The 57174-nt window shown below is 65.8% G+C and carries 51 protein-coding genes (2 of these 51 running past the window's edge); 37 read left to right on the forward strand and 14 right to left on the reverse strand.

Going from position 1 to position 57174, the window contains the following annotated elements; genetic code table 11:
- The 9 genes from rpsA to DXV50_RS01715 form a co-directional block, all read left to right on the forward strand.
- Positions 1 to 321, forward strand: partial view of a 30S ribosomal protein S1 gene (rpsA, locus tag DXV50_RS01675; RefSeq protein WP_117204492.1) — the 3' end only. 858 nt of this gene lie to the left of the window's left edge; 321 of the gene's 1179 nt are visible here — the last part of the coding sequence; its start codon lies off the left edge, out of view; its stop codon occupies positions 319 to 321.
- A 266-nt stretch (positions 322 to 587) separates the two neighbouring features.
- Positions 588 to 2216, forward strand: coding sequence for an ABC transporter substrate-binding protein (locus DXV50_RS01680; protein WP_117204493.1), 1629 nt, complete (start codon positions 588 to 590; stop codon positions 2214 to 2216).
- 129 nt (positions 2217 to 2345) lie between these two features.
- Entirely contained in the window at positions 2346 to 3281 is a 936-nt protein-coding gene (locus tag DXV50_RS01685) for an ABC transporter permease (RefSeq protein ID WP_117204494.1), read from the forward strand.
- Positions 3281 to 4237, forward strand: a complete 957-nt coding sequence (locus tag DXV50_RS01690; RefSeq protein WP_117204495.1) for an ABC transporter permease — start codon at positions 3281 to 3283, stop codon at positions 4235 to 4237. Before DXV50_RS01685 ends, DXV50_RS01690 begins: the two co-directional genes overlap by 1 nt.
- 18 nt (positions 4238 to 4255) lie before the next feature.
- Positions 4256 to 5335: an ABC transporter ATP-binding protein gene (locus tag DXV50_RS01695; protein ID WP_117204496.1), complete on the forward strand. Its 1080-nt coding sequence runs from the start codon at positions 4256 to 4258 to the stop codon at positions 5333 to 5335.
- A 2-nt stretch (positions 5336 to 5337) separates the two neighbouring features.
- On the forward strand, positions 5338 to 6366 hold the full coding sequence (locus tag DXV50_RS01700; protein WP_117204497.1) for an ABC transporter ATP-binding protein: 1029 nt from the start codon (positions 5338 to 5340) through the stop codon (positions 6364 to 6366).
- A gap of 255 nt (positions 6367 to 6621) precedes the next feature.
- Entirely contained in the window at positions 6622 to 7872 is a 1251-nt protein-coding gene (pepT, locus tag DXV50_RS01705) for a peptidase T (RefSeq protein WP_117204498.1), read from the forward strand.
- A 102-nt stretch (positions 7873 to 7974) separates the two neighbouring features.
- Positions 7975 to 9039, forward strand: a complete 1065-nt coding sequence (locus tag DXV50_RS01710; RefSeq protein WP_117204499.1) for a M20/M25/M40 family metallo-hydrolase — start codon at positions 7975 to 7977, stop codon at positions 9037 to 9039.
- A 135-nt stretch (positions 9040 to 9174) separates the two neighbouring features.
- Positions 9175 to 9585: a zinc ribbon domain-containing protein gene (locus tag DXV50_RS01715; protein WP_117204500.1), complete on the forward strand. Its 411-nt coding sequence runs from the start codon at positions 9175 to 9177 to the stop codon at positions 9583 to 9585.
- A gap of 15 nt (positions 9586 to 9600) precedes the next feature.
- Here DXV50_RS01715 and DXV50_RS01720 read toward each other — a convergent pair whose 3' ends face one another.
- On the reverse strand, positions 9601 to 10149 hold the full coding sequence (locus tag DXV50_RS01720; protein ID WP_117204501.1) for a nitroreductase family protein: 549 nt from the start codon (positions 10147 to 10149) through the stop codon (positions 9601 to 9603).
- A gap of 392 nt (positions 10150 to 10541) precedes the next feature.
- Here DXV50_RS01720 and DXV50_RS01725 point away from each other — a divergent pair, with 392 nt between their 5' ends.
- Positions 10542 to 12347, forward strand: a complete 1806-nt coding sequence (locus tag DXV50_RS01725; RefSeq protein ID WP_117204502.1) for a carbon starvation CstA family protein — start codon at positions 10542 to 10544, stop codon at positions 12345 to 12347.
- 103 nt (positions 12348 to 12450) lie between these two features.
- Here DXV50_RS01725 and DXV50_RS01730 read toward each other — a convergent pair whose 3' ends face one another.
- On the reverse strand, positions 12451 to 13161 hold the full coding sequence (locus DXV50_RS01730; RefSeq protein ID WP_117204503.1) for a M48 family metallopeptidase: 711 nt from the start codon (positions 13159 to 13161) through the stop codon (positions 12451 to 12453).
- A gap of 346 nt (positions 13162 to 13507) precedes the next feature.
- Between DXV50_RS01730 and DXV50_RS01735 the strand changes: the two genes are divergently transcribed.
- Complete coding sequence (locus tag DXV50_RS01735) at positions 13508 to 14035, forward strand: hypothetical protein (RefSeq protein WP_117204504.1); 528 nt, start codon at positions 13508 to 13510, stop codon at positions 14033 to 14035.
- A gap of 125 nt (positions 14036 to 14160) precedes the next feature.
- A complete protein-coding gene (locus tag DXV50_RS01740; protein ID WP_117204505.1) occupies positions 14161 to 17412 on the forward strand; it encodes an ABC transporter ATP-binding protein/permease in 3252 nt (1083 codons plus the stop codon).
- Between the two features lie 471 nt (positions 17413 to 17883).
- On the opposite strand, the gene DXV50_RS01745 is transcribed toward DXV50_RS01740, so the two are convergent.
- The 3 genes from DXV50_RS01745 to DXV50_RS01755 are packed head-to-tail and all read right to left on the reverse strand — an operon-like array spanning position 17884 to position 20438.
- On the reverse strand, positions 17884 to 18885 hold the full coding sequence (locus DXV50_RS01745) for a sugar kinase (RefSeq protein WP_117204506.1): 1002 nt from the start codon (positions 18883 to 18885) through the stop codon (positions 17884 to 17886).
- 2 nt (positions 18886 to 18887) lie between these two features.
- Positions 18888 to 19814, reverse strand: coding sequence for an AEC family transporter (locus tag DXV50_RS01750; RefSeq protein WP_117204507.1), 927 nt, complete (start codon positions 19812 to 19814; stop codon positions 18888 to 18890).
- A gap of 57 nt (positions 19815 to 19871) precedes the next feature.
- Entirely contained in the window at positions 19872 to 20438 is a 567-nt protein-coding gene (locus DXV50_RS01755) for an STM3941 family protein (protein ID WP_117204508.1), read from the reverse strand.
- Positions 20439 to 20800: 362 nt separating this feature from the next.
- Between DXV50_RS01755 and DXV50_RS01760 the strand changes: the two genes are divergently transcribed.
- The 16 genes from DXV50_RS01760 (at position 20801) to DXV50_RS01835 (ending at position 39205) form a co-directional block, all read left to right on the forward strand.
- The gene (locus tag DXV50_RS01760; RefSeq protein WP_117204509.1) at positions 20801 to 21124 is read left to right on the forward strand and encodes a PTS fructose transporter subunit IIB; all 324 of its coding nucleotides are present in this window, start codon (positions 20801 to 20803) and stop codon (positions 21122 to 21124) included.
- On the forward strand, positions 21124 to 22260 hold the full coding sequence (locus tag DXV50_RS01765) for a PTS fructose transporter subunit IIC (RefSeq protein WP_117204510.1): 1137 nt from the start codon (positions 21124 to 21126) through the stop codon (positions 22258 to 22260). The genes DXV50_RS01760 and DXV50_RS01765 overlap by 1 nt, the downstream gene beginning before the upstream one ends.
- A 246-nt stretch (positions 22261 to 22506) precedes the next feature.
- Entirely contained in the window at positions 22507 to 23397 is an 891-nt protein-coding gene (locus DXV50_RS01770; RefSeq protein ID WP_117204511.1) for a class II fructose-bisphosphate aldolase, read from the forward strand.
- A 5-nt stretch (positions 23398 to 23402) separates the two neighbouring features.
- The gene (locus DXV50_RS01775) at positions 23403 to 24554 is read left to right on the forward strand and encodes a glycerate kinase family protein (RefSeq protein ID WP_117204512.1); all 1152 of its coding nucleotides are present in this window, start codon (positions 23403 to 23405) and stop codon (positions 24552 to 24554) included.
- Positions 24551 to 26167: a class I adenylate-forming enzyme family protein gene (locus DXV50_RS01780; protein ID WP_117204513.1), complete on the forward strand. Its 1617-nt coding sequence runs from the start codon at positions 24551 to 24553 to the stop codon at positions 26165 to 26167. The genes DXV50_RS01775 and DXV50_RS01780 overlap by 4 nt, the downstream gene beginning before the upstream one ends.
- 22 nt (positions 26168 to 26189) lie before the next feature.
- On the forward strand, positions 26190 to 27785 hold the full coding sequence (locus tag DXV50_RS01785; RefSeq protein ID WP_117204514.1) for an acyl CoA:acetate/3-ketoacid CoA transferase: 1596 nt from the start codon (positions 26190 to 26192) through the stop codon (positions 27783 to 27785).
- Positions 27786 to 27927: 142 nt separating this feature from the next.
- Positions 27928 to 28782 carry a 3-hydroxyacyl-CoA dehydrogenase family protein gene (locus tag DXV50_RS01790; RefSeq protein WP_117204515.1) on the forward strand — a complete coding sequence of 285 codons (855 nt, stop codon included), beginning with the start codon at positions 27928 to 27930 and terminating at the stop codon, positions 28780 to 28782.
- Between the two features lie 105 nt (positions 28783 to 28887).
- Positions 28888 to 30105 (forward strand): thiolase family protein, encoded by a 1218-nt coding sequence (locus DXV50_RS01795; RefSeq protein ID WP_117205949.1) that lies wholly within the window; start codon positions 28888 to 28890, stop codon positions 30103 to 30105.
- A gap of 208 nt (positions 30106 to 30313) precedes the next feature.
- The gene (locus DXV50_RS01800) at positions 30314 to 31504 is read left to right on the forward strand and encodes an iron-containing alcohol dehydrogenase (protein ID WP_117204516.1); all 1191 of its coding nucleotides are present in this window, start codon (positions 30314 to 30316) and stop codon (positions 31502 to 31504) included.
- Between the two features lie 175 nt (positions 31505 to 31679).
- The gene (locus DXV50_RS01805; RefSeq protein WP_117204517.1) at positions 31680 to 32138 is read left to right on the forward strand and encodes a PTS sugar transporter subunit IIA; all 459 of its coding nucleotides are present in this window, start codon (positions 31680 to 31682) and stop codon (positions 32136 to 32138) included.
- A 111-nt stretch (positions 32139 to 32249) separates the two neighbouring features.
- Complete coding sequence (locus tag DXV50_RS01810; protein ID WP_117204518.1) at positions 32250 to 32831, forward strand: DJ-1 family glyoxalase III; 582 nt, start codon at positions 32250 to 32252, stop codon at positions 32829 to 32831.
- A gap of 356 nt (positions 32832 to 33187) precedes the next feature.
- Entirely contained in the window at positions 33188 to 34264 is a 1077-nt protein-coding gene (argC, locus tag DXV50_RS01815) for an N-acetyl-gamma-glutamyl-phosphate reductase (RefSeq protein ID WP_117204519.1), read from the forward strand.
- 80 nt (positions 34265 to 34344) lie between these two features.
- Positions 34345 to 35637 (forward strand): bifunctional glutamate N-acetyltransferase/amino-acid acetyltransferase ArgJ, encoded by a 1293-nt coding sequence (gene argJ / locus DXV50_RS01820; RefSeq protein ID WP_117204520.1) that lies wholly within the window; start codon positions 34345 to 34347, stop codon positions 35635 to 35637.
- Between the two features lie 73 nt (positions 35638 to 35710).
- Positions 35711 to 36586, forward strand: a complete 876-nt coding sequence (argB, locus tag DXV50_RS01825; protein ID WP_117204521.1) for an acetylglutamate kinase — start codon at positions 35711 to 35713, stop codon at positions 36584 to 36586.
- Positions 36587 to 36662: 76 nt separating this feature from the next.
- Complete coding sequence (locus tag DXV50_RS01830) at positions 36663 to 37919, forward strand: aspartate aminotransferase family protein (protein ID WP_232817419.1); 1257 nt, start codon at positions 36663 to 36665, stop codon at positions 37917 to 37919.
- A gap of 125 nt (positions 37920 to 38044) precedes the next feature.
- On the forward strand, positions 38045 to 39205 hold the full coding sequence (locus DXV50_RS01835; RefSeq protein WP_117204522.1) for an FprA family A-type flavoprotein: 1161 nt from the start codon (positions 38045 to 38047) through the stop codon (positions 39203 to 39205).
- A 234-nt stretch (positions 39206 to 39439) separates the two neighbouring features.
- On the opposite strand, the gene DXV50_RS01840 is transcribed toward DXV50_RS01835, so the two are convergent.
- On the reverse strand, positions 39440 to 40675 hold the full coding sequence (locus DXV50_RS01840; RefSeq protein WP_117204523.1) for an MFS transporter: 1236 nt from the start codon (positions 40673 to 40675) through the stop codon (positions 39440 to 39442).
- 264 nt (positions 40676 to 40939) lie between these two features.
- Here DXV50_RS01840 and DXV50_RS01850 point away from each other — a divergent pair, with 264 nt between their 5' ends.
- The 3 genes from DXV50_RS01850 (at position 40940) to DXV50_RS01860 (ending at position 43416) form a co-directional block, all read left to right on the forward strand.
- Positions 40940 to 41902, forward strand: coding sequence for a hypothetical protein (locus tag DXV50_RS01850; protein WP_117204524.1), 963 nt, complete (start codon positions 40940 to 40942; stop codon positions 41900 to 41902).
- Positions 41899 to 42441 carry a very short patch repair endonuclease gene (locus DXV50_RS01855; protein WP_232817420.1) on the forward strand — a complete coding sequence of 181 codons (543 nt, stop codon included), beginning with the start codon at positions 41899 to 41901 and terminating at the stop codon, positions 42439 to 42441. Before DXV50_RS01850 ends, DXV50_RS01855 begins: the two co-directional genes overlap by 4 nt.
- A 159-nt stretch (positions 42442 to 42600) precedes the next feature.
- Positions 42601 to 43416, forward strand: coding sequence for a metallophosphoesterase family protein (locus DXV50_RS01860; protein WP_117205952.1), 816 nt, complete (start codon positions 42601 to 42603; stop codon positions 43414 to 43416).
- A 102-nt stretch (positions 43417 to 43518) separates the two neighbouring features.
- On the opposite strand, the gene DXV50_RS01865 is transcribed toward DXV50_RS01860, so the two are convergent.
- Positions 43519 to 44148 (reverse strand): histidine phosphatase family protein, encoded by a 630-nt coding sequence (locus DXV50_RS01865; protein ID WP_117204525.1) that lies wholly within the window; start codon positions 44146 to 44148, stop codon positions 43519 to 43521.
- Positions 44149 to 44238: 90 nt separating this feature from the next.
- On the opposite strand from DXV50_RS01865, the gene DXV50_RS01870 reads away from it, so the two are divergent.
- From DXV50_RS01870 to DXV50_RS01880, 3 genes are all read left to right on the forward strand, one after another.
- Entirely contained in the window at positions 44239 to 45081 is an 843-nt protein-coding gene (locus tag DXV50_RS01870; protein WP_117204526.1) for a Cof-type HAD-IIB family hydrolase, read from the forward strand.
- A 141-nt stretch (positions 45082 to 45222) separates the two neighbouring features.
- A complete protein-coding gene (locus DXV50_RS01875; protein ID WP_117204527.1) occupies positions 45223 to 47037 on the forward strand; it encodes a GNAT family N-acetyltransferase in 1815 nt (604 codons plus the stop codon).
- A gap of 123 nt (positions 47038 to 47160) precedes the next feature.
- The gene (locus DXV50_RS01880; protein ID WP_117204528.1) at positions 47161 to 48408 is read left to right on the forward strand and encodes a deoxyguanosinetriphosphate triphosphohydrolase family protein; all 1248 of its coding nucleotides are present in this window, start codon (positions 47161 to 47163) and stop codon (positions 48406 to 48408) included.
- Positions 48409 to 48434: 26 nt separating this feature from the next.
- Here DXV50_RS01880 and brnA read toward each other — a convergent pair whose 3' ends face one another.
- The 7 genes from brnA to DXV50_RS01915 form a co-directional block, all read right to left on the reverse strand.
- Positions 48435 to 48773 carry a type II toxin-antitoxin system BrnA family antitoxin gene (gene brnA, locus DXV50_RS09645; RefSeq protein WP_198666377.1) on the reverse strand — a complete coding sequence of 113 codons (339 nt, stop codon included), beginning with the start codon at positions 48771 to 48773 and terminating at the stop codon, positions 48435 to 48437.
- Positions 48766 to 49044 (reverse strand): BrnT family toxin, encoded by a 279-nt coding sequence (locus DXV50_RS01890; protein ID WP_117204529.1) that lies wholly within the window; start codon positions 49042 to 49044, stop codon positions 48766 to 48768. Before DXV50_RS01890 ends, brnA begins: the two co-directional genes overlap by 8 nt.
- A 144-nt stretch (positions 49045 to 49188) precedes the next feature.
- Entirely contained in the window at positions 49189 to 49656 is a 468-nt protein-coding gene (locus DXV50_RS01895; protein ID WP_117204530.1) for a hypothetical protein, read from the reverse strand.
- Between the two features lie 260 nt (positions 49657 to 49916).
- On the reverse strand, positions 49917 to 50303 hold the full coding sequence (locus DXV50_RS01900) for a MerR family transcriptional regulator (RefSeq protein WP_117204531.1): 387 nt from the start codon (positions 50301 to 50303) through the stop codon (positions 49917 to 49919).
- A gap of 89 nt (positions 50304 to 50392) precedes the next feature.
- A complete protein-coding gene (locus tag DXV50_RS01905; protein ID WP_198666378.1) occupies positions 50393 to 51529 on the reverse strand; it encodes an aldo/keto reductase in 1137 nt (378 codons plus the stop codon).
- A gap of 119 nt (positions 51530 to 51648) precedes the next feature.
- Complete coding sequence (gene map, locus DXV50_RS01910) at positions 51649 to 52533, reverse strand: type I methionyl aminopeptidase (protein ID WP_117204533.1); 885 nt, start codon at positions 52531 to 52533, stop codon at positions 51649 to 51651.
- Positions 52534 to 52602: 69 nt separating this feature from the next.
- Entirely contained in the window at positions 52603 to 53379 is a 777-nt protein-coding gene (locus tag DXV50_RS01915; RefSeq protein WP_117204534.1) for a sulfite exporter TauE/SafE family protein, read from the reverse strand.
- 130 nt (positions 53380 to 53509) lie between these two features.
- Between DXV50_RS01915 and priA the strand changes: the two genes are divergently transcribed.
- The 3 genes from priA to fmt form a co-directional block, all read left to right on the forward strand.
- Positions 53510 to 55813, forward strand: coding sequence for a replication restart helicase PriA (priA, locus tag DXV50_RS01920; protein WP_198666379.1), 2304 nt, complete (start codon positions 53510 to 53512; stop codon positions 55811 to 55813).
- Positions 55814 to 55914: 101 nt separating this feature from the next.
- Positions 55915 to 56463, forward strand: a complete 549-nt coding sequence (gene def, locus DXV50_RS01925) for a peptide deformylase (RefSeq protein ID WP_117204536.1) — start codon at positions 55915 to 55917, stop codon at positions 56461 to 56463.
- 75 nt (positions 56464 to 56538) lie between these two features.
- Positions 56539 to 57174: the 5' portion of a methionyl-tRNA formyltransferase gene (gene fmt, locus DXV50_RS01930; protein WP_117204537.1), read on the forward strand. Its footprint extends 279 nt past the window's final position; the window shows 636 of its 915 coding nt (coding positions 1–636); its start codon is at positions 56539 to 56541; the stop codon falls past the right edge of the window.

A 57174-nucleotide genomic window follows, 5' to 3' on the forward strand; every position in this document is an offset into this window, starting at 1 on the left:
AAGAAGTATCCCGTTGACGCCATCGTCGAGGGCAAGGTCACCAAGCTCGTCACCTTCGGCGCCTTCGTCGACCTTGGTGACGGCGTCGAGGGCCTGGTCCACATCTCCGAGATGGCCAAGCAGCACGTCGACCAGCCTTCCCAGGTCTGCACCGTGGGCGACACCGTCCAGGTGAAGGTCATGGAGATCGACCTCGACCGTCGTCGCATCTCCCTGTCCATGAAGGCCGCCGCCGAGACCCTCGGCACCGAGGTTGAGGTCAAGCCTCTCCCCGAGTCCGAGAAGCCGGCTGAGGCTGCCGAGGAGACCGTCGAGGAGTAACCTCCTTCAGGCTCCCAGCACCAAGCAGGTTCAAGGGCCGTCCCAATCAGGGGCGGCCCTTTTTGTGTCCAGACTTGCATGAACGGTGTGTTTTTCTCCCCAAAAGGTTTCCAACGCTTTGCTTTTGTTAAGCGAGGTTAAAAGACGCAGGCAGAACGGGAGCATCGCGGATACTACCTTGAGCCGGGGGATTCTCATACATGTGCTGTCCAACGGCCGCGCGAAAGGGACGCGCGTCAAATAGGGAGAAGAGAAAGGCAAGTCAAATGACTAACCTCACCCGCCGTAACTTCGTCAAGGGCGCCGCCGTTGCCGGCTCCGCCGCGACGATGCTTTCCATGGCCGCCTGCGGTGGCTCCGACTCCTCCACCACCGACGGTGGCGAGAAGAAGAAGGTCCTGCGCTTCGGCCAGTCCAACGCCAAGCTCGGCCTGGACATGCAGAAGTCCACCAACTCCGGCTCCTCCTCCGTCTCTGACTGCGTCTTCGAGGCTCCCCTTCGCTGGACCGAGGACAACGAGCTCGTCCCGTGCCTGCTGACCGAGATCCCGACCTTCGAGGACGACGGCGTCACCCTGCACTGCACCCTCAAGGAGGGCATCAAGTGCCACGACGGCTCCACGCTGACCGCCAACGACGTCAAGTACACGTTTGAGCGCATGTTCAAGCCTGAGACCGCTGCCAAGTCCACCTACATGTACGACCTCATCAAGGGCGCCAAGGACATGCTCGCCGGCACCGCCACCGAGCTCGAGGGCCTCACCGTCGAGGACGACACCCACTTCACCTTCGTCCTCGAGTCCCCGATGGTCACCTTCATCAACAACCTGGGCATCAGCTACGCCCAGATCTACCCGCAGAAGGCTTGCGAGGAGGCTGGCGACCAGTGGGGCTGGGGCACCAACTGCGTTGGCACCGGCAAGTACAAGGTCGTCGAGAACGATGACGCCACCGAGGTCAAGTTCGAGAAGTTCGCTGAGTACCACGACGGCGAGCCTGCCCTCGATGAGATCGACATCATCTACTACGACGACAACAACACCAAGCTGTTGGCCTTCAAGAACGGCGACATTGACTGGTGCGACGTCTCCGCCGACATGCTGACCCAGTACTCCAACGACCCCGACGTCAAGGACTGCATAACCCTGTACAACACCCTGGGCGTCCACTTTGTGAACCTCAACCTCCAGAGCGACAAGCTCAAGGACGTCAAGGTCCGCGAGGCCCTCTCCCTGGCCATCGACCGTCAGGCCCTCATCGACAACACCCTGTCCGGCGCCGGCGTGCCCGCTGGCTGCTGGCTGGCTCCTGCCACCCCGGGCCACGACGACTCCGCCACCCTCGACTACGACCCCGAGAAGGCCAAGCAGCTCCTGGCCGAGGCCGGCGTCTCCAACCTCACCCTTGACTGCAAGATCCGCAAGGGCCAGTACGAGAAGTACATGACCGTCATCCAGTCCTACTGGGCCGAGATTGGCGTCACCCTCAACCTCACCGTCGAGGACACCGGCGTCTGGCAGTCCGACTGGGCCGACGGCAATCTCGAGGTCACTGCCCTCGGCTGGTTCCCGCTCTACGCCGACGGCGACAACCACTTGTACACGTACTTCTACAGCGCCAACGCCAAGGGCAAGTCCTCCTTCTACAACAACCCCGAGGTTGACAAGCTCCTGGCTGACGCCCGCGTCTCCCAGGACAAGGACGAGCGCGCTTCCCTCTACAAGGAGGCCGACCACATCATCTGCCACGAGGACTTTGCCACCATCCCGCTGTTCTGGCCCAAGAACTCCTTCGCGGCCAAGAGCTACGTCAAGAACGCCAAGGTCGGCAACCTCATTTACCATATGTTCGACCTTGACATCGACACCTCTGATCCGGACTACAAGACCGCTTAAGGGGTAGCCTAGAAAGCGTTATCCGGGACGTCCCGACGCCGGTTATGGCCGTCGGGACGTTCCCGAGTTTGAGGGGCGTGGCGCAACGGGGAGTGCGCGTACCGCGCCACGTAAGAAAGGAGTAGGTGGATGAGAGACTATCTCATCAAGAGGATCTTGTTGGCCATCGGCGTCATCTTCGCCATCTCGGCCATCACGTTCTTCGTGCTCAACATCGTGCCGGGTGACCCCGTGCGCGTCATGGTGGGCGACATGGCCGACGAGGCCACCATTCAGCGCATCCGCGAGCAGATGGGCCTGAACAAGCCCGTGCTCGAGCAGTTTGCCAACTGGCTTGGCAACATGCTCCACGGCGACTTCGGAACGTCCTACACGCAGCGCAAGGCCGTCGTCGACCTCATGGGCAACGCCTTTGGCACCACGGTCAAGCTCGCCGGCTTCGCCTACATCTTCGCCCTCATCCTGGGCCTCACCGTGGGCGTCGTCGCCGCCGTCAACCACGGCCGCGTCGCCGACCGCGTGCTGATGTCCCTCTCCATCTTCGGCATCTCCGCGCCCGCCTTCTGGATGGCCGTCATCCTGCAGATCGTCTTTGCGCTGACCCTCAAGTGGTTCCCGCTCTCCGGCATCAAGACCTGGCAGGCCTTCGTGCTTCCCACGTGCGCCTTGGGCATCCGCTACGCGGCGTCCATCGCCCGCGTCACCCGCACCTCCATGCTCGAGGTCCTCTCGCAGGACTTCATGCGCACCGCCGAGGCCAAGGGCGTCAAGAAGTGGGTCATCATCCTGAAGCACGGCCTGCGCAACGCCCTCATCCCCATCATCACCATCGCGGGCACGCAGCTGGGTGACATCTTCACGGGCTCCATTCTCATCGAGTCCATCTTTGCCATGCCGGGCATGGGCAAGCTCCTGCTTGACGCCATCAACGCCCGCGACCTGCCCCTCATTCAGGGCGGCGTCATGTACATCGCACTCATCTGCGTCGTGGTCTACCTCGTCGTCGACATCCTCTACGCCGTCGTTGACCCGCGCATCCGACTCGGAGAGGAGGCCGCGGAGTAATGGGACTGCTTTCTAGCGACAAGAACGACTCCAAGGTCCAAAAGACGGAGCGCGTCGCGGCCGACGCTGCCGCCGCCATCGCCGACGAGAAGGCCAAGACCGGCAAGAAGCGCGCCCAGAGCTACTGGGCCGTCTCCTGGAACATCTTCAAGAAGAACAAGCTCGGCATGTTCTGCCTCATCGTGGTCGCCCTGCTGTGCCTGGTGGCCATCTTCGCGCCCGTCCTGGCGCCCTATGACCCGGACGCCCAAGAGATCACCAACATGTTCCAGAACCCCGGCGGCGCCCACATCTTCGGCACCGACGAGTTTGGCCGAGACATCCTCTCCCGCGTCATCTACGGCTGCCGCATCAGCCTGTCCGTCGGCGTGATCTCCCAGGCCATCGCCCTTCTCATCGGATTTGCCGCGGGCGTTTTGGCCGGCTACTTTGGCGGCAAGATCGACGCCGTCATCTCCTTTGTGATCCAGGTGTTCTCCAGCTTCCCGTTCCTGCTCTTCGCCATCGTCGTGATGTTTGCCATGGGGCCGGGCCTCATCAACCTCTACGTGGCGCTGGGCCTTCTGGGCTGGACCTCCACGGCGCGTCTGGTGCGTGGCGACGTCATGCGCCTCAAGGGCTCCGAGTACATCCAGAGCTGCATCCTGTCTGGCGGCAAGCCCATGCGCATCATCCTGAAGCACCTGCTGCCCAACTGCGTCTCCACGCTCATCGTCGTGTCCACGCTGGGCATCCCCAACGCCATCCTGTCCGAGGCGTCCCTGTCCTTCCTGGGCCTGGGCGTCCAGCCGCCGATGTCCTCCTGGGGCCAGATGATCTCTGCCGCCCAGCCCTACATCCAGACCTGCACGTACTACAGCATCATCCCCGGCGTTGCCATCATCATCACGGTCATGGCCTTCAACCTCCTGGGTGACGCGCTTCGTGACGCGCTCGATCCCAAGATGCGTTCCTAGGGGAGGGGAGAAGAACCAATGTCTGAGACCAACGTTTCCCTGAACGCCGAGCTCCGAGACGAGCTGGCAGACGAGATCGAGGCCAAGATCGCCGAGTCCAAGAAGGCCGACGTGCTTCTGGACGTGGATGACCTCTGCGTGACGCTGTTCACCGAGGACGGCGAGCTTCCCGCCATCCGTCACCTCAACCTCGTCATGCGCAAGGGCGAGACCCTGGCCGTCGTCGGCGAGTCTGGCTGCGGCAAGTCCATGACGGCCCTTTCCATCATGGGCCTTCTGCCCCAGCCCCCCGCAAGGATCGTGGGCGGCTCCATCAACCTGGAGGGCACGGACCTCGCCAAGCTCTCCCGCGACGAGATGCGCTCCTTCCGTGGCTCCAAGATCGGCATGATCTTCCAGGAGCCCATGACCTCCCTCAACCCGGTCATGAAGGCGGGCCTGCAGATCCGCGAGGGCATCCTCGTCCACAACCCCAAGATGGACAAGAAGGAGGCCGACGCCCGCGCTCTTGAGATGATCAAGCTCGTAGGCATTCCCGCCCCCGAGAAGGTCTTCAAGAGCTATCCGCACGAGCTCTCCGGCGGCATGCGCCAGCGCGTCATGATTGCCATGGCCCTTGCCTGCCAGCCGAGCCTGCTCATCTGCGACGAGCCCACCACGGCTCTGGACGTCACCATCCAGGCGCAGATCCTGCAGCTCATCGACCGCATGCGCGAGGAGCTTGGCACCGCCGTCATGCTCATCACCCACGACATGGGCGTCGTGTCCGAGATGGCCGACTGGGTCGCCGTCATGTACGCCGGCCACCTGGTGGAGTACACCACCGCCGGCGAGCTCTTCACCAACCCCAAGCACCCCTACTCCATCGGCCTCATCAACTCCATTCCCTCGATGGACGACGCCGTGGAGAAGCTCTACGCCATCCCCGGCAACGTGCCCATGCTGAACGAGCTGCCCACCGGCTGCCCGTTCCACCCCAGGTGCCCGTACGCCAAGGACGTGTGCCGTACCAAGTGCCCGCACGTCTCGCCGCTCAATGGTGACGAGAACCACACCGTGGCCTGCTGGATGTTTGACTCTGAGGAATGGGGGGAGTAGCGATGGGCAAGAACGCCGACATGAACGACGTCGTCCTCAAGGTCGAGCACCTCACCAAGCACTACCCGATCAAGAAGGGCGTCTTCTCCAAGTCCGACGCCTGCGTGCATGCGCTCGAGGACGCCTCCTTTGAGGTCCACCGCGGAGAGACCTTCGCCATCGTGGGCGAGTCTGGCTGCGGCAAGTCCACCACCGGCAAGTGCATCCTGCGCCTGACCGAGCCCACCTCCGGCGAGGTCATCCTCGACGGCGAAGACTTCACCAAGCTCAAGGGCGAGGACCTCACGCGCGCCCGCCAGAAGATGAAGCTCATCTTCCAGGACCCGTACAGCTCCCTCAACCCGCGCATGACTGTGGCCGACATCATTGCCGAGCCCATCGACATTGCTGGCACCTACAAGACCCGCGCAGAGCGCGATGCCCGCGTCGAGGAGATCATGCAGGCCGTGGGTCTGGACCTGGCCTTCAAGTACCGCTACCCGCACGAGTTCTCCGGCGGCCAGCGCCAGCGCATCGGCATCGCCCGAGCCATCGTGCTTGAGCCTGAGATCGTCGTCTGCGACGAGCCCGTCTCGGCCCTGGACGTCTCCGTGCAGGCAAAGGTCATCAACCTGCTTGAGGAGCTGCAGGACAAGCTTGGGCTGTCCTACATCTTCATCAGCCACGATCTCTCCGTGGTCAAGCACATCTCCGACACGGTCATGGTCATGTACCTTGGCCACACCATGGAGCTGGCGAACAAGCAGGAGATCTTCGACGAGCCTCTGCATCCCTACACCAAGGCGCTTCTCGACGTCATTCCGCGCATTCGCCACGAGCGCATCCAGGACAAGAAGATCCTGCAGGGCGACGTGCCCAGCCCCACCAACCCGCCCGCGGGCTGCGTCTTCCACACGCGCTGCCAGCACTGCATGAAGGTCTGCTGCGAGTGCGCGCCCGAGATGCGCGAGGTCAAGCCTGGTCACAAGTGCGCCTGCCACCTGTTTGACGAGGGGCTGACGGAGGAGGAGAAGACTCCGGTCTCCATCTAGTCCTACCTGTTCGGGAGCCCCTGGTTATCTCCGTGCTCGGACAGTCCTGCTCGCACGGACGCCACATTTAGTGGCGTCCGGCTCGTGCGGAACTGCGCCGGAGATAATCAGGGGCTCCCTGCGTAAGGGATGCTTGATTGGGCTCCTGGTTTCTTCGGCATTAAGCACGGTCAATTGGCGGCTTGCTGACCGAGAAAATCGCGTATCACGGGTGCTGGTGCTAAATGCCTCTTTTGAAAAGAGAAGGAGAAGTTCATGTCTGACGTGCTTGATAGGTTTATTAGGTATTGTGCGGTTCCGTCGCAGTCTAATCCGCTGACGGCGGAGAAGGTGCCCTCCACGCCGGAGCAGTTCGACATTGCCAACGTCATTGCGCTGGACCTGCGCGAGCTGGGCGCAGAGGACGTCGCCGTCGACGAGCACGCCTACGTGACGGCGCACTGGCCGGCCTCCGAGGGCTGCGAGGACCTGCCGTGCCTGGGCTTCTGCTGCCACATCGACACCGCCTGGCAGAGCGTGGGCAGCCCTGTGCACCCCGAGGTCAAGCACTACGAGGGCGGAGAGCTCCGCATTGGCACTGACCGTGATGGCCGCCCCGTCGTGGTCTCTCCCGAGACCAACCCGCAGCTGGCCAACATGGTCGGTTGGGACATCGTGACCACGGACGGCACCTCCCTGCTGGGCGGGGACGACAAGGCCGGCGACGCCATGGTCGTGAGCCTGCTTGCCCGCCTGAAGGCCGACCCCAGCCTGCCCCACCCGCGCCTGGCGGTCTCCTTCGTGCCTGACGAGGAGATCGGCCACGGCGCCGCCCTGCTTGACCTCAAGGAGTTTGGCGCGGACTTTGGCTACACCATCGACGGCGGCCCCCTGGGCGAGTTCTGCTACGAGACCTTCAACGCCGCCGAGGTCAACGTGCGCGCCCGCGGCCTCTCCTGCCACACCGGCACCGCCAAGGGCATGATGGTCAACGCCTCCGAGCTCATCATGCGCTTCCACCAGATGCTTCCCGCCGAGCAGCGCCCCGAGTTCACCGAGGGCTATGACGGCTTCTTCTACCTGGAGCGCATGAGCGGCGACTGCGAGTCCGCCAGCGCCGACTACATCATCCGCGACCACGACCAGGCCAAGGTCGAGCAGCGCAAGCGCGTGATGTGCCACGCCGCCAAGCTCCTGAACGTCCAGATGGGCGAGGAGTACGTGACCATCGACATCCACGACCAGTACCACAACCTTGCCGACGTGGTGACCCGTCCCGAGTACGCCCACCTCATCGAGAACGCCCGCGCGGCCTACACCTCCATTGGCCAGGAGATGACCTGCGTCCCCATGCGCGGCGGCACCGACGGCAGCCAGCTCAGCTTCCGCGGCTTCCCCTGCGCCAACCTCTCCGCCTGCTACTACAACGCCCACGGCGTCCGCGAGTTCGTGCCCGTGCCCGAGCTCGAGGCCATGGTCGACATGCTTGTCGACCTGGTCGGCCGCTACGCGGTGCCGCAGAAGTAGGGGAGCGTCCGGGCCCCGCGCGCTTCTCGCCTGATGGGGCGCGCCGGCTGGTGCCATAATGACCGTAGCTTCAAAACCGTTGACCCTCTAAGGAGACTTCCAATGGACCTTCAGCTTGAGAAGATCGACCCCAAGTACCTCACCAGCGTGCTTCGTGAGTGCGTCGAGGTCGATAGCCCCGTTGGCTACTACCCTGAGATCCACGCCTGGCTCTCTGACACCCTGGCCGAGCTTGGCTACGAGATGTACACCGACAACAAGGCCACGGCCTACGTGCGCGTTGCTGGCCAGAGCTCCGAGAAGTGCGTCTGCGTGGGTGCCCACCTGGATACCATCGGCCTCATCGTCCGTGGCTTCAACGAGGACGGCACCCTGCGCGTCCGTCAGCTCGGTGGCATCAACTACGCAAGCATCGAGGGCGAGACCTGCTCCATCCTGTGCCGTGACGGCTCCGCTATTGCCGGCCAGGTCATCTGCAACCACCACTCCGTGCACGTCTGGGCCGAGACCAAGACCGACCCGCGCGACGAGGACCACATGTCCGTCTCCGTCATCGGCGACGTCAAGAGCCCGGCTGACGCGCGCGCCCTGGGCATCACCGAGGGCGCCATCATTGGCATCGACCCCCACTACGAGGAGTTTGACAACGGCTACGTGGTGAGCCGCCACATCGACGACAAGGCCGCCGTTGCCGTCCTCATCGACGTCCTGCGCTGGCTCAAGGAGGAGGGCCTGAAGCCCGCCTACGACACGCTGTTTGCCTTCCCCATCTACGAGGAGATCGGCAACGGCGGCTCCTGGGTGCCGCGCGAGTGCAGCGAGTACGTGGCCATCGACATCACCCTCGTCGGCCCGGACTACGACTCCGACGAGCACCAGGTGGGCGTCATTGCCTCCGACGCCAAGGGTCCCTATGACTGGAACCTCACCAACACGCTCATCGACTGCGCCGAGGAGGCCTGCGACCCCGAGAAGTGGAACACCCAGGTCTGCTTCCACTACAGCACCGACGCCAACGCCGCCTACCTGCATGCCAACAACATCGCCGCTGGCGCCTTTGGCATGGCCTGCACCAACACCCACGGCCGCGAGCGCTTCCACGTGGACGCCATGGTGGAGACCGAGAAGCTCACCCGCGCCTACGTCATGGGCGTCGGCCGCGAGTAGGGAAGACCTGTCCCTTTAACCTGCATAATGTCACCGTCCCCGACGGCGGGGCGAGGGGAAGACGACGGGCCGCCTTTAGGGGCGGCCCGTTTTGGGTAGAAGAAGAGCTGTTGAACTTCGACCGAGAGGCAAGAGATGGCAAACCAGGACTGGCAGCGCAAGGTGGCGGAGTGGCTGAGGGGCAGGCAGGGGCCCGACGACATCGTGATCTTCTGCACCAACCTGGCATTTGTCCTGGTGGTGATCAACCTCTTTGCCCGCACGGGCTGGCTGGGCTGGGTCGCGCTGGCGCTCATCGCGTACGCGGTTTTTCGCATCCAGTCAAAGAACCTGGGCGCCCGCGCGCGGGAGAACGCGGCCTTCCTGAAGGCGCTTGGCCCCGCGCGCCCCTGGGTCCAGAACCCCAAGGCCGCGTTTGCAGAGGCCAAGGCCTACAAGCACGTCAAGTGCGCAAGCTGCGGTCAGCGCGTCCGCGTCCCGCGCGGCAAGGGCAAGCTCCGCGTGACCTGCCCCAAGTGCCGCACCAAGTTCGAGGTCAGGTCCTAGGGCCCTGCAAGGGCGCTACGCGTCCAGGGCGTCGGAGTCCTCGCCTGTGGCGTAGGAGTCAAAGAAGACGGTCTTCTGGACGCCCTGGCGCATGCGGTGCAGGCGAGAAGGACGGCTGCGCTCGCTGGGATAGCCCAGCGGCATGACGGCCACGATCTTGTACGTCTGCGGGACGCCAAACTGGCGGCGCAGCTCCGAGGGGTCGATGAGGCCCACCCAGCAGCTGTGGACGCCCAGCTCCTCGGCGGCAAGCGACATGTGGTCTCCCACGATTGCGATGTCTACCATGCCAAAGTCCGCCACGTCGGGGTGGCGGGCGGCCACGGTCATGTCATAGGCCAGGACCAGCACGACGGGGGCTCCAAAGCGGCAGCGCGTGCACTCGTCCATCTTGGCCAGGGCCTCGTCCCCGCGCACCACCAGGATGCGCTGCGGCTGCTTGTTCTCGGCCGTGGGGGCCAGCGCTCCCGCGGCAAGGATGGCCTGGAGCTTCTTGTCCTCAACGGGTGCGGGCGAGAAGCGCCTCTCGGAGTAGCGGTTTGCCATGAGGTCGGTGACGGACATGGGGCTCCCTTCATAGTTTTGCCTGCAAGCAAATCTTACCTGTCTTGCCTATCTATCCTCGGCAGGCGGCTGGTTCTTCTCGCCAGACGGAGCTATTCAATGTTACTAGCGTGTTAGGTGTTGGTTATTGTGGGCGGCTCGTGAAGGTTGCGAGTTCACTATGTGACTTGTCCACAGGAGGTGCTTCGGCACCACGGCTTATGGAGTCTTCAACAACATGACCGCCCAGCTATCCATTATCAGCGTTGTAATTATCTGATACGGGTTGGCACATACAGCCAGCCCGGAAGATACGGGCGGCTGATAAGCGCGAATGCAGCGGGGCCGCTTGGGAGCAAAACCCAAACGGCCCCGCTTTTTTGTTGAAGGCACCTGAGGAGGAAAGAAAGTCAATGAACGGAATCGTACTGATGCTCGTCGCGGCGGTTGTTCTCGCCTGCGGCTACCTGCTCTACGGCAGGTGGCTGTCAAACAAGTGGGGCGTTGACGCCAAGACTCTCACCCCCGCCCGCCGCATGGAGGATGGCAAGAGCTTCTCGCCCGCCTCCGCCTTCACCGTGTTCTCCCACCAGTTCAGCTCCATCTGCGGCGCCGGCCCCGTCACGGGCACCATCGTCGCCATGGCCTTTGGCTGGCTGCCCGTCGTCCTCTGGGTCCTCATCGGCGGCATCTTCTTCGGCGCCGTCCACGACTTCGGCGCCCTCTACGCTTCCATGAAGAACAACGGCAAGTCCCTTGCCCAGCTAATCGAGAAGTACATCGGCAAGACCGGCCGTCGCCTCTTCCTGATCTTCTCCTGGCTGTTCTGCATCATCGTCATCGCCGCCTTCACCTCCATGGTCTGCGGCACCTTCAAGTACACCCCGGCCGAGGCGGGCGGCATTGACTTTGCCAAGTCCTACGCCGCTGGCTGCGCCGGCACCATCTCCATCCTCTTCACCTTTGTGGCCATTGCCTTCGGCTGGGCCCAGCGCAAGTTCAACCTTGATGGCGCCAAGGAGTTCGTCGTTGCCGTCGTGGCCATCGTGCTGATGTTTGCCGTCGGCATGCAGTTCCCGCTCTACCTTGACCTCAACCAGTGGATTGCCGTCGTCATGGTTTACCTGGTCTTTGCCGGCGCCATGCCGATCCAGACCCTCAAGCAGCCGCGTGACTACCTCACCACCATCATGATGGTCGTCATGATCGTCTGCGCCGTGCTGGGCATCGTCGTCCTGGGCGTTAACGGCCAGGCCACCATCACGGCCCCCATGTTCACCGGCTTCTCCACCAAGTCCGGCATGATGTTCCCGGTGCTCTTTGTCTCCGTCGCCTGCGGCGCCCTCTCCGGCTTCCACAGCCTGGTCTCCTCCAGCACCTCCTCCAAGCAGGTCTCCAACGAGACCGACGCCGTCAAGGTCGGCTATGGTGCCATGGTCCTGGAGTCCTTCGTGGGCGTCCTCGCCATCATCATCGCTGGCATCATGTTCTCTGACATGAACACCGCCGGCACCGGCGCCCTCAACAACGGTGTCGCTTCCACCCCGTTCCAGATCTTCGCCGCCGGCATCGCCCGCGGCATGCAGGCCTTCGGCGTCAACGGCACCGTCGCCACCGTGTTCATGACCATGAACGTGTCTGCCCTTGCTCTGACCTCCCTTGACGCCGTGGCCCGCATCGCCCGCACGTCCTTCTCCGAGTTCTTCGCCAAGTCCAACGACGCCCTGGCTATCGAGGACAAGTCCGGCGCCATGAAGGTCCTGGGCAACCCCTGGTTTGCCACCCTCGTGACCCTTCTCCCGGGCCTGGCCCTCACCTTCGGCGGCTACCTGGCCATCTGGCCGCTCTTCGGCGCCTCCAATCAGCTCCTCGGCGGCATGACCATGATCACCCTTGCCGTCTTCTGCAAGTGCACCGGCCGCAAGGGCGCCATGCTCTACGTGCCCGTCGCCTTCCTGCTCTGCTGCACCTTCACCTCCCTGGTCCAGAGCATCATGGGCTGTGTCACCGCCCTGTCTGCCGGCACCGCCGCCTCCGTCTTCAACTCCGTGCTGCAGCTCGTCTTTGCCATCCTGCTCGTGGTCCTCGGCCTCATCGTTGCCGTGAACTGCCTGCGCGAGCTGTTCACCAAGGAGTCCGGCTCCCTGCCCGACGAGGAGCCCGAGTGGTCCGAGCTCGGCCGCAAGAACTGCGGCGTCGAGGCCCCCGAGACCAAGTAGCTCCCGGCCAGGCGCTTCTCGCCTGATCGCTTAGCCCGACAGCATGAAACGCCCCGCACCAAGCGACTCGGTGCGGGGCGTTTTTTCGTATGCGGGCTGGGCTCTACACGATGACGGGAATCCTGTCGGCGGGCGAGGCGCCTGCGTCGGCGACCTCGCGCGGATTCCTCTTGAGGAGGGCACGGGCCTTCTTCTCTTCTGGGAAGACCAGTGCCAGATGCAGGTGGAAGCGGCTGTTGTGCGAGGGCTCGATGAAGTGCGTGAGCTCGTGCGCCACGACGTACTCGAGGCAGGTGGGCGGGTAGGCGGCCAGGCGGATGTTGATGCTTATGTGGCCGGTTGACGGCGTGCAGGATCCCCACCTCGAGGTGAGGTCACGCAGGCGCCAGGCGGTCGCATGCTGGCCCGTCGCTTCCTCGTAGGTCTTGATGAGGGCTGGGAGGGCCTGCGCGACTTCCCTGTGATACAGCTCGTCGACTGCAAGGTCGCAGGGAAGCTCGACGAGCCTTCCCCAGAGGGGAACGAGCCCGTCGTCGGGAGCCTCGGGCTGCTTCTCGAGCGCCTGGGCAATGCTCCTCTTCAGCCAGTAGCGGTGCTTGTCGAGGAATGCCTGCGCCTTCTGCCGGTTGGTCTGCCAGGGGATGCTCATGACGGCGGTTCCGTCTGACCTGACGCGTAGGTTGAAGTTCTTGACCGCCTTGCGCGTGACGTGGACGGTTATCGTGCCGGTCGTCAGGTCGTAGGATGGGTCCCACTTAACGGGACGCTCGCGCAGAAGGTACTTTGGTGTGAGTCGACCGTTGCCTCGTTGCATCAAACTCGCCTTCGTGTGAGTGGGGTTTGAGGCCCCAAGGGTAACGGCACGCCATTTTATGCAATATCCCATTTTGGTATCTGGGAAAACGTCCCGTTTTATTCATTAGAATTATGATAACTGATGGTTGCCACCAAAATGGACTCGCACGAAGGCCACTTTGGTGCACTCGACTTAAAAATCCTCGCACGAAGGGGACTTCTGCGCAAAGGTCGGCCCGGAACGCTCGCAAATGGCGGAACAAATGCTATCTGCGATGTAGCATTTCTGTCTTCCATGCGGCGTGCGACAGGTTGCGGCAGTCCGCGGATACACTCGTGACGTCAACCGAGCGAAGGGAATCAAAATGACCGAACACTCAATCCAGCACGGGCCCATCGCTGCCAGCGCCACCGAGGCAGACGGCGCCCAGGGCCTTCGTGACCAGCTCATGGCAGAGCTCTGCGGGCTTGGGGCCACCATGACCGCGGCCATGGTGGCCCAACCGGGCTTCGTGCCCTGCGAGCACGCCTTTGGCATGGTCATCGAGGGCCTTGAGGCTGCCGTCTCCTCCTCCGACGAGTCCTGCCTCTCCGAGGTTGCCGAGGACGTCCGTGCCCGCAGCGAGCACGTGAGCGCCCATCGCGGGGTTCCCATGGGCACGGCCCAGATGCCCGCCCCCGCCACGCCCGAGGCCGCGCTGCTCCTGGCTGCCCTGCGTGGCATCGCTGCCGATGCCGCCTGCGCCATGAGGCTCGGTCGCATGGACCAGGACGTTGACGTCTTCCTGGTCAATGCCCTCACGGCCCTGGGGGCTGGCGATGCAAGCCATGCCCTTCTTGAGCGTGCGGGCCAGGCCGCCCTTGCCGCCTCCCGTCTTGCACGCCAGGCATAGACGATAGCTGGACAGCCCAAACCTGAACGGCACGTGTTGAATTGTCTCGCTTGGGTTGCCCATTGGGTTGCCGGGGCCTCTTCTGGGTAGTCTTATCTAGTCAACCCCAGCTAGAGAGGCTCCGGATGCTTGAGCTCAAGGACATCTGCAAGAAGTACGTCACCTCGTCGTTTACCCAAATCGCCCTCGACCACGTGAGCCTGGCCTTCAGGGACAACGAGTTCGTTGCCATCCTGGGCCCGTCCGGCTCGGGCAAGACCACGACGCTGAACATCATCGGCGGCCTTGACCACTTTGACTCTGGCGACCTGGTCATCGACGGCATCTCGACCAAGCGCTACAAGGACCGCGACTGGGACACCTACCGCAACAACCGCATTGGCTTCGTGTTCCAGAGCTACAACCTCATCCCGCACCAGACCATCCTGGAGAACGTCGAGCTGGCCCTCACGCTCTCGGGCGTCGGCCGCGCCGAGCGCAAGCGTCGCGCCAAGGAGGCCCTGGAGCGCGTCGGCCTGGGCCAGCACGTGGACAAGCGCCCGAGCCAGCTTTCCGGCGGCCAGATGCAGCGCGTGGCCATTGCCCGCGCCCTCATCAACGACCCTGAGATTCTCCTTGCCGACGAGCCCACCGGCGCCCTCGACTCGACCACTTCCGTGCAGGTCATGGACCTGCTCAAGGAGGTTGCCAAGGACCGTCTGGTCATCATGGTCACTCACAACCCCGAGCTTGCCGAGCGCTACGCCACGCGCATCGTGCGCCTCGCGGACGGCCGCATAACCAATGACTCCAACCCCTTCGACCCCGCGACCGCGCCGCACAGGGAGGCCAAGCCGCCTCGCCGCACGTCCATGTCCTTCCTCACTGCGCTGGGCCTCTCCTTCAGGAACCTCATGACCAAGAAGGGCCGCACGGCCATGACGGCCTTCGCGGGCTCCATCGGCATCATCGGCATCGCCGCCATCCTGGCCCTCTCCAACGGCGTGAACGAGTACATCGCCAAGGTGGAGGAGGACACGCTCTCCAGCTATCCGCTCTCCATCACCAAGCAGAGCTACGACATGAGCGGCATGCTGGGCGGGACCTCCTCCTCGGAGGACGGCGCTGCGGACGGCTCCGGCGACTCCTCTGACTCCAAGTCCGCCGCGGGCGACGTCTCCCAGACCGACGCCATCCCGCAGTTCACCTTGCTCAAGGACATGTTCGCCTCCGTGAAGTCCAACGACCTCAAGAGCCTCAAGTCCTACCTCGACTCTGGCGACGCGGGCATCGGCGACAAGATCAACGCCATCCAGTATGACTACGGCGTGACGCCCCTCGTCTACTCGGCCGACGCCACGGGCGACCCGGTCAAGCTCAGCCCCAGCGCCCTCACCACGGCCATGAGCGGCGGAGCCAGCCAGACGGCAATGGCCGGCACCATGGCCGGCACCTCGTCCATCTTCAACGAGATGATCGACAACCAGGACCTTCTCGCCCAGCAGTACGACGTGGTGGCGGGCCGTTGGGCCTCCGCTCCCGACGAGGCCGTCCTGGTGCTCAACCGCAACGGCGGCGTGAGCGACTACACGCTCTACAGCATCGGCGTGCTCGACCCCAGCGAGCTCGACAGCATGGTCAATGCAACCATGACCGCCTCCGGCGACGTGGATGTGCCCCAGAACGACGTGACCTTCACCTACGAGGACGCCCTCAACAAGTCATTCAAGGTCCTGAGCCCCTGCGAGACCTATCGGGCCAACGCCGAGACGGGCGGCTGGACCGACATGTCCGACGACGCCGAGTTCATGGCGCAGAAGGTGGCCGACGGCCTTGACCTCAAGATCGTAGGCGTGGTGCGCCCCAACGAGACCGCAGACTCCAACGCGCTCAGCGCGGGCGTGGCCTACACCCACGGCCTCACCGAGGAGCTCATGGCCCGCGCGGCTTCCTCTCCCATCGTCCAGCAGCAGCTCGCGGACCCCAACACTGACGTATTCACCGGCAAGTCCTTCGACGAGCTCCAGGACGAGGCCAAGAAGGGCGTGGACCTGGGCAGTCTCTTCTCCGTTGACCAGGCCAAGCTCCAGAGCGCCTTCACGTTTGACACCTCCAAGCTCGGAAACGTCGACTTCTCCAACATCGACCTGTCCGGCGTGAGCATTGACCCCACGCTCATCTCATCCTCGCTTGACGTGGACGCACTGGTCTCCGGAGCGCCCGCCCCGGACTTCTCGCCCCTCTTTGACGACGACGGCAACCTGGACGGCGCGCTCAGCGCCGATGAGATCGGCCAGATCGTGCGACTGGGCGGCCAGCTCACCCAGGGCTTTGTGACCTGGTGGGGCCAGAACGGAACCACCACCGACCCGAGCGACCCCAACTTCAACGCCATTGTCGGCGAGAAGTTCAAGGAGTACCTGGCCACAGACGAGGCGCAGCAGATCTTAGGCCAGATCTCGGCCATCGCCGGCCCGGAGCTTGCCCAGCGCGTGCAGCAGATTGTCACCGACTACGTGCAGAACCAGCTGGCCCCCTACCTGCAGGACTTCTTCTCCAAGTTTGCCGAGCAGGTGAGCGCCTCCGTCTCCGCGCAGCTCCAGGCGTCCATGACGCAGGTCATGGCCCAGGTTGCCGACCAGGTGGGCACGAGCCTGGCCAACCTGCAGAGTGCCTTTTCGGTTGACGCGAGCGCCTTCAAGAGCGCCATCAGCTTCAACATGGGCGCCGAGGACCTGACCTCGCTCATGTCCAACTACGCCAACGCGAGCAGGCTCACCTACGACAACAACCTCACGACCCTGGGCTACGCGGACGCGGACGACCCCATCTCCATCTCCATCTACCCCAAGGACTTCACGGCCAAGGAGGACGTGCTTGCCTCCATTGACGCCTACAACGAGCAGGCCCGTGCCGCCGGCGAGGACGACCGCGTGATTGGCTACACGGACTACATGGGCATCATCATGGGCTCCGTCACGGACATCGTGAACATGATCAGCCTGGTGCTCATTGCCTTCGTGAGCATCTCGCTGGTGGTGAGCTCCATCATGATCGGCATCATCACCTACATCAGTGTCCTGGAGCGCAAGAAGGAGATCGGCATCCTGCGCGCCATCGGCGCGTCCAAGGGCAACGTCAAGAGCGTCTTCAACGCCGAGACCTTCATCGAGGGCCTGATCTCGGGTGTCTTTGCCATCCTGGTCGTGGTGGTCGTGAGCTTCCCGGTGAATGCCTACGTGCTTAAGACCCACCAGGTGCCCAACATCATGAGCCTGCCGTGGACAAGCGCCCTCGTGCTCGTCGGCATCTCCGTGCTGCTCACGCTCATCGCCGGCCTCATTCCCGCCAGCTCTGCCAGCAGAAGGGACCCGGTCGAGGCCCTGAGGTCGGAGTAACACGGACCTGCGGGGTTGGCGGCCCGGCATTTGTCTCTGGCTCAGTCCTCGCCGCGCGTAGGGCGCGCGGCTGCGGAAGTCGCCAGCGACAAATGCCGGGCCGCCGCCGGTTCGCGATGACTCCTTCATCCCCTGACGTTGTTGTGAGGGTGACGGTGGGCGCATCGAGTGCGGGGATTGGGAGGTCCATGGGCCCGCATTCGTGGTGCATGCTCAAAAGGACGCTGTCATTTATCTGCAAATATATAAATCTAAACGTATCGAGTGCGGGCCAGACTCGCACACTCGATGACTTTCACCAGCGTCAATTAGGCACTTAGTCCAGTTCAGACCGTGGTCGACCCGGCAGCGTTACCGTAGGGGCCCCTCGCGCCCTTCTCGCCAGCGACTTCCGCAGGCGCGTCCTTTGCGCCGAGGACTGAGCAGGCGAGAAGGGCGCGAGGGCCCCTACGGTAACGCAACCTCCGTAGACTACTGCCTGATGGACGGCTTCATTCCGGCGGCGAGGAGGCTGGCGATCTCGGTCTCGCTCGCAAAGGAGAAGTCGCCGGAGACGGTGGCCTTGAACGCGGACGTCATGGTTGCGAAGTCGATGACAAACTGCGGCTCCCACCTGCTCGAGAAGCCGTGGATGAGCGCCGCCGCAAACACGCTGCCGCAGCTGGAGATGTCGGCAAGCGAGACATGCTGGGGGAGTGACAGGTACGTGTCCTCGCGCGTGATCATGCCGCCGCGAATGCGGGCCACGTCGTAGCGGTCGATCTGCCGCACGACGAAGCAGACCTTGGAGAGCGGGTAGTCCATCATGAGGCCGCGGGCCCAGCCCAGGCAGAAGTCAAAGACCTCGCGCTCGCCGACCTTGGCCTTCTCGATGGTGATGATGTCGTCCTCGGAGGCAACCAGCACGTCCACGTAGCGCAGCAGCTTGTGGACCTTCTTCAGGGCATCGTCGCAGGTCCACATGGTCTCGCGGTAGTTGAGGTCCATGACCACCTTGATGCCGCGGCCCTTGCAGGCCTTGAGGCCGCCAAGCGAGGCGCGGTACACCTCGTCCGAGATGGCGGGCACCACGCCCGAGAAGAAGAAGACCTCGACGCCGTTGAGCATGCGGTCCCAGTCAAAGTCCTCGCGGATGGCGTTTGCCATGGCCGTGTCGGAGCGGTCGTAGGTGACCACGGTGGGCCTGATGGAGCGGCCTCGCTCGGTGTAGTAGAGGCCCATGCGGTGGTTGGAGCGCGTGATGCGCGAGGTGTCCACGCCGTAGCGGGCCAGGTTCATGATGGCGTTGGTGCCCAGGCGGTTGCTGGAGAGCTTCGAGGCAAACGAGACCTGCTCGCCAAACTGCGCCAGCGTGACGGCAACCACGCTCTCGGCTCCGCTGTAGGAGATCTCCATGGTGCGGGCCTCGTCAAGGCGCTCGTGGGCGACGGTGGCAAAGCGGATGAGGGGCTCCCCAAAGCAGAGGATGTTCATGTCTAGACTCCGAGAACTACGACGAGGACGGTCATTATCGCGATGCCCGCCACGACAGAGATGGCGTTTGCCATGCCCGCGAGGCCGACGTCACCTCCAGCCCACAGCGTGTAGAGCGGACCGGTGGATCCGATAGGCGCCCAGGCAAGAACGCAGATGACCTTGCAGACCTCGGGGTCAAACGGAAGCACCTTGAGCGCAATAATAGACAGAATAATTGCAAAAATAACGCGCCAGGACAGAAGTCGAACCAATTCCTTAACTTTCTTGCCCGTGAGGCTGAAGCGGATCATGAGTCCGACCATAAACATGGCAAGAAACGCGTTGGCGTTGGCGATGTGGTCGATGAGGGTGATGACCTCGGCGGGAATCTTGAGCCCAAGAAGGCCCATGGCAATGAGGACTATGTAGGAGTCAAACGCCATGGACGAGAAGAGCGTCTTGCAGAACGTCTTGAGCTTCTGCCCGCGTGACTGGTCGTCGTTGCCCAGGACGAGCGTCTGGGTGAGGGCGTAGGTGCCGCCGGTGCCCATGAGAGAGTTGCCCGCGTCAAAGAGGCAGGTGGCCACAACGCAGCCGGCGGGGAAGAACGCCTGGACGAAGGCGAGGGCAAAGCAGCCGATGTTGAAGCCGCAGACGGAGAGCTGCTGGACTATGCGCTCCTGCTGGGGCTTGTTGCGATAGACGAAGAGCGAGAGGAAGTAGGGGATGACCGTGGCCGCAAAGCCCAGGCCCACAAGGCCCAGCAGGCTGACGTTAAAGTCGTAGGACTCGAATGCCCTGATGATGGCGCAGGGAAGCGTCAGGTTGAAGACGATCTTGGATATGAGGCGGTCAGCGCCCTTTCCGAGCTTGCCCGAGCGGGCTGTGACGACGCCAAGAAGAATTACCAGGACAAACGAGAAGACCTTGCAGAGAACCTGAGCCATGAACTGAGTGCCTCGATCGGGGTTGTGGATTGATACGGGCCGGCGCGCATCGCTGGCCTAGTACTTGGGCTTGCGGATGCGGGTGATCTTCTCGGGAGCAAAGCGGCGCACGGCGGCAAGGCCGTCCTGGGCCGTGTACTTGTCGTTTGCCTTCTTGAACTGGATGCGGATGGGGGCAAAGCCCATGTCCTTGTTTGCCTGGGCCAGGCGGGCCTGGCGGCGGTTGCGGGTGGAGGCCCAGGAGTCATATTCGGTGGGGACGGCGCAGAGGTAGGTGTCGTCCTTCAGGCGGAGCAGGAACACTTCGGAGATCTGCTCCCAGGGGGTGAAGCCAGAGCCCATGGAGTCGGTGTTGTCGGTGATGCCGCTCTCGTCGATGACGATGGCGTTGCGACGGCGGACGATCTTGATGATGTTGGAGCAGATGATGAACAGCGACACGGGGATCATCACCCAGCCCATGCCCACCTTCATGATCATGGGGTTCTCCGCAAAGGGGAGGGGCTGGGTGAGCACCAGAATGGCGCCGGCCAGAAGGCAGACGCCCATGAAGAGATAAGAGCCCAGCAGAACGACGTTTGCGGTGATGGAGAGCCTCTCAGTGGCGGTGTTTTCCTTGGACATTCCCCGTCCCCTTTCCCTGCCTGTAATAAGTACGCGCGTGCGTGCGCCAATTCCTAAGGTCAAATCATATCCAAACCATGACGTAGGCCCTGTCCTACACCGCCAAATTATGAAGAAAATATGTGCAACTGGGGTAAAGGTGGCTAAATAGTAAGCCAGATAGAACATAAACCCGAACAAACAGAAGAACAAGACGTGTTGAAAACGTGAAGTAGCGGCAAAACAGCGGTTTTACCCAACAAATGCCTGTGAAGGAAATATGAGTCACGCCATGCAAGACCCCCACATGAGGAGAAGCCCAACGGGCCGGGGGAGAAGAAGGCAACACAAGGAAACGAAGCGTTTGGAGAGGAGGACACGTAATGGCTAAGAAGTTCATTGTCGGTGTTACCGCATGCCAGATTGGCATTGCCCACACGTTCATGGCTGCCGAGTCCCTGACCAAGGCCATCGAGGCCCGTGGTTGCGAGGCCAAGATCGAGACCCAGGGTGCTACCGGTGCCGAGAACGTCATCACCGATGAGGACCTCGCTCGTGCCGACGCCGCCATCATTGCGGCTGACGTCAAGATCAAGCAGGGGGAGCGCTTTGAGCCCATCCCCACCCTGAGCTGCAAGACGAACGAGGTTATGACGCTTGAGACCGCTCTGTCGGTCGTTGATGAGGTACTGGAGGCGATTGGTTAATGGCTGAGATTCAGCGCAAGAACGCCAAGAAGAAGAGCGCCGGCCGTCAGGCATGGGACGCCGTTCTTACTGGCATTTCCTACATGATTCCGTTTATCGTCGGCGGTGGCGTGCTCTGGGGCATCGCCAAGGCCATGGGCGGCTACAACATCGCCGCTGACATGAAGGCCCTGGTTGCCGACGGCGGCAGCTACAAGGACTACACGCTCGCCATGGTGATCTACTCCATCGGCTCCGCCATCTTCGACGTCTGCGTGCCGGTCATCGGCGCCTACACCGCCTATGCCCTCTCCGACAAGCCCGGCCTGGCTCCTGGCTTCGCCGTCGGTGTTATCTCCAACACCATCAAGGCTGGCTTCCTCGGCGCCGTCGTCGGCGGCATCATCGCCGGCTACATCGTGAACTTCCTCAAGGACTGCTCCAAGAAGGTTCCCTCCTCCGTCCAGTCCGTGTTCCCGATCCTGATCATCCCGGTCGTCGGCACCGCTGTGACCTCCCTGCTCATGTGGTACGTCATCGGCGTGCCCATCGGCTGGTTCATGACTGCCATCACCTCCCTGCTGACCAACCTGCAGGGTGTCGGTGGCGCTGTCTTCGGCGCTGCCATCGGCATCGGCATGTCCACCGACCAGGGTGGCCCGATCTCCAAGGCCGTCGCCCTCGTTGCCAACGGCCTCAACGCCGACGGCATCCTCGGGCCCGCTGCCTGCAAGATGTGCGGCGGAATGCAGAACCCGCTCGGCGTCTGCTTCGCCCAGATCATCGACCGCTTCACCGGCAAGAAGAAGTTCACCGAGAAGGAGCGCTCCACCACTGTCTCCGGCCTCGTGCTTGCCTGCTGCTACATCCAGGAGTACGTCATCCCGTTCCTGGTGCAGGACACCTGGCGCTGCATCATCCCCTGCATGATTGGTGGTGCCATCTCCGGTGGCCTCTGCGGCTACTTCGCTCTTGAGTCCGCGGCTGTCCACGGTGGCGTCTTCGTCATCCCGATGATGAGCAACCCGCTCCAGTTCGTTCTGTTCTGGTTCGCCGGCGCTGCCGTCAACGGCATCCTGTACTTCCTGCTCCGCAAGCCCGTCGCGGCTGAGGGCGACATGGCTGGCAACGGCGTTCTCGACCAGCTCCTCGGCTAAGTCCGAACCTGTACTGCCTGGGCGGGGAGACCTCACGGTGCGTCTCCCCGCCCTTCTGATTGACCCGCACCGCAAAACGCTCGAGCGAGGCATGGCACGTACTTCTCGCCTGCAGGGCTTTACTGACAGGCGACGCACCACAAGCAAGACCCGCACCACCGGCACCACCCAATTTTGAAATCAACCGCTTCTGCTGGCCCCAAGCTCTTTTGCCGGGGAGTCAGGCAACCAAGGAAGGACTCACTCATGTACGTCTCCATGAAGGAAATGCTCCAGCACGCAAGCGTCAACAACTACGCCGTTCCCGCCCCAAACTGCCCCAGCTACGCCCTGGTCAAGGCTGCCTGCATGGCCGCCGCCGAGAAGAAGTCCGCCGTCATCCTGGACGTCTCTCCTCGCCAGATGCGCATGAACGCCACCCCCGAGGTCTGGGCCCCCATGGTTAAGGCCATCGCCGAGCCGCTCAACGTCCCCGTGGCCCTGAACCTCGACCACGGCGGCGAGTTCGAGGACATCTGCCGCTGCATCAAGGCCGGGTTCTCCTCCGTCATGTGCGACGCCTCCGCGCTGCCCTTTGAGGAGAACATCCGCCGCGTCCAGCAGGTCGTGACCTTCGCCCACGCCCACGGCGTCTCCGTCGAGGCCGAGCTCGGCCACGTCGGCCAGGCCGCTGAAGGCGACGGCCGCTCCGACGACATGTACACCAAGGTCGACATGGCCGTCGAGTTCGTCGAGCGCACCGGCTGCGACATGCTCGCCGTCGCCATCGGTACCGCCCACGGCAAGTACCCTGCCGACTACGTTCCCACCCTCGACTTCGATCGTCTGGCCGAGATTAAGAAGGCCCTCGGCGAGAAGTACCCGCTGGTCCTTCACGGTGGCTCCGGCGCTGGTGACGAGAACTTCAAGAAGGCTGTCGCTGGCGGCATCAACAAGGTGAACCTCTGGACCGACTACGGCCGCACCTACGTCAATGCCATGCGCGACTTCCTGGCCGAGAACGAGAGCCCGGACTACATCTTCGTCACCACCGACGCCGAGGAGAAGGCCGCCAAGTGGCTCGAGCGCTACATGGATCTCTTCGGTTCCTCCAACCGCTACCAGTTCTCCGATGACAAGATGGTGGAGACGGACTAGTCGGCATGGGCAGCTTCCTCTTTGCATGTGACTCGTTCAAGGGCACGCTCTCCTCGGCTCGCTCCTCGGAGCTTCTCGCCGAGGAGGCGCGTGCCTTCTTTCCCGAGGCCGACTTCAGGAGCCTCGAGGTGGCCGACGGCGGCGAGGGCACGGTGGACGCCATCGTGGCCTCGCTCGGCGGTCAGCGCGTGAGCCTTTTGGCGGCAGACCCCCTGGGCCGCCCGGTCGAGGCCACCTATGGCATGCTGCCGGGGGAGCGCGCCGTCATCGAGATGGCGGCCGCCTCTGGCCTGCCCATCCTCTCGCCTGGCGAGCGCGACCCTCGCAAGACCAGCACCTTCGGCACCGGCCAGATGATTCTGGACGCCCTGGACCGCGGCGCCCGCGACATCTCGCTTGCCATCGGCGGCTCCGCCACCAACGACTGCGGCATGGGCGCCATGCGCGCGTTGGGCGTCCGCTTCCTCGACGCCTCTGGCGCCGAGCTCATGGGCGCCGGCGCCGACCTGGGCCTGGTTGCCAAGGTCGACCTCTCCGGCATGGACCCGCGCGTGTCCCAGACCTCCTTCCACGTCATGTGCGACGTGGACAACCCGCTCGTGGGGCCCCGCGGCGCCACACGCACCTTCGGCCCCCAGAAGGGTGCCGATGCCGCAATGGTGGAGGAGCTCGAGGCCGGCATGGCGAGCCTCGCCGCCGTCCTCGAGGACGTCTTCGGCACCTCCGTGGCAGACGAGCCCGGCATGGGCGCCGCCGGCGGCCTGGGCGCCGCTGCCCGCCTCTTCCTCGATGCCGAGGTCGTGGGCGGCGTGGACTGGGTGCTTGACCTCGTCGGTTTTGACGAGGTGCTTTCCGGTTGCAGCCTGTGCGTCACGGGCGAGGGCCACGCCGACGGGCAGTCCGCCCACGGCAAGGTGGTCTCCGGCGTCGCGGCCCGCTGCCGCCGTGCCGGCGTCCCGTGTGTCGCCATCGTCGGCGGCATGAACGCCGACGCCTGCGAGCTTCTTGACTGCGGCGTGGACGCCCTCGTGCCCACCGTCATCGACGCGGCCTCCATCGAGGAGGTCCTTGCAAACGCCGAGCGTAACTTCAGGCTCGCTGCTCAGCGTGTCTTCTCGCTCGTTTCCCTTGGACGCAAGATGGGAGAGAACCAGTGATTTCCGGATCTCGATGCTGGAACCAGACAATCCAGCGCGGCATGGGAAGCGTCACGCTCTCCGGCCGCGAGGTCTATAGCTTCGAGGACATGAGGCCGAGCCTGTACCACCTTCTGGCAGACACCGCCGCCCGCACGCCCGACGCCATCGCCGTCGTCGACGACTGGGGCCGCAAGACGAGCTTCGCGGAGCTCCTGGCCCACGTCGACAACCTGGCGGGGCTCCTCGTGTCTGAGGCCAAGGTGGCCCCGGGCAGCCGCGTGGGTCTGCTCATGCACGCCGACCTCGAGTTCGTGGTCGCTCTCTTCGCCATCTCCAAGGCCGGCGCCACGTGCGTGCCGGTTCCCACCAAGTACCGCGAGCCCGAGGTGGTCTCGCTCATGCAGGCCGCCGACCTCACCGCCCTGGTGGCGGGGGAGGAGTTCGAGCGCTGGGTGCCGTCCCTGCCGCTGCGCCCATCCGAGATCGTCTTTGCCCGCGGGGTGGAGGACGGCTACGGCTTTGCCGAGGCCGAGGGCTTCTCGTCTCTGTGCGAGCCCGCCGGCGGCCTTGACGATGCCGCCATCATGATGTTCACAAGCGGCACCACGTCGCGTGCCAAGGGCGTCGTGCTCACCAACGGCAACGTCATCCACGCCGCCATGGTCTACCAGCGCCTCATGGGCACCACGCCGGCCGATTCCTGCCTCATCCCCATCCCGATCTACCACGTGACGGGCCTCATCGCGCTGCTCATCCAGTTTGTGTACGTGGGTGCCACCACCTACCTGCACCGCCTGTTTGACGCCCGCCGCGTCCTGGCCTGCGTGCGCGACCGCAAGATTACCTACCTGCACGGCTCTCCCACGTCCTTTGCGGAGCTCCTGCCCCTGCGCGGGGAGTTCCCCGAGCTGCCGAGCGTCCGCTGCATGCTCTCCGGCTCCAGCTACGAGCCCGTGGGCACCATGCGCCAGTTCCACCAGTGGATGCCCACCGCCACCTTCCAGGTGGTCTACGGCATGACCGAGACCGCCTCCCCGGCGCTTCTCTTCCCGCTGGACTCTCCCACGTCCGTCTTTGCGGGGGCCACGGGCAAGCCCGTCCCTGGCGTGGACGCCAGAATCGTGGACGAGCGCGGCCACGAGGTGCCCTGGGGCGAGACGGGCGAACTGCTGCTGCGCGGCGCCTGCGTGACCGCCGGCTACTTCCGCCACGACAACGGAGAGATTGAGCCTGACGGCTGGCTCCACACCGGCGACGTCGCCTACGCCAACGAGGAGGGCATGGTCTGGGTGGTCGACCGCCTGAAGGACATGATCAACCGCGGTGGCGAGAAGGTCTGGTGCTCTGCGCTGGAGGAGGTACTCTGCGAGGTCCCCGGCGTCAGCGAGAGCTGCGTCGCCGGCGTCCCCGACGAGCTCTACGGCGAGGTGCCCGTGGCTGCCATCGTTCGCGACCCTGGCTCCGACATCACCGGCCCGCAGATCTCCGAGGTCCTGGCGGGCCGCATCGCCCACTTCAAGATCCCCGTCCACTACGTCTTTGTGGACAAGATCCCCCAGACCAGGGGAGACAAGCCCAACCGCGCCGCCGTCCGTGACGCCGTACTGGCAACCCTCGACCATGAGAGCTAAGAGCTAGGAAGGAAATCCGAGAATGGCATCCAAGACCCTCCAGGCAAACTTCGTCACCCCCGAGCAGGTGGCCGCCGGCATCAAGGACGGCTCCACCATCTGCACCATCGGCATGACGCTCGTCTCCGCCTCCGAGTCCAACCTCAAGGCCATCGAGAAGAGCTTCCTCGAGACCGGCCACCCCTGCAACCTCACCCTGCTGCACTCCTGCGGCCAGTCCGACCGCGCCCGCGGCATCCAGCACCTTGCCCACGAGGGGCTGGTCACCCGCATCATCGGCTCCCACTGGGGCCTCCAGCCGCGCTGGATGGACATGATCGCCAACAACCAGGTGGAGGCCTACTGCCTGCCCCAGGGTCAGATCGCCCAGCTCTACCGCTCCATGGCCTGCGGCCTGCCGGGCAAGATGAGCAAGGTCGGCCTGGGGACCTTCATCGACCCGCGCGTCGAGGGCGGCAAGATGAACGACCGCACCAAGCCCCTGCCCGACATCTCCGAGGTCATCGAGATCCACGGTGAGGAGTACATGTTCTATCACGAGGTCCCCATCGACGTCTGCCTCATCCGCGGCACCGTCTGCGACGAGATGGGCAACCTTACCACCACCGACGAGGCCATGAAGCTCGAGGTTTTCAACGCCGTCCTGGCCACCAAGCGCTACGGCGGCAAGGTCGTGGCCCAGGTCCGCGAGGTCGCCGAGACCGGCACCATCAACCCCAAGGATGTCACCGTCCCGGGCGTCTTTATCGACGAGGTCGTGGTCTGCCCCAACCCGGAGGAGGACCACCGCATGACGTCCTCCATCTACTTTGACCCCTCCTACGTGGGCAAGCTGCGCGTCCCGCAGTCTGCCGTGGAGCCCGCCCCCTTCAACGAGCGCAAGTTCATCGCCCGCCGCGGCTGCGAGGAGCTCTACCCGGGCTGCGTGGTCAACCTCGGCACCGGCATCCCCAACGACATGGTGGGCCGCGTCTGCGCCGAGGAGGGCCTCTCCGACAAGGTCATGATCACCGTGGAGAGCGGCATCTACGGCGGCGTCCAGCTGGGCGGCACCGACTTCGGCATCGGCCAGAACCTGCTCGCCATGGTCAGCCACCCCGAGCAGTTTGACTACTACGACGGCGCCGGCGTCGACGTGACCTACATGGGCATGGGCGAGCTCGACGGCGACGGCAACGTCAACTCCACCAAGATGGGTCCGCGCTGCGCTGGCGCCGGCGGCTTTGTGGACATCACGCAGAACGCCAAGACCGTCGTCTTCCTGGGCACCTTCACTGCAAAGGGTGCCAAGTATTCCTTCGAGGACGGCAAGCTCACCATCCTGCAAGAGGGCGCCATCAAGAAGATGGTCTCCCACGTGGGCCAGCTCTCCTTCAACGGCCCTGCGGCCCGCAAGAAGGGCCAGCGCGTCGTCGTGGTCACCGAGCGCGCCGTCTTCGAGCTCGTCCCCGAGGGCGTCATGCTCGTCGAGATCGCCCCGGGCGTGGACCTTCAGACCCAGGTCTTGGACATGATGGACTTCGCGCCCATCATCTCCCCGGACCTCAAGGAGATGGATGCGTCCCTCTTCATCCAGGACGGACCCTCCGGTCTTCTCGCCGGCTTCGAGGCCAAGTAGTTGACAAAGGGACAGTCCCTTTGTCAACCCGCGTAGATTGGCCCGGGCCCGACAAGAAGCCTCGGCGTCTGGGTTGCACCACATAGCTTCACCTGCACCAAAGCACCAAGCAAAGGCAAGAGCTCCGAAGAAAGGAACTGACATGGACAACGTCAAGGTTGCGGTTATCGGCAGCGGTCTTATGGGTGGCGGCATCGCCCAGGCCTGCGCTCAGGCCGGCTTCACCGTGGTCAACATCGACATCGCCCAGGCCCCGCTCGACAAGGCCCAGGCCCTTGTCGCCAAGCTCCTCCAGAAGAAGGTCGACAAGAACAAGATGAGTGCCGAGGACCGTCAGGCCATCCTCGACCGTCTCACCTACAGCACCGACTACGCCGAGCTGGCCGGCGCCAAGTTCATCATCGAGGCCGTTCCCGAGCGCCTGGACTTCAAGCAGTCCACGTTCCAGAAGATGGACGAGTTCGCCGACGAGGACGCCGTCCTTCTGACCAACACCTCCGGCATCTCCATCGACGAGATCGCCGCCTCCACCAAGCGTCCCGAGTCCGTCCTGGGCCTCCACTTCTTCTATCCCGCCCCGGTCATGAAGCTCGTCGAGATCATCCGCGGCGAGAAGACCTCCGACGAGGCCTTCGCCAAGACCCACGAGTTCGCTGACACCATCGGCAAGACCTCCGTCGACGCCCCCAACACCCCGGGCTTCATCGTCAACCGCGTCATCAACCCGTATGAGAACATGGGCGCCTGGCTCGTCTCCGAGGGCGTCTCCGCCAAGGACGTCGACACGGCCATGAAGCTGGCCTGCAACCACCCCATGGGCCCCTGCGAGCTCATGGACTTCGCCGGCATCGACGTGGTCTACGCCTCCCTCATGAACCTCTACGAGGGCTTTGACCACGACGACCTCTACCGTCCGGCCCCCGTGTTCAAGGAGCTCATCGACGCCGGCAACCTCGGCCGCAAGACCGGCAAGGGCTTCTACGACTACTCCGAGTAGCCAGGCTCAGGCAGGCGGGAACTTCTCGCCTGCGCCCAAGCGTTCCAACAGTCACCAGCCGGGCCGGCGGACAGGTGCCCGCCGGCCCCAGAAGAGGGAGTGAACATGAGCAACCGCAAGTTCGAGAACAAGCCCGAGGACATCGTCATCGTCTCCGGCGCCCGCACCGCCGTGGGCAAGTTCGGTGGCAGCCTGAAGACGCTGTCCGCCATCGACATGGGCTCCATCGTGGTCGCCGAGGCCGTCAAGCGCGCCGGCATCGACCCGTCCGTCGTTGACGAGTGCATCATCGGCCAGGTGGGCTCCTGGGGCGAGAACGGCTTCGTCGCCCGCGCCATCAGCCTGAAGGCCGGCCTTCCCAACGAGACCTGCGCCTACTCCGTCAACCGCCAGTGCGGTTCCGGCCTGCAGTCCATCGCCGACGGCATCATGGAGATCAAGTGCGGCCAGTCCGAGGTCGTCGTCGCCGGTGGCGCCGAGTCCCTCTCCCAGCTGCCCTACTACGTGCCCAGCGCCCGCTGGGGCGCCCGCATGGGCCACAAGCAGTTCGAGGATGGCGTCATCGACATCCTGACCTGGCCTCTCGATCACTCCCACAACGGCATCACCGCCGAGAACGTGGCCAAGAAGTTCAACGTCTCCCGCGAGGAGCAGGACGCCTTTGCCGCCCAGTCCCAGCAGCGCGCCTGCAAGGCCATTGCCGAGGGCGTCTACAAGGACGAGATCGTCCCCGTCGAGATTCACGGCCGCAAGGGTGCCGTCACCGTCTTCGACACCGACGAGAACCCCCGCGAGGGCGTGACCGCCGAGAGCCTCGCCCGCCTGAAGCCGTGCTTCGTGACCGACGGCACCGGCACCGTCACCGCCGCCAACTCCTCCTCCCTGAACGACGCCGCGGCCGCCGTGGTCATCATGACCCGCGCCAAGGCCGAGGAGCTCGGCTGCACCCCGATGGTCTGCATCCGCGACTTCGCCGTTGCCGGCTACGAGGCCTCCCTCATGGGCTACAGCCCGTACTTCTCCTCCAAGAAGCTTGCCGAGAAGCTCGACCTTGACCTCACCGACATCGACTTCTTCGAGATCAACGAGGCCTTTGCCTCCCAGGCCTTCGCGGTCTCCCGCGACCTCGGCCTCGACCCCGAGAAGGTCAACATCTACGGTGGCGGCATCTCCATCGGCCACCCCATCGGCGCCACCGGCACCATCCTGGCCATCAAGTGCGCCTACGAGCTCGCTCAGCGTCACCCGGAGAAGCAGGACGCAATGGTCTCCATGTGCATTGGTGGTGGCCAGGGCATCTCGATGTACTTCACCAAGGAGTAAGGCCTCGCCCCGCCGGGCGGCAGGCATTTCTCGCCGCTGCGAACAGTCCTCGCCGCAAAGGACGCGGCTGCGGAACTTGCGTCGAGAAAAGCCTGCCGCCCGGCCTGCAGCGTTAACGTTGCATTGGGCACCTGGCCGCCGTGCTCACGGAGGTCAGTTGCTTTAAGCCAATTAAGAGCAAAGAGAGTAGAGAAGGGAATCTCTTAGCATGGTTAACTTTGAGTACCTCGTTCCGACCAAGATCGTGTTTGGCAAGGAGACCGAGAAGGAGGCCGGCCGTCTGATCAAGGAGTTCGGCGGCCACAAGGCCCTCATCCACTGGGGCGGCGACTACGTCCGCGACACCGGCCTTCTCGCCCGCGTCGAGGAGGGCCTGGCGGCCGAGGGCATCGAGTACGTCGAGATGGACGGCGTCGTGCCCAACCCGCGCCTCTCCCTGGTCAAGCAGGGCGTCGAGCTCTGCAAAAAGGAGGGCGTGGACTTCATCCTCGCCATCGGCGGCGGCTCTGCCATCGACTCCTCCAAGGCCATCGCCTACGGCCTCGCCAACGACTTTGACCTCGAGGACCTCTTCCTCGGCAAGGTGAGCACCACCAAGATCGCCAAGATCGGCGCCATCTCCACCCTGGCCGGCACTGGCTCCGAGACCTCCAACTCCACGGTCATCAACATCGACACCATGGGCGAGAAGATGCTCAAGCGCTCCTACAACCACGAGTGCGCCCGTCCTCTCTTTGCCATCATGAACCCGGAGCTCACCTACTCCCTGCCGCCTTTCCAGACCGCTGCCCCCGGCGCCGACATCATGATGCACACCATGGAGCGCTACTTCACCACCGAGCAGCACGTCGAGCTCTCCGACGAGCTTGCCGAGGGCCTCATGCGCACCGTCAAGACCTTTGTCCCGGAGGCCCTGGCCAACCCCAAGTCCTACCCCGCCCGCGCCAACCTGCTGCTGGCCGGCGCCAAGTCCCACGATGGCCTGACCGGCCTCGGCCGCGTCGGCGACTTTGCCTGCCACGCCATCGAGCACGAGATCGGCGCCATGTTTGACGTTGCCCACGGCGCTGGCCTGACCGCCATCTGGTCCTCCTGGGCCAAGTACGTCATCGACGTCGACCCCGAGCGCTTCGCCCAGTTTGCCGTCAACGTCTGGGGCGTCCAGAACAACTTCCACGACGCCAAGGAGACCGGCCTTCGCGGCATTGACGCCTGGGACGAGTGGTGCCACTCCATCAACCTGCCCACCAGCCTCCACGAGCTGGGCATCGATCCCACCGACGAGCAGATTCACGAGATGGCCCAGGGTGCCGTCGACGCCCGTGGCGGCGACCACGCCGGTGCCTTCATGGAGCTCCACGTCGAGGACATCGAGAACATCCTCAAGAACGCCCGCTAGTCTGAGCTAGCGCCTTGGGGGCGAGGCCGTGCCTTCGCGGCCCCGCCCCTTCCTATGGGACGTCCTTCTCGCCTGTGCTTCTTGCCTTGGTTGAGAGGCCCCCGTTTTGGATATCATTGGAATGTTGGTGGCCGGCCGAGGGGGCACGGCCTGACACGCAGACAAGGAGACCGCAGTGAGCGATTTCGTCAAGGAAGACAACGTCTTCGTCAACCAGGACGCCGAGAGCCGCGAGGCCGTTCTTCGCTTCATCGCCGACCGTGCTGCCGAGCTTGGCATCACCGATGACGCCGATGCCGTCTACGAGGCCTTCCTGGCCCGCGAGGACATGGGCGAGACGGGCATGACCGACGGCTTTGCCGTGCCGCACGCCAAGACCGACGCCATCAAGCGCGCCGCCGTCATCGTCGTGAAGAACAACCGCGCCCTGGAGTGGCCGTCCTTTGACGACAAGCCCGTCGACGTCGCCATCTCGCTGCTCGTTCCCGACGGAGAGGCCGGCACCACCCACATCAAGCTCCTCTCCAAGACCGCCGTCCTGCTCATGCGCGAGGAGTTCAAGAACCTCGTCCGTAGCACCGACGACCGCAAGGCCATCGCCGACGCCATCAACGCCGGCATCGAGGAGGACTAGCTCCCTCCCAGCCCAAAGCGGGTATCCTTTGCCCTGTCGGCATGTGCCGGCAGGGCTTTTTGCTTATGTGCGCGCGGCGCGGGGCCGCGGCTGACTGACCCGGGAGGTCTCATGTTCAGGCAGAAGACAGACAAGCGCGTGGCCGTGTTCTTTGCTGAGGGCTTCGAGGAGGTGGAGGCCATCTCGGTGGTTGACGTCCTCTTCCGCGCGGGCATCCCCTGCGACATGGTCTCCATCACGGGCGAGTTGAACGTGACCTCCTCGCGCGAGGTGACGGTGGTCTGCAACCGCAGCATCGCCGACGAGGGCTTTGACTTCGACGAGTACGACATGCTGGTGCTGCCCGGCGGCATCCCCGGCATGCCCAACCTGCGTGACTGCGCGCCGCTCTGCAACGCCCTGGTGAGGTTTGCCGAGGCCGGCCGCGGCGTGGCGGCCATCTGCGCCTCTCCGTCCATCCTGGCCGAGCTGGGCATCCTGCGCGGGCGTCGCGCCACGGCCAACCCGGGCTTCCAGGACGTCTGCTCCGAGCATGGCGCCGAGGTGCTGTCGGGCGAGCGCGCAGTGCGCGACGGCAACGTCATCACGAGCCAGGGCATGGCCACGGCCACGTACTTTGCGCTCGAGATCGTCGACTACTACCTGGGCAAGGACGCCGTCGACGACGTCTGCGAGGGCATCGTCCTCATGTAGCGGCCCGGGGCCGGCCGGGCGCCGGTTGGCGATGGAGCTGCGGGAGCCACATTTTGCGGGCTTTGGCAGGCGAGAAGGGCGGATTTGGGCCCAAGAGCCACGTTTTGCGGGCTTTGGCACGGCCGTTTCTGCCAAACCCCGCAATCTGTGGCTCGGGCGGTCCGGTGGTCCAACCGGCCGTGCCACGGCCGCGCCTCGCGCGAACTTCTCGTCAGCGGCCCAAACGTTTCGTGCGCGTGTCGGTACGGGCGCGTTTATTGACCGTGCAGCGCCCCAAGCGTATCTTTACCGCATAAAATTACAGCCGGATTGCATAAGCACTCATAATTATGCAATAAAATGAGGGAGATATTCAAATGGAGCGTATAAGGGTCTGCGTCGTCGGCGCCACGGGCTTTGCGGGCATCGAGGTCTGCCGCCTGGTGCTTGGCCACCCCAACATGGAGCTTGCCATGGCCACCGACCGCAAGGAGGCCGGCACGCGCCTGGACGCCGTCTACCCCTCCTTTGCGGGTGCCTGCGACCTCGAGCTCTCCCTGCCCGAGCCGGACGCCATAGCCCAGGCGGCCGACGTGGCCTTCCTGGCGGTGCCGCACACGGCCTCGCTGGCCCTGACGCCCGAGCTCCTGAGGCGCGGCGTCACCGTGCTCGACCTCTCCGCCGACTACCGCCTGCACGACCCGCAGGTCTACGAGCAATGGTACAACACGCCCCACACCAGCCCGGAGCTCCTCTCCCAGACCGTCTACGGCCTGCCCGAGCTCAACCGCGAGGGCATCCTCGCTGTGGCCGAGCGCCACGCCGCCGGTCAGGCCGTCCTGGTCTCCGTGCCGGGCTGCTATCCCACGGCCACGGCCCTTGCCGCCACGCCCGCCCTCTCCGCGGGCCTGGCAGGCGGTGACCTGGTCATCGCCGACGCCATCTCCGGCGTCTCCGGCGCCGGCCGCGGAGCCAACGCGCGCACCCACTACTGCCACGCCAACGAGTCCGTGGAGGCCTACGGCGTGGCCAAGCACCGCCACACGCCCGAGATCGAGCAGACCCTCTCCGAGGTCGCCGGCCGCCAGATGAACGTGGTCTTCACCCCGCACCTGGCCCCGCTCACCCGCGGGCTTCTCTCCACCGTCTATCTTGAGGCCGCAGACGGCGTCACCGCCGAGGACGTCCAGGCCGCCTATGAGGCCCGCTTTGCCAACGAGCCACTGGTCACGGTCCTGCCCGCAGGCTCCATGCCCTCCACGAGCTCCGTCTTTGGCACCGCCCGCGCCCAGGTGGGCGTGGCCTTGGACGCCCGACGCCGACGCACCATCATTGCCTCCTGCGCCATCGACAACCTGGGCAAGGGCGCTGCCGCCCAGGCCGTCCAGAACGCAAACATCGTGCTCGGCCTGCCCGAGCTCGCCGGCATCGACATGCCGGCCCCCCTGGTCTAGCAGGCGAGAAGCCCCCGCGCCGCCCTGGCGGCACCGCCACCGCGCGTGCGGGCTTCTCGGCTTAGAAGATAGGACATTACATGAGCGACTTTGAGCCCATAGAGCTTCCGATCGCCCCGGATACGCCCGAGGCCTTTGGCTTTGCCCCCTGTGAGGGTGGCGTCTGCGCTGCCGCGGGCGTCTCTGCGGCGGGCCTGCACGCCGGCTTCCGCCGCGACCCCAACCGTCGTGACATGGCCCTTGTCGTTGCGGACCAGACCTGCGTGGCTGCCGGCACCTTCACCACCAACCGCTTCTGCGCAGCTCCGGTCATCGTCTCCCGCGAGCACGTGGCCGACGGCCGTGCCCGCGCGGTCATCCTCAACTCCGGAAACGCCAACGCCGCCACCGGCGAGCCGGGCCTTGCTACCGCGCGCCGCACGGCAGACCTCGTCGCCGCCACGCTGGGCTGCGAGCCGTCCGACGTCCTGGTGGCCTCCACGGGCGTCATCGGGCAGGAGCTGGACTTCTCGCCCTTTGAGACGGGCGTGCCTGCCGCGGCCGAGGCCCTTGCCGCCACGCCTGCGGCGGCCCACGACGCGGCCTGCGCCGTCATGACCACCGACACCGTGCCTAAGGAGGCCTCCTTCGTAGGCAAGCTGCCCGCGGCAGACGGCTCCGCGTACGAGGTCCACGTGGGCGGTTTCGTCAAGGGCTCCGGCATGATCCAGCCCAACATGGCCACTATGCTCTGCGTCATGTCCACGGACGCGCCCCTCACCAGCGAGGCCGCGCACGAGGCGCTTCTCGCCGCCGTGAAGCAGACCTTCAACAAGGTCACCGTGGACTCCGACACCTCCACCAACGACACCGCCATCCTGCTGGCAACGGGCAAGGCTGCGCCGGCGGGGGAGAGCGTGGGCGTTGGCTCCGCGGCCTTCCCGGCCATCGCCGCCGCCATCAAGGCCGTATGCGGCGAGCTTGCCCGCAAGATCGCGGCCGACGGCGAGGGCTCCACCAAGCTCGTGACCGTCAACGTGCTGGGCGCCGCCAACGACGCCGACGCAGACGCCGTCGCCCGCGCGATTGCCAACTCGCCGCTGGTCAAGACCGCCATTTTTGGCCATGACGCCAACTGGGGGCGCGTGGCCGCGGCTGCCGGCAAGTGCGGCGTTCCCTTTGACCAGCGTGCGGTTGACATCGACTTCATGGGCGTGCCCGTGTGCCGCGCCGGCCTCACCGTCCCCATGGACGAGGACGACATGCTGCGCCGCTTTGAGGCGCCCGAGATCGACATCATCGTCGATCTGCACTCCGGAGACGCCCACACGCGCGTCTGGACCTGCGACCTCACGCACGACTACGTCACCATCAACGGCGACTACCGCACGTAGCTGACAACGGGAGAAATAGACAGTCCCTTTTTCTCACTGCCACGTTGCCGTCCGAGTCTGTTTGGAGAAGCACATGAAGAAGCGTGACCGCATGGAGCGCGACCGCGCGGCGAGCAAGGCCGAGCTGCTCTGCGAGGCGCTGCCCTGGATCAACAAGATGAGCGGCAAGACCTTCGTCATCAAGTACGGCGGCTCTGCCATGGAGGACCCTGAGCTCTGCCGCCAGGTGGTCGCCGACATCGAGATGCTCAAGCTCATGGGCGTGCGCATCGTGCTCGTGCACGGCGGCGGCAAGGCCATCAACGCCATGCTCAAGCGCCTTGACGTGCCCGTGAGGTTCAAGGACGGCCTGCGCGTCACCGACGACGAGACCATGGAGGCCGTGCAGGAGGTCCTGGTCGGCCACGTCAACCAGCAGCTCGTCTGGGCCCTGAACGAGTACGGCCACAACGCGGTGGGCATCTCCGGCGCGGACGGCAAGACCCTGAAGGCCGAGCCCGTCGACCCCGACCTGGGCCGCGTTGGCCGCATCCGCGAGGTGGACACCAACCTCATCAATACCATCCTGGACGACGGCTACATTCCCGTGGTCGCCACGGTGGGCTGCGGCCCGGACGGCTTCTACAACATCAACGCCGACGTGGCCGCCGACAAGATCGCCGAGGCCATGGGCGCCGACAAGCTCATCTACCTCACCGATGTTGACGGCCTCTTCCGCGACTTCTCCGACGAGGACAGCCTCGTGGCCCAGCTCACCCGCACCGAGACCCACGAGCTCCTGGAGTCCGGCACCTTGGACGGCGGCATGATTCCCAAGATCCGCTCCGTCGCCGAGGCGCTTGACGCCGGCGTCTCCGAGGTCGTCATCCTGAACGGCACCTACCCGCACTCGCTGCTGCTGGAGATCTTCACCGACGCCGGCTGCGGCACCATGTTCACCCAGGACTAGGACGCCCGCTGGGTCAGGGCTCACGGCCCCGCGCACTTCTCGCCCGACCGCGCGTTCCATCAAGAAAGAGGACACCATGCCCGACTTTGCCACCGTTGCCGCCGACGTCGTCTCTGCCGACGAGACCTACCTCATGCACACCTACGGCCGCCTGCCCGTGGAGCTCGTCTCTGCAAAGGGCGCCGTGCTCACCGACTCTACCGGCAAGGACTACCTGGACTTCCTTGGCGGCATTGGCTGCGCCAGCCTGGGCCACTGCCACCCGGTCGTCGTGGCCGCCGTGCGCGACCAGGCCGAGAAGCTCTGGCAGGTGGGCAACTACTTCTACATCGAGAACCGCAACGAGGCGGCGCAGGCCATCTCCGGCCTGCTCTCCACGGTGACCGACGAGTCCGGCCACGTCGAGGGCTCCACCGGCACCACCTGGCGCACCTTTTTTGGCAACTCCGGTGCCGAGGCCAACGAGGGCGCCATCAAGGTCGCCCGCCGCTGGGGCGAGGTCAGGCTCGGCGGCGCCGCGGGCATCGTGAGCGCCCACAAGAGCTTCCACGGCCGCACGCTGGCCACGCTCGCCGCCACCGGCCAGGACGTCTTCCACAAGAGCTTCCAGCCGCTGCCGGCCGGCTTTGCCTCCGTTGACCTCAACGACATCGACGCGCTGCGCGAGGCTGTGGAGAACCCCGCTCCCAGCTGCGGCCCCGTCTGCGCCGTCATGCTCGAGTGCGTCCAGGGCGAGGGCGGCGTCTGGCCGGCCACCTACGACTACCTGCGCGCCGTCTCCGACCTCTGCCACGAGAAGGGCATCCTGCTCGTCATCGACGAGGTCCAGACCGGCTTCTTCCGCTGCGGCGCCCCGTTCAGCTTCCAGCGCGCCGGCATCGAGCCGGACGTCGTGAGCATGGCCAAGGGCATCGCCGACGGCTTCCCGATGGGCGCCGTCGCCGCCCGCGCCGAGGTGGCCGACCTCATGCGTCCCGGTGACCACGGCTCCACCTTCGGCGGCAGCGCCCTTGCCATGGCCGCCTGCCGCGCCACGCTCTGTGCGCTGGTTGAGGAGGACATGGGCGAGCACGTCATTGCCACCGGCAAGCGCCTGCGCCACCGCCTGGAGGGCATGCCGCATGTGACCGAGGTTCGCGGCCGCGGCCTCATGCGTGGCGCCCAGCTGGACGTCCCCGTGGCCACGGCGCTGGTCGACGAGGGGCTGGCCGAGGGGCTCGTCCTCAACCACATCGGCGACTCCATCCTGCGCTTCCTGCCGCCCCTCTGCATCACCGACGAGCAGGTTGACGAGGGAATGGACCGCCTGGAGGCGCTTCTCGCCAAGCACTGAGAAAAGGGGACAGTCTCTTTTTCTTATAACGGATGTCGCGACCCCGACGTGCCCGACCGGCGCGTCGGGGTCGTGCTCTAGAATGGGTCTCGCTCTGTGCAAACCGACTGTCTGGGGGCATTTGAATGCAGATTACCGAGAGCATTGCCTACGTAGGCGTGAACGACCACGACATCGACCTCTTCGAGGGGCAGTACGACGTCCGCCAGAACGGCATGTCGTACAACTCCTACGTCGTTGTGGGCCAGAAGGTTGCCGTCATGGACACCGTTGACGGCCACTTTGTGGAGGAGTGGCTGGGCAACCTCGACGCCGCGCTTGCCGGCCGTACGCCCGACTACCTGGTGGTTCACCACATGGAGCCTGACCACTCCGCAGGTATCGCCGTCTTCATGGAGCGCTATCCTGCCGCGCAGGTGGTGGCCTCCGCGCCGGCGTTCAAGATGATGAAGGCCTACTTTGGCACCGACTTCGCCGACCGCCGTGTGATTGCCAAGGAGGGCTTCGAGCTTGACCTGGGCGGCTACGCGCTCACCTTCGTGGGCGCCGCCAACGTCCACTGGCCCGAGGTGCTCTTCTCGTACGAGTCCACCACCAAGACGCTTTTCTCGGCTGACGGGTTTGGCAAGTTCGGGGCGCTTGACGTTGAGGACCCCGAGGGGTGGGCGTGCGAGGCTAGGCGCTATTACTTTGGCATCGTGGGCAAGTTCGGTCGCAACGTGCAGGCAGTGCTCAAGAAGGCCGCGGGCCTGGACATCGCGCGCATCTGCCCGCTCCACGGCCCCGTGCTTGACCAGAACCTCGGCTACTACCTGGACCTCTACAACACCTGGTCCAGCTACGAGCCGGAGGACAAGGGCGTCACCGTGGCCTACGCCTCCGTCTACGGAAACACCAGGCAGGCCGCCCTCGAGCTGGCGGGTGCCCTTGAGGCCCGCGGCCAGAAGGTCTCCGTCTTTGACCTGGCCCGCGACGACATGGCCGAGGCCGTGGAGGACGCCTTCCGCTACGACCGCCTTGTCCTGGCGAGCGTGACCTACAACGGCGGCGTCTTCCCGTGCATGGGCACCTTCATCCACACGCTGGCCGAGCACGCCTACCAGAACCGTACGGTGGCTCTCGTGGAGTCTGGCACCTGGGCGCCCACCGCTGCCAAGGTCATGCGCGCCCAGCTTGAGGAGATGAAGGACGTGGCCGTGCTCGAGCAGGTGGCCACCGTCCGCGGCGCCCTTGATGATGCCTCCCGCGCCCAGATTGCCGCCCTGGCCGACGAACTTTCCAAGTAGAGGGCCTTCTCGCCAAACGGATGGCCCCTGGATGGCAAGCGCCCTTGCGTGTATTAAAACGTTGATACACGCAAGGGCGCTTTGCGCACTTTGGCCGTGCATGCACGGACGATTTGTGAAATAAGCCCCTGCGTGTATCAATGTCTTAATACACGCAGGGGCTTTGCTTGACGTAGCTGGCGCAGGAGGCCGGAAACGACGGAAAACGGCGAGAAATCCGCTCTGTCTTTGGCCCTACTCCGCCGCCTCCTCGCGGGCGGGGACCTTGAGCATCATGACGAAGCCGATGACAAACAGCACGGCGATGCTCATGACGCCCAGGCTGGAGTTGCCGGTGAGGGCGGTGAAGGTGCCCACCAGGAAGGTGCCCAGGATGGCGGCGTACTTGCCAAAGATGTCGAAGAAGCCAAAGTACTCGTTGGCGCGCTTCTTGGGGCAGAGCTTGCCAAACTCGGAGCGGGAGAGCGCCTGGATGCCGCCTTGGAACATGCCGACCAGGATGGCCAGGATCCAGAACTCCGTGGCGGTGCGCAGGAAGAGCGCGGCAAACAGGGTGATGCCAAAGTAGGCGGCGATGGCGATGAGCAGCATCCTGCGGGTGCCGTACTTGCTGGACAGGCGGCCGTAGATGATGGCGGACGGGAAGGCCACGAACTGCGTCACCAGAAGGGCGAGCACGAGCTGCGTTGAGCTGATGCCGAGGTCCGTTCCGTAGCTGGTGGAGAGCTTGATGATGGTGTGGACGCCGTCGATGTAGAAGAAGTAGGCAATCATGTAGAACTTGATGGCTCGATTGGTCCACATCTCCTTGAGGGTGCCGCCTATGCCCTTGATGGCGCGGCTCACGGCGTGCTCCTCGCGCGGCTTGAAGTGCTTCTGCTGCACGTCCCTGAGCATGGGGATGGTGAAGGCCAGCCACCAGGCGGCGGTGATCACGAAGGCGATCTGCATGGCGGTCTGAAGGCCTATGCCCAGCGCGTCGTAGTTGAGCACCACGAGCAGGCACGCGATGAACGGCACGCAGCTGCCGATGTAGCCCCAGGCGTAGCCCTGGCTGGAGATCTCGTCCATGCGGTCGTCTGTGGTGGCGTCCACCAACAGCGCGTCGTAGAACACCATGGACGAGTTGAGCGCCACCGAGCTGATGACGTAGATGACGAGGAAGGCCATGGCGCTCGTGGGTATGCCCAGCGCCACCGTGGCCACCACGCCCGTGCCGACGCAGCCAACGATGAACTTCTTCTTCATGCCCTTCATGTCGGCGATGGAGCCCAGGATGGGCATGAGCAGCGCGATGATGAGGGAGGCCACGGTCTCGGCGTAGCTCCAGGCAACCACCACGCCGCCATCGGGCGCCAGCGAGCTGAAGTAGATGGGGATGACGCTGGTGGCGAGAAGCACAAGGGCCGAGTTGCCCACGTCGTACATGATCCAGCTCTTCTCGGCGCGGGTCATCTTCTGCTTGGCCATGGGGCCTCCTCCTGTTGTCACTGCGCTCGGTCGCGCGGAAATATTGACGTGTCAACATTACAACAACATCGTGCCGCGTGCCGTAGAGCCATTGATGAGCAAACGTTACCGCACGCCATGGCAGGGACGCGCTGCGCTGCGGTAAGGGTTGCGTAAAACGCCGTGGTCGGCGTGTGGGGGCTTTCTCGGAGGGCTTCTCGCCGTGCGCCCGTGCGTTGCCGTTGGTACATAATCGGGGGCAGGAAAACGCGAGAAAGGCCACCCATGCCAGCCATCGTCACTCATGACCTCTTTGGCCGCGCCGTCGCGGACGACGTCGCCGACCTCATGAACTTCCGCTCCGTGGACGAGAGGGACGCGTACCTTCTGGGAAACCAGGGGCCTGACCCGCTCTTCTACCTGGTGGCTCACCCGCTGATGGCCAAGTGGTCAAAGCTCGGCAACACCATGCACGACGCCGCTCCCGCGCCGCTGCTGGTTGCCATGCGCGAGGCGGCAGACCAGCTCGAGGGGCGCGAGCGCGGCATCGCCCGCGCCTACGTGGCCGGCTTCACGAGTCACTGGGCACTGGACTCCACCATGCACCCCTTTGTGTACTACTGGCAAAACGGCCTCACCCGCGCCGGCGTGCCGGGCCTTGACGCCTCTGACGCGCAGAAGGTCCACGCGGAGATCGAGCGCGACTGGGACGAGATGGCCCTCTTCCGCCTCGCGGGCAAGACCGTAGCCGAGTGGCGCCCGTACCGCGAGGTCCTTGTCGCCTCGCCCGAGGTGCTCTCCTGCGTGGACAAGCTCTACTTCTATGTGACCCTGTGGGTGTTTGGGCAGCCCGTGGACCCGCAGGCCTTCTCGGTCTCGGTCCACGAGTTCAGGCTGCTGCAGCGCCTCTTCTACTCCGCGGGCGGCGGCAAGCGCCTGGCGCTGGGCGGCGTCGAGCGCCTCTTCACGCGCGGCCGCTACTCGCTCTACCGCGCCATGAGCCACCGCGTGCGCCGTCAGGATACCAGCGACTTCGACAACCGCGGGCACGCCGCCTGGGAGAACCCCTTTACGGGCGAGGTCTCGCACGCGGACTTCTGGGAGCTCTTCGAGGGCGCTCAGGCCCGCATCCTGCCGCTCATCGACGAGATCGTGATCTCCGGCGCGGGGCTTGGCTCCGTGCGCGAGCTCACGGGCGACCTCAACTTCGAGGGCAACCCGGTGGCGCCCACGGAGGCCGCCCGTTGACGGGGGAGCCCCTTGCCCCCAAGCCCGTCTCCGCGGCCACGCGCCACGTGATGCAGGCCAACAAGAGCAAGAACACCAAGCCCGAGCTCAAGGTGCGCGCCGCGCTGCGCGAGGCCGGCCTCTCAGGGTACCGCCTGCACTGGAAGAAGGCCCCCGGCAAGCCCGATATCTGCTTTCCTGGAAGGCACGTGGCCATCTTCGTCAACGGCTGCTTCTGGCACCGGTGCCCGCACTGCGGCCTTACCATGCCCAAGTCAAACGTGGAGTTCTGGGAGGCAAAGTTCGCCCGCAACCGTGCCCGCGACGCTCGTGACAACGCACTGCTGGTAAGCGGCGGCTGGACGGTCATCACCATCTGGGAGTGCCGTCTCAAGAAGGGCCGCTTCGACGCTACCATGCGGGAACTGGTGCGAGAGATTCGCCGCGCGGAGGAACTGCGCGCCCAGGGCCTGCGCTCCGGCCGCCTGGTGGAGATCGGCTCGGCCCCGGCCTGGCGCGTCCGCCGCGAGCGCCATCGACGCCGCGGCCGCAGGGGATAGGCGCGCAGGCGGCCGCTCGGGCGTAACGCCGGGGCGCCACGTTACGCCCAGGTAGCAAGGAGGTGCCGTTTGCCTGACGCGTCGGCCCCCGGGGCGTGTCAGGTGGTAGGCTCTTGCCAATGCGTCGCAGGTGGGGAGCCTGCCAGACCGGAGGAGGGGATTACGACGCCAACCTACGTCTACTCTGACGTGCATGGTCACAGGGCCACGCTCGAGCGCGCGCTTGAGCGCGTCAGCCCCTCCGAGCAGGATCGCTTCTTCTGCCTGGGCGACATGATCGACCGCGGGCCCGACCCCCTGGGCGTCATCGCGGTCACCCGCGCCCTTCCCAACGTCTGCGTGCTCAAGGGCAATCACGAGGACCTCATGCTGCGCGCCCTGAGGGGTGCCGATCAGGTCGAGATGTCCATGTGCGCCATGGACTGGGCCATGAACGGCGGCTCCACCACCTCGGACGCCCTGGAGGCGCTGGACGACGAGGACGCCTCCATGGTCGTCGACTGGGTGGAGCAGCTCCCGTGCTGGGCCCAGGTGCGCGTGGGGGAGCGCGACTACATCCTCACGCACGCCGGCATCGACCCCTGGCGCGTCGAGGTTCCCGCAGCGTGGGACGAGGGCTCCATCGAGCGGCTCATGGCCGCACAGAGACCCGATGACCTGCTGTGGATTCGCGACGACTTCTGGACCAGCCCCACCGGCCTGGTGGACGAGCGGGGAGAGGGGCCCATCGTCATCGCCGGGCACACCCCCACGCCCTACCTCACGGGAATGCTCGGGGAAGTCTGCGGCCCCACGCGCAACGCGGACGGGCTGGCGCAGATGGTCAAGGTCGGCGCCTCCGGGGCAACCGGTGGCGTGGCTGACCGTTGGGACATTGACGCCGGTGCCGCCGGAGGCGCCGGGTTTGGCCAGGTCCTCGTCCTTCGCCTGGACGACGGCGCCTGTTTCTACGAGCCTATCCTTCCTGGCGAGTAGCGAAGGAAGGTCAGGGAAGAGCACGAGGGGCCGCCTTGCGCCGGATGGCGCGGGCGGCCCCTCGCGTTTCTCGCCATGGGGGTGGGCTGCTGGGCTGTGGCCCTACTTGCCGGCCTCGTGGTTGAGGACGTTCTGCGGCATGGTGGCGCAGCTGGGCTGGTAGATGTCCACGCAGCTGAAGGTGCGCTCGCGCTCGTCGAAGGCGTAGGTGACCACGCAGCAGTTTGAGAGCTGCGGGATGTCCTCCACCTGCGAGAGCGCCTTCCAGTGGTTCTTGAAGAGGCGGCCCATGGTGCCGTGGGAGACCACGAGAGTGCTCTGGACGTCGTCGCGCAGCATGAGCCCCTCCAGCGTGGAGCAGATGCGCTTCTCGGCGTGCTCCTCGGACTCGCCACCAAACTGCAGGAAGTAGTCATGGTAGGGGCCGACCACGTTGTCCGAGTTGACGGTGCCGTCAAGGCTGCCAAAGCTCATCTCCATGAGCCCGTCCACCAGCTCGTAGCCTCGCTTGGCAATGCCGGGCAGCGCGATCTCGAGCGTCTCTCTCGCCCGGCCCAAAGGAGAGCAGAAGACGTGGTCGAGCTGGATGCTCGACTCGCGCAGGTGGAGCCCGGACTCGGCCGACTGGTGACGCCCCAGCTCCGTGAGGGGCGCGTCGGTGTGTCCCTGCCAGCAGTTGCGCACGTTGAGCTCGGTCTGCCCGTGGCGCATGAATCGTAAATACTTGGTCATCCGCTGCTCTTTCCGACCTGTGGGTTTCCGGCGGTAGAGTATAAGCTAGCCACGCATTCACGGCATGTCGAAAGGACGGCGAGAAACCCAATGGCCCAAAACCCGGTGACCGGCGCCCCGGTCAGGCTCGTGGTGACCGACGAGGACGGCACCTTCCTGGACCTGGGCGGTGAGGACTTCAGCCGCGAGCGCTTCTCGGCGGTCCTTGCGCGCATGAGGGCGGACGGCTGCCGCTTTGCCGTGGCCACGAGCAACCAGAGCTTCCAGGTCAAGGACGTCTTTGGGCCGCTCGCGCCCTGCGTGGCGCTGGCGACCTCGAACGGGGCCTACGTGGAGGCCGAGGGCAGGCGCCTGCGCGTGAGCGTGGCCCCGGACGGCGCCGTGGAGCGCGTTCTCGCGGCCCACGCCGCCCACCCGGAGATTCCCCTCTGCACGGTCTGCGCGGACGGCGCGTGGGTGGAGCCCGGCGCCGACCCCGACTTCGTGGCGGAGATGACCGTGTACTCGCATGGCATGAGACGGGTCGAGTCCCTCGCGGACCCGCGGGCCAGGCAGGACGTGCTCATGTTCTGGTCCCGCGTGCCGGAGGGCGAGCTCGCGCGCTCCATCGCCGTCATGCGCGAGGCGCTGGGCGGCGCCATGGACGTGGTGGACAGCGGCTGCGAGGACGGCTGGGGCTACTTTGACGTGGTGCAGCGGGGGGTCTCCAAGGCAACTGGCGTCCGCGTCCTCATGGAGCACTGGGGGATCTCTCCCGAGGAGGTCGTGGCCTTTGGCGACGCCGGCAACGACGTGGAGATGCTGCGCCTGGCCGGGGCGGGCTACGCCATGGGAAACGCCGACGAGGCCGTGAGGGCCGCGGCGGACCTGGTCTGCGCCCCCTGCCGCGAGCAGGGCGTCCTCCGCGTCCTGGAGCGGCTCTGGCCCGAATGAGAAAAAGGGACAGCCCTTTTTCTCCGCCCGCCCAGCTGCCGGCGAGAAGTGCGTGGAGCCTGGGAGGGGGCCGCGGGGCGCCCTGCCGCCTGTGGCACAATAGGCAGGCTGAGCAAACGCAACCCAAACGCAGGAGGGGCCATGGGCCCAAAGGTCAGCTGCGCCGCCGAGGGGCTTCTCCACGGCGTCGTGGGATCAGACACGGACGAGAACGGCTGGACCAGGCCGCAGCGCTTCACCGCAGGCCAGCTCAAGGCCCTGGGAAGTTGCCGCGCGTGGCATCCGGGCCTGTATCGCCAGCTCGCGGCCGCCACGGCCGGCGTCTCGCTGCAGTTTGAGACGGACTCCTCCAACGTGTGGCTCGAGGCGGAGATGGACCCCATGCCGCGCGGCTCTGCGGCGATGGTGGCCGACGTTGAGCGCTACGGCACGGGCGTTACGCCGCCCTATGACGGCTTCTCGGCGGACGTCGACGAGGTCCACCTCCCGCTGGCCCTTCCCGGCGAGGGCGGCCTCGTGAGCTTCTGCGTCGACGTGGCCGAGGCCCCCGAGCCCGGCGTGCAGCGCCTGCCCGGCATGGGCGGGGCGAGCACGCACCGCGTCACCATATGGCTGCCCTGCCTTGGCGGATGCGAGGTGCGCTCCGTCATGGGGGACGGCACCTTCATCGAGCCGGTGGCCGAGAGGGGCCAGCTCCTGGTGCTGGGAGACTCCATAGCCCAGGGCTACGTGACGTGCGACCCGGGCCTTGCCTGGCCGTGCCGGCTTGCCGCCCAGCTTGGCCTCGACCTTCTCAACCAGGGCGTGGGAGGCCAGGTCTTCCAGCCTGGCACCTTGGTGGGCATGGCCGGGGCGGTCCGGCCCGAGCACATCGTGGTGGAGTTTGGCGCCAACTACCGCTTTGAGCCCTGCCAGGCCGGCCGCGTGGAGCAGGAGGTGCGCACCTACCTCTACGAGGTGGCCGCCACCTGGCCCGAGGTCCCCACCTGGGTCATGACCACGCTGCCCTACACTGAGGTGGCCTACCCCAACCACCCGCGGAGCTGCTTTGCCGAGGTGGACGCCATCATCCGGCGCTGCGCCGCACGTCACGGCAGCATGCGCGTCGTCGACGGCTCCGCGCTTCTTGACGCGGGCGACCTCGCGCGCCTTCTGGCGGACGGGTCTGACCACCCGGGAGCCGCCGGCCAGGCAATGCTTGCCGAGCGCCTGGGGTTTGTCGTTGCCGCCCGAACCGAGGACGAGCCGCTCCGTCGCGAGCGCGCCCTCAGCCTGCTCTCCCGCTCTGGCGAGAAGGGCCTTCCGCTGGTGGAGACGCTGCGCCGGGGCGTGGGCGAGGTGCTGCTGGCGCAGCGCGGCTGCGTGCTGCTGCGCGCCACGGACGGCATGCAGATGCTCTGGGCGACCAACCGCAAGCTCGCGCGCCAGGCGGTGCGCTGCCTTGGCGGCGCCCGCGTGACCTGCCTGCTGGGGAGCCGCACCACGGCTGCCGACGTTGCCCGCGAGCTTGGCGCCGAGGGCTGCGAGGGCTGCCTGTCCTACTCGTTCAGGGGCGCCTCGGCGCCGCTGGCGGAGACCTCGCGCGACATCCGCGTGCTCACGGCTGCCTACGAGGGTCAGATCCTGGAGCACTACGCCCATCCGGAGTACCTCGAGCCCGGCGAGCTCGCACGCGCCCTCGAGGGCGGCCGCGTGCTCGGCGGCTTTGAGGACGGGCGCCTCTGCGCCTTTGTGGGGGAGCATGCCGAGGGGTCCATCGGGCTTCTGGAGGTCTTCGAGGGCAGCCGCAGGCGCGGATGGGGCCAGGCGCTGCTGGCTGCAAAGGTCGCCCAGCAGCTCGACGAGGGCGTGGTTCCCTGGGCGGAGGTCTGGCTGGAGAACGAGGCCTCCCGCTCCCTCATGGAGAAGGCGGGCTTCTCCTGTGCCCCCGCCGATGGCATGTGGTTCATATCCTGATGCACCTCCCCGCGTGGTTGTTGTCCGCGTCTTGTGCTATACCGTGCATGGCCTGCTGCCTGTTGGGGTAGAAGCAGGCACGAAGGCGCCCGGAGGGCGCACACGGAAAGGACGGACGCGCCCATGGCCACGCTAACCAACCCGCTTGCCCCGGAGCTCACCGGGACGCTCTCTGCCGAGGTCGAGCAGCTCGTGCGCGAGCGGGTCTCGACGGGCGGGCTGTCCGCCTATGCGTGCCGCGACGTCGCGGCCATCCGCCGAAGCACCGCCGAGCGCGACAGGGACACCGCCATGCGTCCCGCCTTCGTCCGCGACGCCGAGAAGATCGTCCACCTCCCCGCATACAACCGCCTGGGCGGAAAGACCCAGGTGTTCTCCTTCCGTGCGGACGACGACCTCTGCCGGCGCGGCCTTCACGTGCAGCTCGTGGCCCGCGTGGCGCGAGACATCGGCCGAGCGCTTGGCCTGAACCTAGACCTCATCGAGGCCATTGCCCTTGGCCACGACCTGGGCCACACGCCGTTTGGCCACGCTGGCGAGCGCTACCTCAACCAGGCCTTCAACCGCAGGTGTGGCAGGTGGTTCTTCCACAACGTTCAGAGCGTGCGCGTGCTCGACGTGCTGGGCGGGCGCAACGTCTCCCTGCAGGTCCTGGACGGCACCCTCTGCCACAACGGCGAGTTTGAGCAGCAGGTCTTTGAGACCAGCGGCCTGGCGGAGTTCGACACCTTCGACCGCGTGGTTGACTCCTGCTGGCGCAGCGGCGAGCAGGCCATCGCGCACCTGAGGCCCATGACCCTCGAGGGCTGCGTGGTGCGTGTGAGCGACATCATTGCCTACGTGGGCAAGGACCGACAGGACGCCATCCGCGCGGGCCTCCTGCCCGAGGACGCCTTTGACGACGGGCTGGGCGGCGCCTACAACGCCTGGGCGCTCAAGGCCTTCGTGGCAGACGTCGTGGAGTCCAGCGCCGGCAAGGACCACATCGAGATGAGCCCCGCGGGCTTTGCGGAGCTGCGACGCGCCAAGCGGGAGAACTACCAGAAGATCTATGGCTCCACCGAGGTCGATGGGGACTTTGGCCGCGAGGTGGCCGAGCTCTTTGACGCCCTCTACGACCACGAGCTGGCGGCCCTGCGCGCCGGTGACGAGAAGAGCGCCATCATCGCGCAGCACGTGCGCCCCACCGAGCGCAGGCTCTCCTACTACGGCCGAACCTACGACTGGGAGGACGACCCGGACCAGACCGTGGTGGACTTCATCTCGTCCATGACTGACGACTACTTCATGGCCACCTGCGAGGCGCTCTTCCCCTCGGCCGCGCGGGTCTTTCCGCGCCGCGGGTACTTCTCGGCTGACGTGAGGCCGTAGGGGAGGCGCGCGCCGGAGGCGTGGGGCTAGCTCTCCGCCTGGTCTCCGGGCCCTTGGCCTTCTGCCGCCTGCTCCTTTGGCGCGGGGCGTGGCGCTGGGCGGGGCATCCCCAGATTGGCCAGGGCGTCCAGGCGGTCCTCCAGGTCAAGGCGCTCTGCCAGCCAGGACTTGATGAGCGCCTGGCGGGGAACCCCGCTGGCCGAGGCGCGCGCGTCAAGCCGGTCGATCATGGCAAGCGGCATGTCCACGCCCACGCGGCGCTGGCGCAGGCCTGGACGGTCGCTGTAGTCGGCGTACTGGGCCACGTCGACGCCCTCGTCAAACATGCGCTCGAGCTCTTCCATGCTCGGCTTCTCCTTAGCCATGGTGATACCTCTCAATCTCCTGCTTGGTTGCGTACCTTGCCGAGATGAGCCGAATGCGCTCCTCCCGGTAGGTCACCACTGCAGACATGTAGATGCGTGGTCCGAGCCTTGCGATGACGAGCCAACGGGTCTCTGGTTGGTCGCAGAGGTGATAGCAGATTCTCCTCTCGTCATCCCAGATGGTCCGGGCGCGCTCGAAGGAGAGGCCGTGCTTCTTAATGTTTGCCTCGTCCTTCTGCGGGTCCCACTCAAACTGGTAGTCCTCGAACATGGCATCTCCAATAAGGTATCACATTGAGGCTTAAAGAGTTCCAAAAAGGTACTGTCTTGAGTTGTGGAAAGCGGGCAGCAGGAAGACCGACGCCGCGGCGGCCGAGTCAGAGACGCCGCGGCGCCGGTTGGGGGCCCGCGTCCGCTACGCCACCTGCCCAGGCCTCACGATGACGTCCCCGCAGCCGTTGATCACGAGCTGTACCTGCGGCGCGTTGCCCGTTCCAAGGCCGTAGCCAATCTCCAGCGCGCGGCCGAGGCACCTGTCGAAGGGCTCATCGTCCTCCTCGTCGCCCGCCTCCTCCTGCGAGACGAGACCCTCGAAGAGCTCACTGATGGACGGAACCCCGTGTACCGTTTTGGTACCCTCGGGCATCACGCCCCGCTCGCCGTCCGCACTATCGCGTCCGTCCGCGGGACGCCTTGGGGCAAACCTCTCGGTGCGCCTGATGATGAGCTCGCGCACCTCCTCCAGAAACTCGGGGTCGTCCACCTGCTCCTCGCGGACGCTCAGGACCAGGACTCCGGGCGGGTACTCGCTCTCCGCGCGCCGCGGGACCTCGCCCTCCATGAGGTCGAGGGCAAACCTCGCCTCGGGCCAGTACAGTGCCATCTCGTGCTCCTTTCTTCCGACCGATGGGGTGGAGGGAGCGTATCAGCGAAGGCGCTTGCACTTCTCTTTCCGTAGGCGGACCGCTGACTTACACGGCAGCTCGGAGGGGGCGTGGCCTCCGGGGGAGTCGGCAGACGGCGCTGTTTGCGCCTGCGGGAGGCGCCCGTGCGGCACAAATGTGCCCCCGCTTCCGCGAGGGCGTGTCTGGGCGTGACAAGTTGGTACAAGCAGAGAAAAACTGCAGGTAGAAAGCCCTGCCCCTATTCGGACTCCCCGGCTATCTCCTGCTCGGCCTTGACGATGAGGTCCTCGTAGTGGGCGATCTTGTAGTCAAGGCGGTCGAGGCCCGCCTGCATCTCCGCCATGCGCTCGCGGACCTTCTCGCGCTCCTCCTCGAGGATGGCCTTGCGCGCGCCCAGCGTGGCGTCGCCGCCCTGGAAGAGCTCCATGTACTCGATGAGCGCCTCGATGGAGACGTTGGCCCCGCGCATGCACTTGACGAAGCGAATGCGCGCGAGGTCCTGCTCGCCGTAGTCGCGGATGCCGCTCTCGTTGCGGTGCACGTGCGACAGCAGACCGATGCGCTCGTAGTAGCGCAGCGTGTCTGCGCTGATGTCAAACTGCTTTGAAACCTCCGCGATGCGCATGGCGCGCTCCTCTCTGGGCGTTGCCAAAAAATGATACGAAGGGACTGTCCCTTTGTATCATCTGGAGCCGGCTCCAGGTCAACGGGAACCTACTCGGCCGGGACCTCGAACTCCGCCGTGACCTCCTGCAGGAGCTCGCGGATGGGCAGGTGCTGGGGACAGGCGTGCTCGCACCTGCCGCAGCGGACGCAGTCGCTCGCGCGGCCGCGGCCCTTGGTGTGGACGTTGTTGTAGTAGAAGGCCTGGCCGCGGTCGCCGTAGGCTCGCTTGGCGTTGAGGCAGGCAAACAGGGCCGGGATGTCGATGCGCCTGGGGCAGCCCTCGACGCAGTAGCGGCAGGCCGTGCAGGCAACCACGTCCTGCTCGTGCATGACGTCGACCACGCGCGCAAGCCCGGTCAGCTCCTCCTCCGACAGCGGGTCGAGGGGCGAGAAGGTCTTGACGTTCTGCGCCATCTGCTCGGTGGTGCCCATGCCCGACAGGACCATCGCCACACCCTCGTGGCCGCCGGCAAAGCGCAGCGCGTAGCTGGCCGGAGCGTCCGGGCAGGTCTGGGCCAGCGCCTCGGCCGCGGCCGGCGGCAGGGTGGCCAGGGTGCCGCCCTTGATGGGCTCCATGACCATGACCGGCTTGCCGTGGGCGCGGCAGACCTCGTAGCAGGCGCGGCTCTGGACCGAGACGTCGTCCCAGTCAAGGTAGTTGAGCTGCAGCTGCACGCACTCGACCTCGGGGTGCTCGGCCAGGATCTGGTCCAGGACCTCGGCGGTGTCGTGGAAGCTGATGCCAAAGTGGCGCACGCGGCCGTCGCGCACCAGCTTGTAGGCCTCCTCGTAGGCGCCGAGGCGCTGGTACTTGGCGTAGCTCTCGCGGCTCTGCGCGTGCATGAGCAGCAGGTCGAAGTACTCGACGCCGCAGGCGGCAAGCTCCTCCTCAAGCAGCGGGACGATCTCCTCGGTGCTGTTGAAGTTGCCGTTGGTGAGCTTGTCCACCAGGAAGTACTCGTCGCGGGCGTGGCGGCTCGTGAGCGCCTGCCTGATGGCCGGCTCGCTCTTGCCCTCCAGGTAGACGTGGGCGGTGTCAAAGTAGTTGAAGCCGGCGTCCAGGAAGGCGTCGACCATCTGGCTGAACTGCGGGATGTCGATCTCGCCGTCCTCCAGGCGCGGCAGCCTCATGCAGCCGAAGCCGAGCCTGCCGCGGGCGTGCTCGAAGGGGTCTGTCTGCGTCACGGTCGTTCCTCTCCTCATAGGTGCAAAAAGGTGACAAAGGGACAGTCCCTTTGTCACCCCGGGACGCCCAAGAGTGTCCCTTTTCCCAGGTAACTAACAACGTCCCCAGCGTCTGGTGGCTACCAGCTGAGGAGCTCGTAGCCGTCCTCGGTGACGACGAGCTGGACCTCCCACTGGGCGGAGTCGGAGCCGTCGGCGGTGCGGACGGTCCAGCCGTTGGGGTCGTTCATGTCGATGGCGGCGCCACCGGCGTTGACCATGGGCTCGATGGTGAAGCACATGCCCGGCACCAGCACGGGGCCCTCGCCCGGCTCGCCCACAAAGCCCACGAAGGGGTCCTCGTGGAACTCCTTGCCAATGCCGTGCCCGCCAAACTCGCGCACCACGTTGAAGCCGGCCGCCTCGACGCAGCTCTGGACGGCGTGGGACATGTCGCCCAGCGTGGCCCAGGGCCTGACGGCGGCAAGGCCCTCCTGGACGCTCTGGCGCGTGACGTCCACCAGGCGCTGGCGCTCGGGGCTCACCTCGCCGATGCAGAACATGCGGCTGGAGTCCGAGAAGTACCCGTCGAGGATGGTGGAGCAGTCCACGTTGACGATGTCGCCCTCCTCAAGGACGTCCTTCTCGCTGGGGATGCCGTGGCAGACCACGCTGTTGATGGAGGTGCAGACGCTGTTGGGAAAGCCCTCGTAGTTGAGGTCGGCGGGAATGCCGCCGTGCTCCACGGTGTAGTCGTAGATCCACTTGTCCACCTCGGCGGTGGTCACGCCGGGGGCAATGTGGGCGGCCACGTAGTCCAGCACGCCGATGTTGATGGCCGCCGAGCGCTTGATGCCCTCGATGTCGGCCGGCGTCTTGAGGAGGCTGCGGACAGGCACCTCGAAGCCCTCGTTGTAGAGGCGGTCAAGGCGCTGGTCAATCTCGGCGTGGCACTTCTTGTACTTCTTGCCGCTTCCGCACCAGCAGGCGTCGTTGCGGCCGGGGACGGGCAGGTTGTCATACATGGCTAACTTCCTTTCTATCTGCTGGTGAGTATCGCACTTCTCGGCTGGGTACGCGCGGCGAGAAGGGCGTCACGCCAGGCCGGCCATCTCCAGGGCGGTCTTGGCAAAGAGGATGGCAAGCACCAGCAGGATGATGGGCCTGACCACGCGCGAGCCGCCCCGCATGACCATGCCGGCGCCCAGCAGGTGCCCGGCCACAGAGAAGGCCGAGGCCACCGCGCCCAGTGCGATCCAGCTCTGACCGGCCAGCGCCAGCGTGGCAAAGCCAGAGACGTTGCTTGCGAGGTTGATGACCTTGGTCTGCCCGGCGCAGTCCGTTACGCCCAGGCGGGCGAAGGCGGAGAGCCCAAGGATGAGGAAGGTGCCGGTGCCCGGCCCATAGAAGCCGTCGTAGACGCCGCAGGCCAGGGCCACGCAGCACATGACGGCCCGCCTGCGCCCGCGGGGCATCTCCTCGGTGGCCGGCAGCAGCGCCCGGCGCCGCAGCGTGAGCGCCGCCACCACGGGCAGCAGCACCATGAGAACCACGCGGAAGCGCTCCTCGGGCAGGAGCATGGAGAGCCTGGCGCCGCCCACGCTGGCCGCAAGCGAGCACGCGGCTGCGGGCACCGCCAGCCCCCAGTCCACGTAGCCGCTGCGCACGAAGCGCCCGCACGAGAACGCCGTGCCCACCATGGAGCTCATCTTGTTGGTGCCTATGGCCAGGTGCGCGGGCAGGCCGCACAGCAGGTAGGCCGGCAGCGTGATGAGGCCCCCGCCTCCGGCGATGGCGTCCACGAAGCTCCCCAGAAACACCAGGGGGCACAGTATCAGCAGGATGTGCGGGTCGGGCAGGCCAAGGGGCATGGCGGTCCTCTCTGAAGGCGGTTGGCAGACCCACGGTACGCCGTCGTCGCGCGCGTTACAATCAATGCCCTGCAGGCGAGAGGTTCCTGCAACAAACCCCAGCAAGATGAACCAGAAGGGACGACGGCCCGTGAGCTACGCCAGCGTCGCGCTCGACATACCGACCCGCGCCATAGACACGGCCTACGACTACCTCGTGCCCGACGGCCTTGCCGCCACGGCGACCGTGGGAGCAACGGTGCTCGTGCCCTTCTCGGGGCGCGACGTCGTGGGCTACGTCATGGACGTCCACGAGGAGCCCCCCGCGGGCGTGGCGCCCGGCCGCGTGAGGCCGGTGACGCAGGTCCTGGCCGAGCCCGCCTTTGACGCCGCCGCCGCCCGCGTGGCCCGCTGGATGGCCGCAGAGTACGCCTGCCCCCTCTGCGAGGCGGTCCGCCCCTTCTTGGCGCCCGGCCAGAAGGTCCGCGTGACCCGCGCCTCCGCGGACGCCCCCTGGCAGCTGGTCAGCGAGAAGGCCGGCCCGGTCGACGAGCGATGGGTGGGCCTTGCGCCCGCGGCCAACGACTACGCCCCCGGCCAGCGCGCCAGCCGCCAGCGCGCCGTCCTGGAGGCCCTGCGCGAGGGCCCGCAGCGCGTGGCCGAGCTCTCCGCTACCATCCCCGGCGCCGCGAGCGCCGTGACCGCCCTGGCCAAGCGCGGCGTGGTGGAGGTCTTCTCTCGCCGCAGCGTGCGCGGCTCGGAGGCAACCTCGCTCTCCAGCGCGGCCGCCCCGCGGCCGGAGCGCCTCACGGCGGGCCAGGTGGAGGCCCTCGCGGCCATCGACGCGGCCCGCGAGGAGGCGGCCGGCGGCGTGGTGCTGGTGGACGGCGTGACGGGCTCCGGCAAGACCGAGGTCTACCTGGACGCCATCGAGCACGCCCTCTCCGCCGGGCGCGGGGCCATAGTCCTCGTGCCCGAGATCTCGCTCACGGCCCAGACGGTGGGGCGCTTCCGCAGCCGCTTTGGCGAGGACGTGGCCGTGCTGCACTCGCGCCTCTCCACGGGCGAGCGCTTTGACCAGTGGGACCTCGTGCGCCGCGGCTTGGCCCACGTGGTGGTGGGCGCCCGCTCGGCGCTCTTCGCCCCGCTGGCAGACCCCGGCCTCATCATCATCGACGAGGAGCACGAGGCCTCCTACAAGCAGGACTCCTCCCCGCGCTACCACGCCCGCGAGGTTGCCGCCCGCATGGCGGCCGAGCGCGGCTGCGCCCTGGTGCTGGGAAGCGCCACGCCCTCCCTGGAGAGCCTGGCCCGCTGCCGTGCCGGCCACTTCCTGGGCCGCCCCTGGACGCGCGTGAGCATGCCGGAGCGGCCGGCGGGCGCCGTCCTTCCCAAGGTGACCATCGTGGACATGGCCGAGCAGTTCCGCGGCGGCGGCCGCGGGGTCTTCTCGGCTCCCCTGGCCCACGCGCTCGAGGGCGTCTGCGAGCGTCGCGAGAAGGCCGTGCTGCTCCTCAACCGCCGCGGGTTTGCCAACTTCCTCATGTGCCGCGAGTGCGGGTGCGTGCCGGAGTGCCCGCACTGCAGCTGCGCCCTCACCTACCACGAGCGCACCCATTCGCTCATGTGCCACACCTGTGGTCGCGCCTGGCCGGTGCGCGCCTACCCGGACCCGTCCACCTGCTGCCCCAACTGCGGCAGCCGCTACATGGGCGCCTACGGCGTGGGCACCCAGCGTGTGGAGGACGAGCTTCACGCGCTTCTGCCCGAGGGCGTGGAGGTCATCCGCATGGACGCGGACACCACGCGCACCAAGGGCGCCCACCAGCGGCTCCTCGAGCAGTTTGACGCTGCGGAGTGCGCGGTGCTCGTGGGCACGCAGATGATCGCCAAGGGCCTGGACTTCCCGGAGGTCACCCTGGTGGGCGTCATCAACGCCGACACCATGCTCAAGCTGCCGGACTTCCGTGCGGCCGAGCGCACCTACGACCTGCTCGAGCAGGTGGCGGGCCGCGCCGGCAGGGGAGGGCGCCCTGGCGAGGTCGTGGTCCAGACCTACTGGGCCACCCACCCCGCCATGCAGGCCGTCCTTCTCCACGACCGCTCGGTGTTTCTTGCCGCGGAGCTGGAGGAGCGCGAGGACGCCGGCTACCCGCCGTTCTCGCGCCTGGGAAACGTCACCCTGTGGGGCCGCGACGAGCACGCCGTGCGCCAGGCCGCCGACGGCATGGCCGCCGCCCTGCGCGAGCAGGTGGGGGCCCGTGCGGGTTGGGAGGTCCTGGGGCCCACCGACTGCGTGAAGGCCCGCGTCAAGGACCAGGTGCGCCGCCACGTCATGGTCAAGGCCCCGTCCGAGGCCGCGCTGGGAGCCGTGTTGTCCTCGTGTGCGGCCTCCCTCGGGCGCCTCCAGGGCATTAACATGGCACTAGACGTAGACGCGTACGACATGATGTAGGAATGATACGAAGGGACAGTCCCTTCGTATCAAAGGACAGTCCCTTTTTCTCATTGGGCCGCCGCGGGGCGGTCCTGCGCCGGAACAAGAAGGAGGACCCCATGGGCCTTTTGGACAAGATCGTGCTCTGCCCCGACGAGCGCCTGTTCACCGAGTGCGCCCCCATCGAGAAGATCGACGACGAGGTGCGCACCCTGGCGCAGGACATGCTCGACGTCATGTACGAGGCCGACGGCTGTGGGCTGGCCGGCCCCCAGGTGGGCGAGATGCGCCAGATCGTGGTCATCGACGTGGACTACAGCGGCCACTCCAAGCGCAACCCCTATGTGCTCATCAACCCCAAGGTCATCAAGGCAGACGGTGACCCGCGCGACTTCCAGGAGGGGTGCCTGTCCTTCCCGGGCATCAGCGTCAACGTCACGCGCCCGAGCCACGTCATCGTCCAGGCCAGGAACCTCGACGGCGACCTCATGCAGTACGAGGCCGAGGGCAACCTCATGGCCGTCTGCCTGCAGCACGAGATCGACCACCTGCACGGCGTGACCATGGTGGACCACCTCACGCCCAGCGAGCGCACGCGCGCCCTGCGCGACTTCGAGGACGCCCTGGCCGCCGGCGCCCGCCCGGGTGAGACCGAGGTGGAGGACTAGCCGGTCGACAAGGGGACAGCCCCTTTGCCAACTTCTGAGGACCAACCGGGCCGCGCCCGGGGAGGGGAGAGGCGCATGCGCGTCGTTTTCATGGGCACGCCGGACTTTGCCGTGGCGTCCCTTTCTGCCGTGGCCGCCGTCCACGAGGTGGCGCTCGTCGTCACGCGCCCGGACGCCGTCCGTGGCCGCGGAAGCGAGCTTCTGCCCTCGCCGGTGAAGGCCCGCGCCCTCGAGCTGGGCATTCCTGTGCTCGAGACCAAGCGCATGACTCCGGAGGCCATCGAGGCCGTGCGCCAGGCGGCCCCCGACGTCATCTGCGTGGTGGCCTTTGGCTGCATCCTGCCCGACGAGGTGCTCGAGGTGGCCCCGCTGGGCGCCGTCAACGTCCACGCCTCGCTGCTGCCGCGCTGGCGCGGCGCCGCCCCCATCCAGCGCTCCATCCTGGAGGGGGACGAGCGCACGGGCGTCTCCATCATGCGTGTGGCCCACGAGCTTGACGCTGGCGCCTGGTGCCGCCAGGCCAGCGTCCAGATTGGCGAGAAGGACGCGGCCACGCTCACGGCCGAGCTCGCGCAGCTGGGCGCCGAGGAGCTGGTGGATGCCCTGCCGGAGCTCGCGGCCCACGAGGAGACCTGGCACGAGCAGGACGAGTCCCAGGTCTCCTTTGCCGCCAAGATCAAGAAGGCCGAGATGCGCCTTGACCCGGCAGAC

The organism is Paratractidigestivibacter faecalis (genome assembly GCF_003416765.1).
Lineage (GTDB): Bacteria > Actinomycetota > Coriobacteriia > Coriobacteriales > Atopobiaceae > Paratractidigestivibacter > Paratractidigestivibacter faecalis.

Bases quoted from the DNA above. Each gene is read 5' to 3' on its own strand.
- DXV50_RS01680 (WP_117204493.1), top strand. From the start codon at position 588: ATGACTAACCTCACCCGCCGTAACTTCGTCAAGGGCGCCGCCGTTGCC.
- DXV50_RS01685 (WP_117204494.1), top strand. From the start codon at position 2,346: ATGAGAGACTATCTCATCAAGAGGATCTTGTTGGCCATCGGCGTCATC.
- DXV50_RS01690 (WP_117204495.1), top strand. From the start codon at position 3,281: ATGGGACTGCTTTCTAGCGACAAGAACGACTCCAAGGTCCAAAAGACG.
- DXV50_RS01695 (WP_117204496.1), top strand. From the start codon at position 4,256: ATGTCTGAGACCAACGTTTCCCTGAACGCCGAGCTCCGAGACGAGCTG.
- DXV50_RS01700 (WP_117204497.1), top strand. From the start codon at position 5,338: ATGGGCAAGAACGCCGACATGAACGACGTCGTCCTCAAGGTCGAGCAC.
- pepT (WP_117204498.1), top strand. From the start codon at position 6,622: ATGTCTGACGTGCTTGATAGGTTTATTAGGTATTGTGCGGTTCCGTCG.
- DXV50_RS01710 (WP_117204499.1), top strand. From the start codon at position 7,975: ATGGACCTTCAGCTTGAGAAGATCGACCCCAAGTACCTCACCAGCGTG.
- DXV50_RS01715 (WP_117204500.1), top strand. From the start codon at position 9,175: ATGGCAAACCAGGACTGGCAGCGCAAGGTGGCGGAGTGGCTGAGGGGC.
- DXV50_RS01720 (WP_117204501.1), bottom strand. From the start codon at position 10,149: ATGTCCGTCACCGACCTCATGGCAAACCGCTACTCCGAGAGGCGCTTC.
- DXV50_RS01725 (WP_117204502.1), top strand. From the start codon at position 10,542: ATGAACGGAATCGTACTGATGCTCGTCGCGGCGGTTGTTCTCGCCTGC.
- DXV50_RS01730 (WP_117204503.1), bottom strand. From the start codon at position 13,161: ATGCAACGAGGCAACGGTCGACTCACACCAAAGTACCTTCTGCGCGAG.
- DXV50_RS01735 (WP_117204504.1), top strand. From the start codon at position 13,508: ATGACCGAACACTCAATCCAGCACGGGCCCATCGCTGCCAGCGCCACC.
- DXV50_RS01740 (WP_117204505.1), top strand. From the start codon at position 14,161: ATGCTTGAGCTCAAGGACATCTGCAAGAAGTACGTCACCTCGTCGTTT.
- DXV50_RS01745 (WP_117204506.1), bottom strand. From the start codon at position 18,885: ATGAACATCCTCTGCTTTGGGGAGCCCCTCATCCGCTTTGCCACCGTC.
- DXV50_RS01750 (WP_117204507.1), bottom strand. From the start codon at position 19,814: ATGGCTCAGGTTCTCTGCAAGGTCTTCTCGTTTGTCCTGGTAATTCTT.
- DXV50_RS01755 (WP_117204508.1), bottom strand. From the start codon at position 20,438: ATGTCCAAGGAAAACACCGCCACTGAGAGGCTCTCCATCACCGCAAAC.
- DXV50_RS01760 (WP_117204509.1), top strand. From the start codon at position 20,801: ATGGCTAAGAAGTTCATTGTCGGTGTTACCGCATGCCAGATTGGCATT.
- DXV50_RS01765 (WP_117204510.1), top strand. From the start codon at position 21,124: ATGGCTGAGATTCAGCGCAAGAACGCCAAGAAGAAGAGCGCCGGCCGT.
- DXV50_RS01770 (WP_117204511.1), top strand. From the start codon at position 22,507: ATGTACGTCTCCATGAAGGAAATGCTCCAGCACGCAAGCGTCAACAAC.
- DXV50_RS01775 (WP_117204512.1), top strand. From the start codon at position 23,403: ATGGGCAGCTTCCTCTTTGCATGTGACTCGTTCAAGGGCACGCTCTCC.
- DXV50_RS01785 (WP_117204514.1), top strand. From the start codon at position 26,190: ATGGCATCCAAGACCCTCCAGGCAAACTTCGTCACCCCCGAGCAGGTG.
- DXV50_RS01790 (WP_117204515.1), top strand. From the start codon at position 27,928: ATGGACAACGTCAAGGTTGCGGTTATCGGCAGCGGTCTTATGGGTGGC.
- DXV50_RS01795 (WP_117205949.1), top strand. From the start codon at position 28,888: ATGAGCAACCGCAAGTTCGAGAACAAGCCCGAGGACATCGTCATCGTC.
- DXV50_RS01800 (WP_117204516.1), top strand. From the start codon at position 30,314: ATGGTTAACTTTGAGTACCTCGTTCCGACCAAGATCGTGTTTGGCAAG.
- DXV50_RS01810 (WP_117204518.1), top strand. From the start codon at position 32,250: ATGTTCAGGCAGAAGACAGACAAGCGCGTGGCCGTGTTCTTTGCTGAG.
- argC (WP_117204519.1), top strand. From the start codon at position 33,188: ATGGAGCGTATAAGGGTCTGCGTCGTCGGCGCCACGGGCTTTGCGGGC.
- argJ (WP_117204520.1), top strand. From the start codon at position 34,345: ATGAGCGACTTTGAGCCCATAGAGCTTCCGATCGCCCCGGATACGCCC.
- argB (WP_117204521.1), top strand. From the start codon at position 35,711: ATGAAGAAGCGTGACCGCATGGAGCGCGACCGCGCGGCGAGCAAGGCC.
- DXV50_RS01830 (WP_232817419.1), top strand. From the start codon at position 36,663: ATGCCCGACTTTGCCACCGTTGCCGCCGACGTCGTCTCTGCCGACGAG.
- DXV50_RS01835 (WP_117204522.1), top strand. From the start codon at position 38,045: ATGCAGATTACCGAGAGCATTGCCTACGTAGGCGTGAACGACCACGAC.
- DXV50_RS01840 (WP_117204523.1), bottom strand. From the start codon at position 40,675: ATGGCCAAGCAGAAGATGACCCGCGCCGAGAAGAGCTGGATCATGTAC.
- DXV50_RS01850 (WP_117204524.1), top strand. From the start codon at position 40,940: ATGCCAGCCATCGTCACTCATGACCTCTTTGGCCGCGCCGTCGCGGAC.
- DXV50_RS01865 (WP_117204525.1), bottom strand. From the start codon at position 44,148: ATGACCAAGTATTTACGATTCATGCGCCACGGGCAGACCGAGCTCAAC.
- DXV50_RS01870 (WP_117204526.1), top strand. From the start codon at position 44,239: ATGGCCCAAAACCCGGTGACCGGCGCCCCGGTCAGGCTCGTGGTGACC.
- DXV50_RS01875 (WP_117204527.1), top strand. From the start codon at position 45,223: ATGGGCCCAAAGGTCAGCTGCGCCGCCGAGGGGCTTCTCCACGGCGTC.
- DXV50_RS01880 (WP_117204528.1), top strand. From the start codon at position 47,161: ATGGCCACGCTAACCAACCCGCTTGCCCCGGAGCTCACCGGGACGCTC.
- brnA (WP_198666377.1), bottom strand. From the start codon at position 48,773: ATGGCTAAGGAGAAGCCGAGCATGGAAGAGCTCGAGCGCATGTTTGAC.
- DXV50_RS01890 (WP_117204529.1), bottom strand. From the start codon at position 49,044: ATGTTCGAGGACTACCAGTTTGAGTGGGACCCGCAGAAGGACGAGGCA.
- DXV50_RS01895 (WP_117204530.1), bottom strand. From the start codon at position 49,656: ATGGCACTGTACTGGCCCGAGGCGAGGTTTGCCCTCGACCTCATGGAG.
- DXV50_RS01900 (WP_117204531.1), bottom strand. From the start codon at position 50,303: ATGCGCATCGCGGAGGTTTCAAAGCAGTTTGACATCAGCGCAGACACG.
- map (WP_117204533.1), bottom strand. From the start codon at position 52,533: ATGTATGACAACCTGCCCGTCCCCGGCCGCAACGACGCCTGCTGGTGC.
- DXV50_RS01915 (WP_117204534.1), bottom strand. From the start codon at position 53,379: ATGCCCCTTGGCCTGCCCGACCCGCACATCCTGCTGATACTGTGCCCC.
- def (WP_117204536.1), top strand. From the start codon at position 55,915: ATGGGCCTTTTGGACAAGATCGTGCTCTGCCCCGACGAGCGCCTGTTC.